General features: G+C 63.7%; 48 protein-coding genes, 1 other RNA gene and 3 pseudogenes (1 of these 52 only partly in view). 35 read left to right on the top strand and 17 right to left on the bottom strand.

The window, feature by feature from the left end:
* From recB to ACIP0B_RS11785, 5 genes are all read left to right on the top strand, one after another.
* Positions 1-1,395 carry the 3' end of an exodeoxyribonuclease V subunit beta gene (recB, locus tag ACIP0B_RS11805; protein ID WP_400832053.1) on the top strand. 2,292 nt of this gene lie to the left of the window's left edge, so only the last 1,395 of its 3,687 coding nucleotides appear in the window; its start codon lies off the left edge, out of view; it ends in the stop codon at positions 1,393-1,395.
* Positions 1,392-3,500: an exodeoxyribonuclease V subunit alpha gene (gene recD, locus ACIP0B_RS11800; protein ID WP_400832051.1), complete on the top strand. Its 2,109-nt coding sequence runs from the start codon at positions 1,392-1,394 to the stop codon at positions 3,498-3,500. The genes recB and recD overlap by 4 nt, the downstream gene beginning before the upstream one ends.
* 119 nt (positions 3,501-3,619) lie before the next feature.
* Positions 3,620-4,195 carry a YfiR family protein gene (locus ACIP0B_RS11795; protein ID WP_400832049.1) on the top strand — a complete coding sequence of 192 codons (576 nt, stop codon included), beginning with the start codon at positions 3,620-3,622 and terminating at the stop codon, positions 4,193-4,195.
* The gene (locus ACIP0B_RS11790) at positions 4,192-5,460 is read left to right on the top strand and encodes a diguanylate cyclase domain-containing protein (protein WP_400832047.1); all 1,269 of its coding nucleotides are present in this window, start codon (positions 4,192-4,194) and stop codon (positions 5,458-5,460) included. Before ACIP0B_RS11795 ends, ACIP0B_RS11790 begins: the two co-directional genes overlap by 4 nt.
* 47 nt (positions 5,461-5,507) lie before the next feature.
* Positions 5,508-5,960, top strand: a complete 453-nt coding sequence (locus tag ACIP0B_RS11785; RefSeq protein WP_400832062.1) for an OmpA family protein — start codon at positions 5,508-5,510, stop codon at positions 5,958-5,960.
* Here the strand turns inward: ACIP0B_RS11785 and ACIP0B_RS11780 are convergent.
* Positions 5,957-6,904 carry a LysR family transcriptional regulator gene (locus ACIP0B_RS11780; RefSeq protein WP_400832046.1) on the bottom strand — a complete coding sequence of 316 codons (948 nt, stop codon included), beginning with the start codon at positions 6,902-6,904 and terminating at the stop codon, positions 5,957-5,959. The two genes, ACIP0B_RS11785 and ACIP0B_RS11780, sit on opposite strands and share 4 nt — an antisense overlap.
* 149 nt (positions 6,905-7,053) lie before the next feature.
* On the opposite strand from ACIP0B_RS11780, the gene ACIP0B_RS11775 reads away from it, so the two are divergent.
* Positions 7,054-8,580, top strand: a complete 1,527-nt coding sequence (locus ACIP0B_RS11775; RefSeq protein ID WP_085633644.1) for a CoA-acylating methylmalonate-semialdehyde dehydrogenase — start codon at positions 7,054-7,056, stop codon at positions 8,578-8,580.
* A gap of 10 nt (positions 8,581-8,590) precedes the next feature.
* Positions 8,591-9,478: a 3-hydroxyisobutyrate dehydrogenase gene (gene mmsB / locus ACIP0B_RS11770; protein ID WP_400832045.1), complete on the top strand. Its 888-nt coding sequence runs from the start codon at positions 8,591-8,593 to the stop codon at positions 9,476-9,478.
* A gap of 185 nt (positions 9,479-9,663) precedes the next feature.
* Here mmsB and ACIP0B_RS11765 read toward each other — a convergent pair whose 3' ends face one another.
* Positions 9,664-10,014 carry a cupin domain-containing protein gene (locus ACIP0B_RS11765; RefSeq protein ID WP_400832043.1) on the bottom strand — a complete coding sequence of 117 codons (351 nt, stop codon included), beginning with the start codon at positions 10,012-10,014 and terminating at the stop codon, positions 9,664-9,666.
* 531 nt (positions 10,015-10,545) lie between these two features.
* On the opposite strand from ACIP0B_RS11765, the gene ACIP0B_RS11760 reads away from it, so the two are divergent.
* The 11 genes from ACIP0B_RS11760 (at position 10,546) to ACIP0B_RS11710 (ending at position 25,243) form a co-directional block, all read left to right on the top strand.
* Positions 10,546-11,115 (top strand): acyl carrier protein, encoded by a 570-nt coding sequence (locus ACIP0B_RS11760; RefSeq protein WP_400832041.1) that lies wholly within the window; start codon positions 10,546-10,548, stop codon positions 11,113-11,115.
* Between the two features lie 8 nt (positions 11,116-11,123).
* Positions 11,124-12,398 carry a beta-ketoacyl-[acyl-carrier-protein] synthase family protein gene (locus tag ACIP0B_RS11755; RefSeq protein WP_400832040.1) on the top strand — a complete coding sequence of 425 codons (1,275 nt, stop codon included), beginning with the start codon at positions 11,124-11,126 and terminating at the stop codon, positions 12,396-12,398.
* A gap of 1 nt (position 12,399) precedes the next feature.
* Positions 12,400-13,455 carry a beta-ketoacyl synthase gene (locus ACIP0B_RS11750; protein ID WP_400832039.1) on the top strand — a complete coding sequence of 352 codons (1,056 nt, stop codon included), beginning with the start codon at positions 12,400-12,402 and terminating at the stop codon, positions 13,453-13,455.
* Positions 13,452-14,747 carry a beta-ketoacyl-[acyl-carrier-protein] synthase family protein gene (locus ACIP0B_RS11745; protein ID WP_400832038.1) on the top strand — a complete coding sequence of 432 codons (1,296 nt, stop codon included), beginning with the start codon at positions 13,452-13,454 and terminating at the stop codon, positions 14,745-14,747. The genes ACIP0B_RS11750 and ACIP0B_RS11745 overlap by 4 nt, the downstream gene beginning before the upstream one ends.
* A 2-nt stretch (positions 14,748-14,749) precedes the next feature.
* Positions 14,750-15,952: a beta-ketoacyl synthase N-terminal-like domain-containing protein gene (locus ACIP0B_RS11740; protein ID WP_400832036.1), complete on the top strand. Its 1,203-nt coding sequence runs from the start codon at positions 14,750-14,752 to the stop codon at positions 15,950-15,952.
* A gap of 54 nt (positions 15,953-16,006) precedes the next feature.
* Complete coding sequence (locus ACIP0B_RS11735) at positions 16,007-18,877, top strand: aminotransferase class III-fold pyridoxal phosphate-dependent enzyme (protein WP_400832035.1); 2,871 nt, start codon at positions 16,007-16,009, stop codon at positions 18,875-18,877.
* 9 nt (positions 18,878-18,886) lie between these two features.
* Entirely contained in the window at positions 18,887-19,624 is a 738-nt protein-coding gene (locus tag ACIP0B_RS11730; RefSeq protein WP_400832033.1) for a 3-oxoacyl-ACP reductase family protein, read from the top strand.
* Positions 19,621-20,385, top strand: coding sequence for an SDR family oxidoreductase (locus ACIP0B_RS11725; RefSeq protein WP_400832031.1), 765 nt, complete (start codon positions 19,621-19,623; stop codon positions 20,383-20,385). Before ACIP0B_RS11730 ends, ACIP0B_RS11725 begins: the two co-directional genes overlap by 4 nt.
* A 2-nt stretch (positions 20,386-20,387) precedes the next feature.
* Complete coding sequence (locus tag ACIP0B_RS11720; protein WP_085578339.1) at positions 20,388-21,686, top strand: DUF1302 family protein; 1,299 nt, start codon at positions 20,388-20,390, stop codon at positions 21,684-21,686.
* A 68-nt stretch (positions 21,687-21,754) separates the two neighbouring features.
* Complete coding sequence (locus ACIP0B_RS11715; RefSeq protein ID WP_400832029.1) at positions 21,755-22,591, top strand: outer membrane lipoprotein-sorting protein; 837 nt, start codon at positions 21,755-21,757, stop codon at positions 22,589-22,591.
* 36 nt (positions 22,592-22,627) lie between these two features.
* Positions 22,628-25,243: an RND family transporter gene (locus ACIP0B_RS11710; RefSeq protein ID WP_400832027.1), complete on the top strand. Its 2,616-nt coding sequence runs from the start codon at positions 22,628-22,630 to the stop codon at positions 25,241-25,243.
* Positions 25,244-25,312: 69 nt separating this feature from the next.
* Here ACIP0B_RS11710 and ACIP0B_RS11705 read toward each other — a convergent pair whose 3' ends face one another.
* From ACIP0B_RS11705 to ACIP0B_RS11695, 3 genes are all read right to left on the bottom strand, one after another.
* Entirely contained in the window at positions 25,313-25,723 is a 411-nt protein-coding gene (locus tag ACIP0B_RS11705; protein ID WP_085578343.1) for a MerR family transcriptional regulator, read from the bottom strand.
* 209 nt (positions 25,724-25,932) lie between these two features.
* Complete coding sequence (locus ACIP0B_RS11700) at positions 25,933-26,514, bottom strand: NAD(P)H-dependent oxidoreductase (protein ID WP_170929982.1); 582 nt, start codon at positions 26,512-26,514, stop codon at positions 25,933-25,935.
* A gap of 52 nt (positions 26,515-26,566) precedes the next feature.
* Positions 26,567-27,457: a LysR family transcriptional regulator gene (locus ACIP0B_RS11695; protein WP_400832024.1), complete on the bottom strand. Its 891-nt coding sequence runs from the start codon at positions 27,455-27,457 to the stop codon at positions 26,567-26,569.
* 272 nt (positions 27,458-27,729) lie between these two features.
* Between ACIP0B_RS11695 and ACIP0B_RS11690 the strand changes: the two genes are divergently transcribed.
* Positions 27,730-28,494 carry a sulfite exporter TauE/SafE family protein gene (locus ACIP0B_RS11690; protein ID WP_400832023.1) on the top strand — a complete coding sequence of 255 codons (765 nt, stop codon included), beginning with the start codon at positions 27,730-27,732 and terminating at the stop codon, positions 28,492-28,494.
* Here ACIP0B_RS11690 and ACIP0B_RS11685 read toward each other — a convergent pair.
* Positions 28,484-28,798, bottom strand: coding sequence for a putative quinol monooxygenase (locus ACIP0B_RS11685; protein ID WP_400832021.1), 315 nt, complete (start codon positions 28,796-28,798; stop codon positions 28,484-28,486). The two genes, ACIP0B_RS11690 and ACIP0B_RS11685, sit on opposite strands and share 11 nt — an antisense overlap.
* A gap of 198 nt (positions 28,799-28,996) precedes the next feature.
* Here ACIP0B_RS11685 and ACIP0B_RS11680 point away from each other — a divergent pair, with 198 nt between their 5' ends.
* The 9 genes from ACIP0B_RS11680 (at position 28,997) to ACIP0B_RS11640 (ending at position 37,703) form a co-directional block, all read left to right on the top strand.
* Entirely contained in the window at positions 28,997-29,587 is a 591-nt protein-coding gene (locus tag ACIP0B_RS11680; RefSeq protein ID WP_085578351.1) for an NAD(P)H-dependent oxidoreductase, read from the top strand.
* A gap of 147 nt (positions 29,588-29,734) precedes the next feature.
* A complete protein-coding gene (locus ACIP0B_RS11675) occupies positions 29,735-30,646 on the top strand; it encodes a LysR substrate-binding domain-containing protein (RefSeq protein ID WP_400832019.1) in 912 nt (303 codons plus the stop codon).
* Between the two features lie 523 nt (positions 30,647-31,169).
* Positions 31,170-32,891 carry a carbamoyltransferase gene (locus ACIP0B_RS11670; RefSeq protein WP_400832018.1) on the top strand — a complete coding sequence of 574 codons (1,722 nt, stop codon included), beginning with the start codon at positions 31,170-31,172 and terminating at the stop codon, positions 32,889-32,891.
* A 63-nt stretch (positions 32,892-32,954) separates the two neighbouring features.
* On the top strand, positions 32,955-34,130 hold the full coding sequence (locus ACIP0B_RS11665; RefSeq protein ID WP_400832016.1) for an MFS transporter: 1,176 nt from the start codon (positions 32,955-32,957) through the stop codon (positions 34,128-34,130).
* Complete coding sequence (locus ACIP0B_RS11660; protein ID WP_400832014.1) at positions 34,096-34,794, top strand: HAD family hydrolase; 699 nt, start codon at positions 34,096-34,098, stop codon at positions 34,792-34,794. Before ACIP0B_RS11665 ends, ACIP0B_RS11660 begins: the two co-directional genes overlap by 35 nt.
* Positions 34,791-35,429 carry a YdcF family protein gene (locus ACIP0B_RS11655; protein WP_400832013.1) on the top strand — a complete coding sequence of 213 codons (639 nt, stop codon included), beginning with the start codon at positions 34,791-34,793 and terminating at the stop codon, positions 35,427-35,429. Before ACIP0B_RS11660 ends, ACIP0B_RS11655 begins: the two co-directional genes overlap by 4 nt.
* A gap of 24 nt (positions 35,430-35,453) precedes the next feature.
* Entirely contained in the window at positions 35,454-36,911 is a 1,458-nt protein-coding gene (locus ACIP0B_RS11650; RefSeq protein ID WP_400832012.1) for an amidohydrolase family protein, read from the top strand.
* A gap of 118 nt (positions 36,912-37,029) precedes the next feature.
* Positions 37,030-37,398 carry a glyoxalase superfamily protein gene (locus tag ACIP0B_RS11645; protein ID WP_400832011.1) on the top strand — a complete coding sequence of 123 codons (369 nt, stop codon included), beginning with the start codon at positions 37,030-37,032 and terminating at the stop codon, positions 37,396-37,398.
* Positions 37,399-37,481: 83 nt separating this feature from the next.
* Complete coding sequence (locus tag ACIP0B_RS11640; protein WP_400832009.1) at positions 37,482-37,703, top strand: FitA-like ribbon-helix-helix domain-containing protein; 222 nt, start codon at positions 37,482-37,484, stop codon at positions 37,701-37,703.
* A 129-nt stretch (positions 37,704-37,832) separates the two neighbouring features.
* On the opposite strand, the gene ACIP0B_RS11635 is transcribed toward ACIP0B_RS11640, so the two are convergent.
* Both ACIP0B_RS11635 and ACIP0B_RS11630 read right to left on the bottom strand, forming a co-directional pair.
* Positions 37,833-38,537, bottom strand: a complete 705-nt coding sequence (locus ACIP0B_RS11635) for a methyl-accepting chemotaxis protein (RefSeq protein ID WP_400832060.1) — start codon at positions 38,535-38,537, stop codon at positions 37,833-37,835.
* A 201-nt stretch (positions 38,538-38,738) separates the two neighbouring features.
* Positions 38,739-39,617: pseudogene (locus ACIP0B_RS11630) on the bottom strand (methyl-accepting chemotaxis protein); the annotation flags it as partial.
* Between the two features lie 410 nt (positions 39,618-40,027).
* Here ACIP0B_RS11630 and ACIP0B_RS11625 point away from each other — a divergent pair.
* Together ACIP0B_RS11625 and ACIP0B_RS11620 are read left to right on the top strand one after the other, a co-directional pair.
* Positions 40,028-40,699 carry a histidine phosphatase family protein gene (locus ACIP0B_RS11625; RefSeq protein WP_400832008.1) on the top strand — a complete coding sequence of 224 codons (672 nt, stop codon included), beginning with the start codon at positions 40,028-40,030 and terminating at the stop codon, positions 40,697-40,699.
* A 26-nt stretch (positions 40,700-40,725) separates the two neighbouring features.
* The gene (locus tag ACIP0B_RS11620) at positions 40,726-41,547 is read left to right on the top strand and encodes a phosphatase PAP2 family protein (protein WP_400832006.1); all 822 of its coding nucleotides are present in this window, start codon (positions 40,726-40,728) and stop codon (positions 41,545-41,547) included.
* Positions 41,548-41,616: 69 nt separating this feature from the next.
* Here ACIP0B_RS11620 and ACIP0B_RS11615 read toward each other — a convergent pair whose 3' ends face one another.
* Entirely contained in the window at positions 41,617-43,050 is a 1,434-nt protein-coding gene (locus tag ACIP0B_RS11615; protein WP_400832004.1) for an ArnT family glycosyltransferase, read from the bottom strand.
* Between the two features lie 69 nt (positions 43,051-43,119).
* Positions 43,120-43,707 carry a ribosomal protein S5-alanine N-acetyltransferase gene (rimJ, locus tag ACIP0B_RS11610; protein WP_400832002.1) on the bottom strand — a complete coding sequence of 196 codons (588 nt, stop codon included), beginning with the start codon at positions 43,705-43,707 and terminating at the stop codon, positions 43,120-43,122.
* Positions 43,708-43,856: 149 nt separating this feature from the next.
* Here rimJ and ACIP0B_RS11605 point away from each other — a divergent pair, with 149 nt between their 5' ends.
* Positions 43,857-44,429: a GNAT family N-acetyltransferase gene (locus ACIP0B_RS11605; RefSeq protein ID WP_400832000.1), complete on the top strand. Its 573-nt coding sequence runs from the start codon at positions 43,857-43,859 to the stop codon at positions 44,427-44,429.
* A 105-nt stretch (positions 44,430-44,534) separates the two neighbouring features.
* Here the strand turns inward: ACIP0B_RS11605 and ACIP0B_RS11600 are convergent, their stop codons facing one another.
* Together ACIP0B_RS11600 and ACIP0B_RS11595 are read right to left on the bottom strand one after the other, a co-directional pair.
* Positions 44,535-44,897, bottom strand: a complete 363-nt coding sequence (locus ACIP0B_RS11600; RefSeq protein WP_400831998.1) for a DUF6124 family protein — start codon at positions 44,895-44,897, stop codon at positions 44,535-44,537.
* Positions 44,898-45,006: 109 nt separating this feature from the next.
* Positions 45,007-45,168, bottom strand: a pseudogene (locus ACIP0B_RS11595) (hydrolase); the annotation flags it as partial.
* Between the two features lie 256 nt (positions 45,169-45,424).
* Here ACIP0B_RS11595 and ACIP0B_RS11590 point away from each other — a divergent pair.
* From ACIP0B_RS11590 to ACIP0B_RS11575, 4 genes are all read left to right on the top strand, one after another.
* On the top strand, positions 45,425-46,426 hold the full coding sequence (locus ACIP0B_RS11590; protein ID WP_400832058.1) for a restriction endonuclease: 1,002 nt from the start codon (positions 45,425-45,427) through the stop codon (positions 46,424-46,426).
* Between the two features lie 612 nt (positions 46,427-47,038).
* Complete coding sequence (locus ACIP0B_RS11585; protein WP_400831997.1) at positions 47,039-48,619, top strand: N-6 DNA methylase; 1,581 nt, start codon at positions 47,039-47,041, stop codon at positions 48,617-48,619.
* Positions 48,616-49,857, top strand: coding sequence for a restriction endonuclease subunit S (locus tag ACIP0B_RS11580; RefSeq protein ID WP_400831996.1), 1,242 nt, complete (start codon positions 48,616-48,618; stop codon positions 49,855-49,857). The genes ACIP0B_RS11585 and ACIP0B_RS11580 overlap by 4 nt, the downstream gene beginning before the upstream one ends.
* A gap of 15 nt (positions 49,858-49,872) precedes the next feature.
* Complete coding sequence (locus ACIP0B_RS11575; RefSeq protein ID WP_400831994.1) at positions 49,873-53,055, top strand: type I restriction endonuclease subunit R; 3,183 nt, start codon at positions 49,873-49,875, stop codon at positions 53,053-53,055.
* A gap of 125 nt (positions 53,056-53,180) precedes the next feature.
* On the opposite strand, the gene ACIP0B_RS11570 is transcribed toward ACIP0B_RS11575, so the two are convergent.
* From ACIP0B_RS11570 to ssrA, 5 genes and pseudogenes are all read right to left on the bottom strand, one after another.
* Positions 53,181-53,456, bottom strand: a complete 276-nt coding sequence (locus ACIP0B_RS11570) for a hypothetical protein (RefSeq protein WP_400831992.1) — start codon at positions 53,454-53,456, stop codon at positions 53,181-53,183.
* Positions 53,453-54,433: an integrase domain-containing protein gene (locus ACIP0B_RS11565; protein WP_400832056.1), complete on the bottom strand. Its 981-nt coding sequence runs from the start codon at positions 54,431-54,433 to the stop codon at positions 53,453-53,455. The genes ACIP0B_RS11570 and ACIP0B_RS11565 overlap by 4 nt, the downstream gene beginning before the upstream one ends.
* 283 nt (positions 54,434-54,716) lie before the next feature.
* Positions 54,717-55,118 (bottom strand): hypothetical protein, encoded by a 402-nt coding sequence (locus ACIP0B_RS11560; RefSeq protein ID WP_400831991.1) that lies wholly within the window; start codon positions 55,116-55,118, stop codon positions 54,717-54,719.
* Positions 55,119-55,387: 269 nt separating this feature from the next.
* A pseudogene (locus tag ACIP0B_RS11555) lies at positions 55,388-56,644 on the bottom strand (integrase domain-containing protein).
* A 187-nt stretch (positions 56,645-56,831) separates the two neighbouring features.
* Positions 56,832-56,973: a transfer-messenger RNA gene (gene ssrA, locus ACIP0B_RS11550) on the bottom strand; the annotation flags it as partial.

The raw sequence follows: 56,973 nt of genomic DNA, 5'->3' as shown, positions 1-56,973 counted from the left end.
CACAAGTCCAAGGGGCTTGAGTATCCGCTGGTGTTCCTGCCGTTCATCTGTTCGGCGAAGCCGGTGGACGGCAGTCGTCTGCCGCTGCATTACCACGACGCGGAGGGCGAGGCTCAGGTCAGTCTCAAGCCCACGGCGGAACTGGTCGCCCTGGCGGACGACGAGCGTCTGGCGGAGGATCTGCGCCTGCTCTACGTTGCGCTGACCCGGGCGCAGCATGCGTGCTGGCTGGGGGTGGCGGATCTCAAGCGTGGCAGCAACAGCAGTTCGGTGCTGCACCTTTGCGCATTGGGTTACCTGTTGGGCGGCGGTGCGCCGTTGGCCGAGTCCGGCGGGTTGGCCTCTTGGCTGGAGGGGCTGCGCCAAGGCAGTTCCGCGCTCGGTCTCGAAGCGATGCCGCTGGCGACCGACGAGCCGTATCTGCCTCCAGGCAACCATGCGACGCTGCGTCCTGCGCTGCTGCCCGCCCGCACGGCGAGCGAGAACTGGTGGATCGCGTCCTACAGTGCCTTGCGCATCAGTGATGTGCTGAGCGATGGACTCGAAGAGGCGCCGGAGAGCCCGCAAGCGCAGAAATTGTTCGATGATGAACGCCTCGATCCCGATGCACCAAGGGAGGCTGTCGTCGGGGGCGCCGATATCCACCGCTTTCCCCGCGGCCCCAACCCGGGAACCTTCCTGCACGGTCTTCTGGAGTGGGCCGGAGAGGAAGGGTTCGCCGTGTCTGCCGAGGCGCTGACGGATGCGATCGCGCGGCGTTGCAATCGACGTGGCTGGGAGTCCTGGATCTCTCCCTTGCGCGATTGGCTGCAGCAATTGCTCAAGTCACCTTTGCCCGTTGGCGAACAGCCGCCGGTGATTCTCGAAAGGTTGCAGCAGTACCGCGTGGAAATGGAGTTCTGGTTTGCCAGCCACAAGGTCGATGTGGTGAAACTGGACGACCTGGTGCGCCAGTTCACGCATCGCGGCGTGGCGCGGGTCGCCGCCGAACCGGTGCAGCTCAACGGCATGTTCAAGGGCTTCATCGACCTGACCTTCGAACACGGTGGCCGCTATTACGTGGCGGACTACAAATCCAACTGGCTCGGTGCCGACGACACCGCCTATACCGAACAGGCCATGGAACAGTCGATGCTCGAAAACCGCTACGACCTGCAATACGTGCTCTACCTGCTGGCGTTGCACCGGCAGCTCAAGGCCCGGTTGGCCGACTACGATTACGACCGGCATGTCGGCGGAGCGTTGTACCTGTACCTGCGCGGCAGCCGGGCGAGCAGCCGAGGCGTGTATTTCACGCGTCCGCCACGGGAGCTGATCGAGCGCCTCGACCGGATGTTCCAGGGCAAACCGGAACCCAGGAACGAACCCGCCTGGGAACAGGGGGTATTGCTGTGAGCCGCTCGTTCGCTGATCTGCTGCCGACGCCATTGGCCGACGACAGCCTGGCCGATCTCTCGCCTTTGACCTGTGCCGACGATTTGCTGATCCTGCTCACCCGCTGGGTCGAACGGGGCTGGCTGCGGGCGCTGGACAAGGCATTCGTGGCGTTCCTTCACGAACTGGCCCCCGACGGCGATCCGCTGGTGCTGCTCGCCGCGGCGCTCACCAGCCACCAGCTCGGTCACGGCCATGTGTGCCTGGATCTGTTCGAAACCCTCAAGTCACCTGATTTTGCCCTGTCGCTGCCGCCGGAAGGCGATGTGCAGGCAGGCGCCCGGCTGCTGCCGTCGCAATTGCTCGCCACGCTGGAAGGCAGCCATTGGTGCAAGGTGCTGGCCGGCAGTCCGGTGGTGGCGTTGGCGGCCGACACCGGCGTGTCGGCGTTGCAGCGTCCGTTGGTGCTGTCGGGCAAGCGCCTGTACCTGCGACGTTACTGGGCCTACGAGCGGCGCATCGACGCAGCGCTGCGTCAGCGTCTCGCGCAGCCCGAACCGGTTCCGCAGGATCTGCCGCTGCGTCTGGAAGAACTGTTCGGCGCGGCCAAGGGCTCGGCCGTCATCGACTGGCAGAAACTGGCATGCGCCCTGGCGACCCGGGGAGGCTTCAGCATCGTCACCGGCGGACCGGGCACGGGCAAGACCACGACGGTCGTGCGCTTGCTGGCGTTGCTTCAGGCGCCGGCGGTTGAGGCCGGTCAGCCGTTGCGTATCCGGCTGGCGGCGCCCACCGGGAAAGCGGCGGCGCGGCTGACCGAGTCCATCAGCCAGCAGGTGCAGTCGCTGAAGGTTCCCGAGGCGGTGCGGGAGAAGATCCCTACGGAGGTGACCACGGTTCACCGTTTGCTCGGCAGCCGGCCCGGCACCCGGCATTTCCGCCACCATGCGGGCAACCGTTTGCCGCTGGATGTGCTGGTGGTCGACGAGGCGTCGATGATCGACCTTGAGATGATGGCCAACCTGCTCGATGCCTTGCCGCCCCATGCCCGGCTGGTGCTGCTCGGCGACAAGGACCAACTGGCTTCCGTGGAGGCCGGCGCGGTGCTGGGGGATCTCTGCCGCGATGCCGAGAACGGCTGGTACAGCCCCGAGACCCGGCGCTGGCTGGAGTCGGTCAGCGGGGAGTCCCTGCAGGACAGCGGTTTGCAGGAGGACGGCGAAGGGATGCATCCGCTGGCCCAGCAAGTGGTGATGCTGCGGCACTCGCGGCGCTTCGGCGAAGCCAGCGGCATCGGCCAGCTCGCACGGTGCGTCAACCTGCAGGCGCCGGAAGAGGCGCGTCGGGTGCTCAATGCCGCAAGCCATGGCGATGTGTTCACATTGCAGCTCAAGGACGAGCGTGACCATAAGTTGGAACGCCTGGTGCTCGACGGACAGGGAGAGGGGCCTCAGGGTTATCGGCACTACCTGAACGTACTGCGCAACCGGCGTCCGGCAGCGGGTACGCCGTTGGAGCAGCCGGAGTGGACCGGTTGGGCGCGCGAAGTCCTGGAGGCGTTCGACACCTTTCAGCTGTTGTGCGCCGTGCGCAAGGGACCATGGGGCGTCGAAGGCCTTAACCAGCGCATTACCGAAGCCTTGCTCAAGGCACGCCTGATCGCAGGCGACCAGCAGTGGTACGAGGGACGGCCGGTGCTGATGACCCGCAACGATTACGGACTGGGCCTGATGAACGGTGACATCGGCATCGCTCTCTCGTTGCCTGGGCACGAGGGCGCTGATGCGGGCAAGCCGGTGCTGCGGGTGGCGTTCCCGCGCAATGACGGGCGTGGCGGGGTGCGTTTCGTGTTGCCGAGCCGGCTCAACGATGTCGAGACCGTGTACGCGATGACCGTGCACAAGTCTCAAGGCTCGGAGTTCGCCCACACGGCCTTGATCCTGCCGGATGCCTTGAATCCGGTGCTGACCAAGGAGTTGATCTACACCGGCATCACCCGGGCCAAGCACTGGTTCACTTTGATCGAGCCGCGCAAGGGCGTATTCGAGGAAGCGGTGCAGCGCAAGGTCAAGCGACTGAGCGGACTGATGCTGGAACTGGAGGAGGGGATCGGGCACAGCGCGTGAAGGCACAGGCTTTTGGCTGCGCGAACTGACCGACCGGTCAGGGACTGGCGTCTCGCTGGTGTACCTGCGCTGTGCTATCGTTGCGGCATCATTTTGTGACGATCCAAGAGAATCCCTGCATGAAGCTGGCTGTCTGGGCGACAGAGCGCGTGGTTGGCTGCAAGCAAGCGTTGCTTGTGGGCCTGCTCTGTTTGCTGACGGGCATGGCGGTCGCCCAACCTCAGACACCGGCGGGCATGGCCGAGCAACGGGCCAAGTCGGTCACCCAAGTTGTCCTGGGCATCCTCAGTTACGCCCGCTGGCCGGTCGAGCCGGCGCAGTTGCGTCTGTGCATCGTCGGCCCCACCGAATACACCGATGACTTGGTCAAAGGCACCACGCAGGCCACGGGACGTCCGGTGGTCGTGCGCCGGCTGCTGGCCGACAGCCCGGCCATCGCCGGTGAGTGCGATGCGGTGTACATCGGCAAGCTCACGGCAGAGGAACGCAGTCGCCTGTTCACGTCCTTGACCGGCCATCCGGTGCTGAGCATCAGCGAGGGCGGAGACCAGTGCACGGTCGGCAGTCTGTTCTGCCTGCGGGTCGGCGACGAGCAGGTGTCCTTCGAGGTCAACCTCGATTCCGTGGCCCGCAGCGGCGTGCGCATCCATCCGAGCGTGCTGCAGTTGTCGCGCCGCAAGTCGGCGGTGCCATGAAGCGCAAACGATCCATGGGGCGTCCGGCCCTCGGCGCGGTGATCGGCCGCGGTCACCTGATCGTCGCACTGGTCGCGGTGGCGATGGCCAGCGTTTCCCTGACCCTGTTGGGTGTGTTGGCGCTGCGGGTCTACGCCGACCACAACCTGCACCTGATCGCCCGCTCGATCAGCTACACCGTGGAAGCCGCCGTGGTGTTCGACGACAAGGCGGCCGCCACCGAGGCGCTGGCGCTGATCGCCTCGACCGAAGAGGTGGCGGACGCCCAGGTGATCGACGAGGAAGGCCAGTTGCTCGCCCGTTGGCAGCGCCCGGAAAACGGCTTGATCTCCGAGCTGGAAATGCAGCTCGCCCGCACCATCCTGGAAAAGCCCATCGATCTGCCGATCCTGCATCAGAACCGCGAGATCGGCCGCATTCTGCTCACCGGCCACGGCGGCAACCTGATGCGCTTCCTGCTCAGCGGCCTGGCGGGCATCATCCTGTGCACCGCGATCAGCGCCTGGGTCGCGCTCTACCTGGCCCGCCGTCAGTTGCGCGGGATCATCGGCCCGCTGCACAGCCTCGCCGCCGTCGCCCACGCCGCCCGCAGCGAGCGGGCGCTGGACCGGCGCGTGCCGCCGGCGCGGATCGCCGAGCTCGACAACCTGGGCAACGACTTCAATGCCCTGCTCGATGAGCTGGAGTCGTGGCAGACGCACCTGCAGAGCGAGAACGAAACCCTCGCCCACCAGGCCAGCCACGACAGCCTCACCGGATTGCCCAACCGCGCCTTTTTCGAAGGCCGCCTGATCCGCGCCCTGCGCAACGCCAACAAGCTCCACGAGCGGGTGGCGGTGCTGTTTCTCGACAGCGACCGGTTCAAGAGCATCAACGACAACTTCGGCCACGCGGCCGGCGATGCGGTGCTGGTGGCGGTGGCCAACCGGGTGCGGGCGCAGTTGCGCGAAGAGGATCTGGTGGCGCGCCTGGGCGGCGACGAATTCGCCGTCCTGCTCACGCCCCTGCACAAGACCGAAGATGCCGAACGCATCGCCGACAAGATCCTCGCCAGCATGGACATGCCCATCGCATTGCCGGACGACACCAGCGTCGTGACTTCGCTCAGCATCGGCATCGCGGTCTACCCCGATCATGGCGCCACCCCCGGCGCGCTGCTCAATGCCGCCGACGGGGCGATGTACCAGGCCAAGCGCCTGTCCCGCGGCGCCCAGTTCACCGCCGGGTCGGAGGATCCGGTCGTCAATGTTCAAACCAGGAGCTGAATCCCGTGTTCTCACTACCCCTGCGATTGTTTTCCAGCCTGCTGCTGATGGCCGTCCTGGCCCTGACCGGTTGCCAGTCCGTCCCGCCCAAAGGCCTGACCCCGGAGCAGATCGCCGTGCTCAAGCAGCAAGGCTTCGAGCTGACCGACGACGGCTGGGAGTTCGGCCTGTCGGGCAAGGTGCTGTTCGGCAGCGATGACGACAGCCTGAACGGGCAAAGCACCGAGATCGTCGAGCGCATCGGCAAGGCCCTGACCGGCGTCGGCATCGAGCGGGTGCGGGTGGACGGCCACACCGACGCCTCGGGCAAGGAAGGCTACAACCAGCAGCTGTCCCTGCGCCGCGCCAAAAGCGTCAGCAAGGTCCTGAAAACCGTCGGCATGAAAGAGGAAAACATCCAGTTGCGCGGGTTGGGCAGCAGCGAGCCTGTGGCCTCCAACGCCACCGCGACCGGACGCAACGAAAACCGCCGGGTGTCGATCGTGGTCAGCGCCGACTAATCGGCGAAGCGCATCTCGCGGCTTTCCCCCATCAACAGCGCCTGGTTGCGCTCCGTCACTTCGCGGATGTAATCCCACAACAGGGTGATCCGCTTCAATTTGCGCAGATCCTCCCGGCAGTACATCCAGAACTGCCGGGTGATGTCGATTTCCTCCGGCAGCACCGGCAGCAGGCGCGGATCCTGGGCGGCGAGGAAGCACGGCAGGATCGCCAGCGACCGCCCTTGCTGCGCCGCCACGAACTGGGCGATCACGCTGGTGCTGCGCAGGTGCGCGTTGGCGCCGGGCAGCACGTTGGCCAGGTAAAGCAGCTCGGAGCTGAACGCCAGGTCGTCCACATAGCTGATGAACTGATGCTGGTTCAGGTCGGCGGGGCGGCGGATCGGCGGGTGCTGGTCGAGGTATTCCTGGGTCGCGTACAGCTGCAGGCGGTAGTCGCAGAGTTTGCAGCACACGTAAGGCCCGTGCTCCGGGCGCTCCAGGGCGATGACGATGTCCGCTTCGCGCTTGGACAGGCTGATGAAGTGCGGCAGCGGCAGGATGTCCACCGAGATCGCCGGATAGGCGTCGACGAAACGGCTCAGCTGCGGGGTGATGAAAAAGCTGCCGAAGCCTTCGGTGCAGCCCATGCGCACATGGCCGGACAGCGCCACGCCGGAGCCTGACACCTGCTCGCAGGCCATGTGCAGCGTGCTCTCGATCGACTCGGCGTAACTGAGCAGGCGCAGGCCTTCGGCGGTCAGCACGAAGCCGTTGGTGCGCGACTTCTCGAACAGCAAGGTGCCCAGCGCCGCCTCCAGCGAACCGATGCGCCGCGACACGGTGGTGTAGTCCACCGCCAGGCGTTTGGCCGCCGTGCTGGCCTTGCGGGTGCGGGCGACTTCGAGAAAGAACTTGAGGTCGTCCCAGTTCAGCGAGCCTAGGGAGGTGATGTTTTTTTGCATGATGGACGGGCTTATATGTGCGTTCTTATTAGAAGTTTGCACATCTATACTCCAAAAACGGTCCGACAACCAATGTGCGGCACACGCCTCCTTCCAAGGCGCACCTTTCGCCTTGGCTCCCAAGATAAAAACAAGTTCTGGAGACCAGCATGAACGCATCGCTCACGCCCAACGACACCACCGTCCAGAAGGTCAAGCTGCTGATCGACGGCGAATGGGTCGAATCGCAGACCACCGAGTGGCACGACATCGTCAACCCGGCGACCCAGCAAGTCCTGGCCCGGGTGCCGTTCGCCACCGCCGCCGAGGTCGATGCCGCGGTCAGCGCCGCCCAGCGCGCCTTCCAGACCTGGAAACTGACCCCGATCGGCGCACGCATGCGCATCATGCTCAAGCTGCAGGCCCTGATCCGCGAGCACTCCAAGCGCATCGCCGTGGTGCTGAGCGCCGAGCAGGGCAAGACCATCGCCGACGCCGAGGGCGACATTTTCCGGGGACTGGAAGTGGTCGAGCACGCCTGCTCCATCGGCAGCCTGCAAATGGGCGAGTTCGCCGAGAACGTCGCCGGCGGCGTCGACACCTACACCCTGCGCCAGCCGATCGGCGTCTGCGCAGGCATCACCCCGTTCAACTTCCCGGCGATGATTCCGCTGTGGATGTTCCCGATGGCCATCGCCTGCGGCAACACCTTCGTGCTCAAGCCGTCCGAGCAGGATCCGCTGTCCACGATGCTGCTGGTGGAACTGGCCATCGAGGCCGGCATCCCGGCCGGCGTGCTCAACGTGGTGCACGGCGGCAAGGACGTGGTGGATGGCCTGTGCACCCACAAGGACATCAAGGCGGTCTCGTTCGTTGGTTCCACCGCCGTGGGTACCCACGTCTATGACCTGGCCGGCAAGCACGGCAAGCGCGTGCAATCGATGATGGGCGCCAAGAACCACGCCGTGGTGCTGCCGGACGCCAACCGCGAGCAAGCGCTCAATGCGCTGGTCGGCGCCGGTTTCGGCGCGGCCGGGCAACGCTGCATGGCCACCTCGGTGGTGGTGCTGGTGGGCGCGGCCAAGCAGTGGCTGCCGGACCTGAAGGCGCTGGCGCAGAAACTCAAGGTCAACGCCGGCAGCGAGCCGGGCACCGATGTGGGACCTGTGATCTCGAAGAAGGCCAAGGCGCGGATCCTCGACCTGATCGAAAGCGGCATCAAGGAAGGCGCCAAGCTCGAACTGGACGGCCGCGGCATCAGCGTGCCGGGCTACGAGAACGGCAACTTCGTCGGCCCGACCCTGTTCTCCGGGGTGACCACCGACATGCAGATCTACACCCAGGAAATCTTCGGCCCGGTGCTGGTGGTGCTGGAGGTGGATACCCTCGATCAGGCCATCGCGCTGGTCAACGCCAACCCGTTCGGCAACGGCACCGGCCTGTTCACCCAGAGCGGCGCGGCGGCGCGCAAGTTCCAGGCGGAGATCGACGTCGGCCAGGTCGGCATCAACATCCCGATCCCGGTGCCGGTGCCGTTCTTCAGCTTCACCGGTTCGCGCGGCTCGAAACTCGGCGACCTCGGCCCGTACGGCAAGCAAGTGGTGCAGTTCTACACCCAGACCAAGACCGTGACCGCGCGCTGGTTCGACGACGACAGCGTCAACGACGGCCCGAACACCACCATCAACCTGCGCTGAGGAACCGGCCATGAAGATCGCATTTATCGGGCTGGGCAACATGGGCGCGCCGATGGCGCGCAACCTGATCAAGGCCGGCCACTCGCTGAACCTGGTGGACCTGAACAAGACCGTGCTGGCGGAGCTGGAGCAACTGGGCGGCACCATCCGCCCGACCGCGAAGGACGCGGCCAGGGACGCTGAACTGGTGATCACCATGCTCCCGGCCGCCGTGCACGTGCGCGGCGTCTGGCTGGGCGAGGACGGTGTGCTGGCCGGCATCGGCAAAGGCGTGCCGGCGGTGGACTGCAGCACCATCGATCCGCAGACCGCCCGCGACGTGGCCGCGGCGGCCGCCAAACAAGGCGTGGCCATGGCGGACGCGCCGGTCTCCGGCGGCACCGGCGGCGCGGCGGCCGGCACCTTGACCTTCATGGTCGGCGCCACCCCGGAGCTGTTCGCCACCCTGCAGCCGGTGCTGGCGCAGATGGGCCGCAACATCGTGCATTGCGGTGAGGTCGGCACCGGCCAGATCGCCAAGATCTGCAACAACCTGCTGCTCGCCATTTCCATGGTCGGGGTCAGCGAGGCCATGGCATTGGGTGATGCGCTGGGCATCGACACCACGGTGCTGGCCGGCATCATCAACAGTTCCACCGGGCGCTGCTGGAGCTCGGAGATGTACAACCCGTGGCCGGGCATCGTCGAAACGGCGCCGGCCTCGCGCGGCTACACCGGCGGGTTCGGTGCGGAGCTGATGCTCAAGGACCTGGGCCTGGCCACCGAAGCGGCGCGTCAGGCGCACCAGCCGGTGGTGCTCGGCGCAGTGGCGCAGCAGCTGTACCAGGCGATGAGCCAGCGCGGGGAGGGCGGCAAGGACTTCTCGGCGATCGTCAACAGCTACCGCAAGCCGCAGTAACCGGCACAGGTTGTTGTAGTTCTGTGGCGAGGGAGCAAGCTCCCTCGCCACAACAGCCACAACAGCCACAACAGCCACAACAGCCACAACAGCCACAACAGCCACAAGCACAGGGTGCAGTGGCCGTCAGAATGCAGTAGGTGTTGCCGGGAAACCGCGTCGGGCGGTTTCCCGGCTTTTTTGCGTCAGGCGAACACGAAATACTTGCGCACGGTCTCGACCACTTCCCAGGTGCCCTTCATGCCCGGCTCGACCACGAAGATGTCGCCGGCGCGCAGATGGATCGGCGCCATGCCGTCCGGGGTGATGATGCAGTAGCCTTCCTGGAAGTGGCAGTACTCCCATTTCACGTAGTCCACCCGCCATTTGCCCGGCGTGCAGATCCAGGTGCCCATGATCTTGCTGCCGTCTTCGCTGGTGTAGGCGTTGAGGTTGACGGTGTGCGGATCGCCTTCGAGCTTCTCCCATTTGCAGGCGTCGAGAACCGGCATGGGATGGGTGTCGCGCAGAACGGTGATGGGGGCGGTCGCGGTCATGGAGACTCCGGCAAATCAATGGACGAAAGGAATCCGCACCCTATAGCGCGTGGTGCCTGCGCTGTTGTCTGCGCTCGACATCCAGTTGCCCATAAACGCAGTTTTGCCTTGTGCCCTGTTCCGCCGGCGGCGGTGGTGTGTTGCGCGAAGGTCGCATTGATGTGGAGCAAAAGTTCTGAAGTTATAACTTATTTACTTGTCCGGTTTTGTTTCCTTATACGTCTGGGGAGTTCTTGTTTAAGTTGATGTGTAGTTCTGTTCCCAGCACCGGGCGGCGCAGCGCCGGCGCCATACCGTATACCGTGTTTGTTAACTAAATGTGTCGAGCCCTCCGGCGTTCCGCACCAATCGAGTGCGGTGCGCAGGCTCTTTTGTGCGTCTGTGCCGAGTGGTCGAAAAACTTCGGAAAGTCCGTTGACTCTCCCCTTAAGGTCAGAGTTTAGATTGCCGCCGCGTGAGAAGTTGTTGTGGGAAAAGTTACTTCTCGCGGACGGAATCCATGAAGTAATCACGACATATACGGAGATAAAGATGAACAATCCATTGGACTTGGAAAACGTCATTGCCAGCACCCGCGAAATCCTTGCGCAACTGTTGGTGATGGGCGCCGATGAAATCGACGAGCACAGCAGCATCGTCGAAGACCTGGGCGCCGATTCTCTGGACATCGTCGACCTGAGCTTCCAGCTGGGTCGGCAGTACGGCTGCACCCTGCCCAAGACCAGCGTGCTGGATCACGCCGTTGCCGTGTGCGGCGACGCCGGCGAATTCCTGGCCAACGGCCGCATCACCGCAAGCGGCAAGGCCCTGCTGGAGCAAAGCCTGAGCGCCTATGCCCCGGATCAGCTCCACGCCGGCATGCAACCGGCCCAGGTGTTTGCCGCCACCACCGTGCGCAACTGGGCGCAGCAGTGCCGCAACCTCTTCAACTATTTGCCCAAGGCCTGCCCGGACTGCAATGCCCATCAAGCCGTGCTGAACGAGCGTCAGCAAGTGGTGTGCGGCGCTTGCAGCGCGCGTCTGGTGCCGGCCGACGGCGATGAGGTGTCCCGCCAACTGGTCGAGCGCTTTGTGGCTTCCCACGTCAAAGAAGCGGTCTAGGAGTTCCCATGCGGGCACGAGAAGTCTGTGTGAGCGGGTACGGCCTGGCGGCGCCGATGGTGCTGGACGCCGCCACGTTGTTCGAGCGGATTCGCCGCAAGCGGTCCTGTGTCCGCGAGCATCCACGGTTCAAGGCGCTGGGGTTTCGCAACAGTGCGGCCGGGTTCATCGATGACGAGCAGTGGCAGCGGATCACGGCGGGTTTCGGCGGCAACGCCGCGCAGCATCCGCGGCAAAGCGTGCTGGCCGACTATGTCGCCCGGCAGGCCCTGCAGCATGCGGGCCTGACGCCGGCGGATTTCGCCCGCAGCCGCAGCGGGCTGTTCCTGGGCGCCAACAAGTACTGCGCCGACAGCCATGACCTGCAATGGGCCGCCCGTTGCATGGACGAGGCGGGCCAGGTCGACCTGGACCGGCTGCTGGAGCGTCCGGCGACGTCGGGCACCGCGTTTGCCCGGCGGGTCGATCAGCAGACTCAGGACCTGGCCGACCGGCTGGGCATCCGCGATCACATCTCGACCCACTCCGACGCCTGCGCCGCCGGCACCATGGCCATCGGCAGCGCGTTCCGGGCCATCGAGCGCGGCGAGATCGACCTGGCGCTGTGCGGCGCGGTGGAGCTGATGGCCAACGAGCTGCCCTATTACATGTTCAACAGCCTCGGCGCGATCTGCCAGGCGGACTTGCCGGCCAGCGAGCAGAGTCGGCCGTTCATGCCCGACCGCAGCGGTTTCGTGCTCAGCGAGGGCGCGGCCCTGGTGGTGCTCGAATCCGCCGAGCATGCCCGGCGGCGCAAGGCCACGGTGCTGGGGCGGGTGCTGGGCTACGCCAATGTGTGCGAGGCCCAGAAGATGACCTCCAGCAGCCGGGACGGCAGCAAATACGAGGAATGCATGGAAGCGGCAATCGAAGACGCCGGCCTGCTGAGCAGCGCCGTGCAGCACGTCAACACCCACGGCACCTCCACCCAGGCCAACGACAGTTGCGAGGCCCTGGCCCTGCAACGCGTGTTCGGCGAGGCCCAGGAGCATGTGACCTACACCGCCAACAAGTCCGCCGTCGGCCATTCCCTGGCCGGCAGCGGTGCGATCGAGGCGGTGCTGTCGCTGATCAGCCTGCGCGACGGCGTGCTGTTGCCGACGCTGAACTATGAGCCCGAACGTGCCGACTACCCGGCGCTGCGGTTCCTGAGTGAGCCGTTGCAGCAGTCGATCAGCGTGGTGATGTCCAACTCGTTCGGGTTCGGCGGCATCAACAGTTCGCTGCTGCTGGGGAGGGCGTGAGATGAACAGCGTCTTTATCCACGCGGCAGCGGTGCTGAACGCCGCCGGCAGCGAATGCGCCGATCTGCTGGGTGCGCCGACGGCTGCGCAGCCGTTGCCCTTCGATGCCGGGCGCCGGGCCTTTGCAGTGGCGCCGCCGCGCCTGGCCGGCAACCTGTTCGACCGCAAGATCCAGCGCAGCGTCGAGCCCCAGGGCCTGCGCCTGCTGCACTGCGCCGCCCGGCTGGCCCCGGCGCTGGAAGCCCTGGCCCTGCCGCCGGAACGCATCGCCCTGACGGCGGCCATTCCGGAGGTCGACGCGCCGAGCCCGTGCTGGGACGCGGTGCGGGCCATCGCTGAGCAACCGCAGAAAAAGGTCGCGCAACTGCTGGCCAACACGCCGCCGCTGCACGCGCTGACCCTGCTCAACAGCAGCGTGATGGCCTACGTCGCCGAGGCGCTGCACTGCCAAGGGCCGATGGGCGGTTTCTGTTCCGGCGACAACGCCGGACTCGATGCGCTGATCGAAGCCAGCCGCCAGATCGGCGAGCAGAGCGCCGATGCGGCGTTGGTGGTCAGCAGCAGCCCGAACCTGACGCCGGCGCTGTACCTGCGCGAGGCGGATCCGTCGGGCGAGCCGGTCCACGGTGAAGGCGCCGCTGCCTTGCTGCTTTCCGCCAGCCCTCCGTCCGGTGCCGGACAGGTGTTGCGCGTCGCCGGATTCGCCCGGGGCTACACCCGCGATCCGCAGCGGGCGCAAGCGGTCGGGCGGCGGGTCATCGAGCAGGCGCTGAGCGAGGAAAGGCTGCGTCCCGGCGATGTCGGCCAAGTGGTGGGCAATGTCGACGACCCGCAGTTGCTGAATCTGTTCGACGGGCTGCCGAGGGCGGTGCGCAGCATCCTGCCGATGACCGGCGACCTCGGCGCCAGCACGCTGCTGACCGAAGCGGCCCTGACTCTGCACCAAAGCCGGGATGCGGCGGCTGAGCCCGGCTACACGCTGCTGGTCAGCCACAGTCGCGGCGGCCATTGGGGCGCCTTGCTGCTGGCCTGCGAATCCATGGAGAAGTACGCATGAGCACGACACGGATTGTGATTACCGGCATGGGGGCCGTGACCGGGTTCGGTTTCGAATGGCAGACCCTGTGGGAGAAAATGCTCGGCGGCGAACATTGCGTGCGGCCCTGGCAACCGGACGACCTCGGCGAGGAACCGTTCCCGGTGCGCTACGCGGCCGCCGTCGACATGGCGCTGATGCCGCAGCGGCTGCAAGGCCACCCGGCCTGGGACATGCCGCTGGAACGGCGCAGCCGGTTCGGCTGGGTGGCCGCGACCCAGGCGGTGGCCGACAGTCGCCTGTCGCCCGGCCAACTGCGCGATGCGGCCGTGCTGTGCGCGTCCGGCGCGCCCCAGCACATGCTCGCCGACATGCTGCTGGCCCAGGCCCCGGACGGCCGCGAGCCGGACTGGTCGCACCTGATGAGCCGTTCGGCGCAGGTCAGCGGTGAAGGTTCGCTGCGTCAGGGCAACGACCGCCTGGCCCGGGTGATCGCCGACGACCTGGGCTGCGAAGGCCCGGTGATCAACATCAGCAGCGCTTGCGCCGGCGCGGCCCAGGCCATCGGCAACGCGTTCCAGATGATCCGCCGCGGCGAGGTGAGCGTGGCGCTGGCCGGCGGCGCGGACTCGGTGCTCAACCTCGACACCATGGCCGCGCTGTACCTGCTCGGCGCCGCCTCGGGCGAGCAGCGTTGGGGCGCTGATCTGTGCCGTCCTTTCGACCGTGACCGCAGCGGTCTGATCGCCGGTGAGGGCGGCGGCTTCGTCGTGCTCGAAAGCCTTGAGCACGCCTTGGCGCGCGGGGCGACGCCCTATGCCGAGGTGCTCGGTTTCGGCAGCAGCCTGGACGCCTACAAGGTCACCGCGCCGCAACCGGAAGGCCGGGGCGCGGCGCTGGCCATGCAGGCGGCGCTGGACGACGCGGGACTGCGCGCCTCGCAGATCGACCTGATCAACGCCCACGGCACGTCCACGCCGCTCAATGACGTGGCCGAAACCCTGGCGATCAAAAGCGTGTTCGCCGAACAGCGCCACTACCGCTCGCTGGCGGTGAGCGCCAACAAGTCGCAGTTCGGCCACCTGATCGCGGCGGCCGGAGCGCCGGAGTGCATCGTCACGGCCCTGGCCTGCCTGAACGACCTGGTCACGCCGACCGTGAACCTGCACCACGCCGATGAGCAGTGCGACCTCGACTATTGCCCCGGCGAAGCGGTCAGCCGCCGGGTGGATTTTGCGCTGAGCAATTCCTTCGGCTTCGGTGGCCTCAATACCTCGCTGGCGCTTGGCAAATACCGGGAGCAAGGACAATGAACATGGACTCTGTACAGGTTGCCGTCGCCGGCAGCGGTTGCGTGCTGGCCAGCGGGCGGGGCACGGAGCACCTGTGGTCGGCCGCCGTCGAGGGGCGCAGCGGCATCGTGCCTTTGAGCTCGCCCCTGTTTCGCAGCGAGCGGATCGCCGCGTTCGGCCATGTCAGCGAGCAGGAGCACCAGCGCAGTCGTCAGGATGTTCCGCAGAACCTTCAGCGCTACTGCCCGCCGGCGGTGATCTGGGGCGTCAGCAGCGTGCGCCAGGCGTTGGCCGAGGCCGGGCTCGAGCCGGGCGCCGACGGCCTGCGCTACGGACTCTATTGCTGCCAGGGCGGCTACACCCATCCGTCGGTGGCGTCCTACGGCGAACTGCTGGACGAATGCCGCGACGCCTCCGGTGCCGACATGCAGCGCCTGGCGCAGCGGGTGCTGCAGGAACGCGCGCTCGATCCGTTCCTGGTGCTCAAGAGCCTGAGCAACGGCTTGCTCGGCATCGTCAGCCTGGCGCTGAAGCTGGAGTGCGAATGCAACGCCTACATGCAAGGTGTGGCCGGCAACCTGGCCGCTCTGCGCGAGGCGCGGGCCGCCCTGCAAAGTGGTCGCATCGATGCGGCGATCGTGGTCGGCGCCGGCAGTGAGCTCGACCCGCTGGCGCTGGCCGCACTGGCCGAGGCCGGGGCCATCGGCACCGACGGGCCGGTGAGCCTGCGCGCGTTCGACCGTCAGGGCCGCGGCGGAATCGCCGGCGAAGGTGCCGCCGCATTGATCCTGCGCCGCGTCGACGATTTGCCGCCGGGGCCGCAGGTCTGCCTGGCGGAGCTGGCCGCGCACCCGCGCCTGGCGTCGTTGAACCTGCCGGACAAACAGGTGGATCTGCTGATCGGCAGCGCCAGCGGCGATCCGCAGCAGGACGCCGACCTGGCCCGCACGCTGGCCCGCACCGGCGCCGCGCACATCACCAGCGGCGTCGGCGTCACCGGCCTGCTCAGCGGTGCGCCGAGCCTGGTCGATCTTATCCTGGCCCGCCAGGCCCTGGTCGCCCAGTGCGTGCCGCCGGTCATCGGCCTGGAGCAGCCGGTGGATCCGCACCTGCCGTTCGTGGCCGGCGGACGCCGGGATGCGGCGCTGCTCGATTGCTTGATCGTCAACCGCGACACCAACGGGTTCAGCGCCTGTTACCGACTCGATTTACGGGCGGGCGACTGACCGCCCGAACGCAATGCATCGCCTCTCGATTTTTACCCAAGGGATATGACTGTCATGGATTACCGCGATTACGTACGTCCGAAATTCGTTGAACTGATGCAGGCCCTGGGCCTGGAGTGCCAGTTTCACCGGGCATTGGGCAGCAAACTGTTCTACCGCGACCCGCAGGGCGCGGAAGTCACCGTCACCGACTTCCTCGGCGGCTACGGCGCCGCGCTGTACGGCCACAACGATCCGCAGTTCGTCGATCAGCTCTGCGGCCTGCTGCGCGCCGACGTGCCGTTCAACGCGCAGATGTCCGTGCGCGGTGCGGCAGGGCAGTTGGGCCGTGAGTTGAGCGAAGCGTTCAACCGCGAACTGAACAACACCGAGCGCTACATTTCGACCTTCTCCAACAGCGGCGCCGAGTCGGTGGAGATCGCCGTCAAGCACGCCGAGTACCGTCGCCAGAAAAACCTGCAGAAGGCGTTCGACGAGCGCGACTTCGCCTTGGCCGAGCTGACCGCCAGCGACAAGGCTTATGTCGAGCTGGAGGTCGATGACCTGGAGCTGCCGCCAGGCCTGCTGCCGGCCCACCTGACCACCGTGACCGTGCGTCAGGTGGTGGAGGCGGTGCGTCAGCACAACCTGGCGCAACTGCACGTCGAGCCGGTGTTCCTGGCCGTGCGCGGCAGCTTCCACGGCAAGCTGGTGAACACCGTCCAGCTGACCTACGGCAAGCAGTACCGCAAGCCGTTCGCCCGGTTCGGCCTGAACGTGGAGTTCATCGACCCGCATCAGCCGCAGCAGCTTCAGGAGCTGCCGGCCCGCCATCAGCGCCACTGGCTGAACCTTGAGTGGGACGGCGAAACCTTGCAGGTGCGCCGCGACGCGTTCAGCGCGATCACCGCCGTGCTGCTGGAGCCGATCCAGGGCGAGGGCGGGATCAACGAGTTCGCCGGTGCGTTCTACCTGGGCCTGCGCAAGCTGTGCAACGAGCAGCAGTGCCCGCTGATCATCGACGAAGTGCAGTCCGGCTTCGGCCGCACCGGCACCTTGCTCGGCGCCAGCCACTTCAACTTGCAGGGCGACTACTACTGCCTGTCGAAGGCCCTGGGCGGCGGCCTGATGAAAATCGCCGCGACCGTGATCCGCGCCAGCCACTACGAAGTCGATTTCAGCTACATCCACAGCTCGACCTTCGCCGAGGACGACGTCTCCTGCCACATCGCCCTGTCGGCCCTGCGCCGTCTGTTCGAGAACGACAGCGCGATGCTCAAGGACGTGGAGCGCAAGGGCGAGTACCTCAAGTCTTCGCTGCTGGAGCTCAAGGCGGCGTACCCGGACGTGATCGCCGATGTGCGCGGGCGCGGGCTGCTGCTGGGCTTCGAACTGCATGACCTGACCGGCAGCAGCTCGCTGGTGCAGGCCTCGGCGCAGTACAACGATGCGCTGGGCTACATCATCGCCGGCTACCTGCTGCAGTTCGAATCCCTGCGCGTGGCGCCGTCGGGCAGCAACGCCAACGTGATCCGCCTGGAGCCGCCGGTGTGCATCACCTTCGAGGAGATCGACGGCCTGATCGGCTCGCTGCAGAAGGTCTGCGACATGCTGCGCCGCCGCGACGCCTTCCCGCTGGCCGCCGGCGTGCTGGCCGGCACCGTCCCCGGCGTGCCGGCCCGCGACACCCGCTTCAAGGGGGACGAAAGCCTCCCAAAGCCTGACGCGAACGTCCGCGTGGTGGCGCGCGTGGCGTTCATCAACCACCTGATCGACGCCGACATGCTCAGCGATGTCGACCCGTCGCTGGCCACCCTCAGCCCCGAGCAGAAGCGCGAGTTCATCAAGCGCATGGCCCCCGAGCGCCGCGCTGCGCCCATCGGCCCGGTGCAGATCCGTTCGAAGCTCGGCACGGCTGTGGAATTCACCTTGTACCCGTTGTGCATGCACTCCGACGCCATGGCGGACTACATCGCCAGCGGCGACCTGGAGACCATCCGCGACGAGGTCGGCAACCGCATCCGCGATGCCCGCGCCGACGGCTACAGCGTGGCCGGCCTTGGCATGTACACCTCGATCGTCACCAACAACTGCCAGGCGCTGAAGATTCCCGACATGGCGCTGACCTCCGGCAACGCGCTGACCATCGGCATGGGCCTGGAAGCCATCGAGCAGGGCTGCAAACAACAGGGCCTGGAACTGGCCCGGCAGACCGCGGCGGTGGTCGGCGCCGCCGGCAACATCGCCTCGACCTACGCCTCGCTGCTGTCCGCCGGCGTCGAGCACCTGATCCTGATCGGCAGCGGCCGCGACGGCTCCCTGCGCCGGCTGGAGAAGACCGCGCAGCAGATCTACGCCGACGCCGCCCGGGTGATCCTCAAGGGCGTCGCCGCCGATGACCGCCTCGCCAGCCGCCTGCAAGGGCTCGACGGCATGGACGCCTTGCTGCAGGCCCATGGCGCCGGCGCCGACCTCGGTCAGCGCGTGGCGAAACTGGTCGAAGAGCGTCTGGGCGCGAACGCGTTCATCACCGTCAGCAACGACCTTGCGGCGCTGAAGCAGGCGCGGATCGTGCTGTGCGCGGCGAACGCTCCGCAGGCGTTCCTCGGTGCCGGGCACTTTGCCGAGAACAGCGTGATCTGCGACATCGCCGTGCCGCTGAACGTGGACCAGAACCTCTCCGGCGAGCGCGCCGACGTGCTGTACATGCACGGCGGCATCGTGCAGACGCCGCTGGGCGACGGTCTGGCGCCGAACGTGCGGGCCTACCTCAAGGAAGGCCAGCTGTACGCGTGCATGGCCGAGTCGGTGCTGATGGGCCTGTCCGGCATGAAGCAGCACTACTCGTTCGGCGACATCAGCCGCGAGCAGGTGCAGCAGATCCGTGCGCTGGCGGCGACCCACGGCTTCGGCCTGGCGCAGTTCAAAACCGACAACTCGCTCTAAGGAACGGTCATGGCAAACAAAGTGGCAGTGGTGACCGGCGGCAGCCGGGGCATCGGCCGGGCGCTGGTCCAGGCCCTGGCCGGGGCCGGCTATCAGGTCGCCTTCAGTTATGTGCGTGACGAGGCGGCGGCGATGGAGCTGCGCGGGCAGCTCCAGGCCCAGGGCGTCGATTGCCTGGCGCTGCAATGCGATGTCGCCAGCGCCGACAGCGTCCGCGCGTTCTTCGAGCGGGTCGAGGCGCGCTTCCAGCGCATCGACCTGTTGGTGAACAACGCCGGCATCACCCGCGACGGCCTGCTGGCGACGATGCCGGCCAAGGACATCGTCGAGGTGATCCAGACCAACCTCGTCGGCACCCTGCTGTGCTGTCAGCAGGTGGTGCCGGGCATGATGCGCCAGCGCGGCGGCTGCATCGTCAACATCAGTTCGGTGGCGGCGCAGAAACCCGGCAAGGGCCAGAGCAATTACGCCGCCGCCAAGGGCGGGGTCGAAGCGCTGACCCGCGCCCTGGCGGTGGAGCTGTCGCCGCGCAACATACGGGTGAACGCGGTGGCGCCAGGCATCGTCAAGACCGAAATGAGCACCGCGCTGATCGGCAGCCAAGAGGAGGAAATCCAGTCGCGGCTGCTGATCAAGCGTTACGCCGAGCCTGAGGAAATCGCCGAGGCGGTGCTGTACCTCGCCGAGCGCGGCCTCTACCTGACCGGGGAGGTCCTGCCGGTCAACGGCGGGCTGAAGATGCCATGAGCCGCACCATCCTGATCACCGGTGCCGCCAAAGGCATCGGCCGCGCCGTGGCCGAGGCCTTCGCCGCCGACGCCGGCAACCGCCTGATCCTGCTGGACCTGGATCTGCCGCAGCTGCAAGGCTGGCTCGATGCGCAGCCGCAGCGGATCCGGGCGCAGGTCGAGACCCACCGCGCGGACATCGCCGACCTGCCGGCCATGGAAACGCTGTTCAAGGCCCTCGGCAAACAGGTCGCGCAGGTCGATGTGCTGGTCAACAGCGCGGGCATCTGCAACGAGAACGAACCCGATGACCTGCTCAACTGGCACCGGGTGATTTCGGTCAACCTCAACGGCACGTTCTACGTCACCTCGCTGTGCCTGCCGCTGATGCCCGACGGCGGCCGGATCATCAACATGTCGTCGATCCTCGGCCGCGCCGGCAAGGTGCGCAACACCGCGTACTGCGCCTCCAAGCACGGCATCGTCGGCATGACCAAGGCGCTGGCGCTGGATCTGGCGCCGCGCCGGATCACGGTCAACGCGATCCTGCCGGCGTGGATCGACACGCCGATGCTGCAAGGCGAGCTGGCGACGCAGGCGGCGATGGCCGGGCTGACCCAGGAGCAGATCCTGCGCAACGCGAAGAAGAAACTGCCGATGCGCCGTTTCATCGAGAGCGAAGAGGTGGCGGCCATGGTGAGCTACCTGGCCAGCCCCCAGGCGGGGGGCGTGACGGCCCAGAGCCTGGTGATCGACGGCGGCGTCGGGTTGGGAATGTAGCGATGCCCAGACTTCACATCAGCCGGGCCGCCTGGGCCGCCGTGGCCTGCCTGAACGCGGGGCCGGCGCTGGCCGGCCTCACGGCGCAGGACCTGCAGCCGGACTACGCCGACGCCGAGGTCGGCGTGGCCACCGCCGTGCGTCTGCACGGCGACGACCGGGTCACCCAGAAGGCGGTGTATTTCAAGGCCAACCTGGAGGACAACTGGGACGGCGGCTACTACAAGGCCAAGGGCCGCGTGCGCTATGACGCCCGCTACGACGGCAGCAACCCCTACGGCGAACGGGCGCGGGACAAGTACCGCTTCGACGCCGACTGGCGGCACCTGTACGTCGGCCATTCGTTGGGCGACGGCGAGGTGACCGTCGGCTGGCAGCAGGTGGTCTGGGGCCGGGCCGATGAACTGCGGGTGCTCGACCAGATCAACCCGCTGGACTACCGCGACGGCCTGACGCCGTTGCTGGAGGACAGCCGCATCGCCGTGCCGATGGTGCGCTTCGCCCAACCGGTGGGCGAATGGGAACTGGAGGCGCTGTGGATCACCGGTTTCGAGAAGAACCGGCCGCCGGTGGCCGGCAGCGAGTTCGACGCGCCGCTGTTCGCCGTGCCGGATCCGCAGTATTTCCTGGTCGACTCCAAGCCCGGCTACGACGGTGACCAGGGCTTTTCCTACGGGCTGAGCGCCAACGGCCGGATCGGTGCGGTGGACACCAGTTTCGTCGCCCTCAACGCCCGCCAGCAGGATCCGGTGTACGCCGTCGAAGGCCTGGCCGAAGACGGCCGCACGCGGCTGGAGCGGCGGTTCCCGCGCTACACCATGGGCGGTGCGGGGCTGGCGATCGATGCCGGCCACAGCATCGTGGTGCGCAGCGAAATCGCCTGGTTCGACCGCTGGCGGGTCACCAACCCGACCCGCGGCTACGGTGCCGACAGCACGCCGATGGTCAAGTCGCTGCTGGGCGTCGACTACCTGTTGCGCGACTGGCTGATCTCCGCGCAGTGGCAGCGTCAGCAATTGGTCGACTGGCAGGCCGGCATGGTGCAGGACAAGCTCGACCACCTGTTCACCCTGTCGGCCGAAGGCACCCACTGGCAAGACCGCCTCAAGAGCCGGCTGGTGGTCGCCGCGTCGCCGCCGTTCCACGACGATGCGCTGCTGCAAGGCATCTTCACCTACAAACCGGTGGACTGGATCAAGCTCGGGCTGGAAGTCGACGTGTTCTTCGGCAAGCCGGACCGCTCGTTCGGCGAGTACAGCGACCGCGATCAGGTGCGGCTGTCCGCCGGCTATCTGTTTTGACCCCAAGACGCCTGCGTGCCCCGGCGTACAGGCCTGAAACGACTCAAACAACGAAAAGGGAAGCTCACATGTTGCCGCTACTGAAAACCATGACCGCCGCCGCGCTGATCCTCGGTGCCGCCTGCGCAACCGCCGCCGACAGCAAGAACGCCGACGACATCATCCAGAAGGTGCGCGACCGCAACGACGGCACCAGCTTCATGTCCCAGGTCTCGCTGATCCTGCACGACAAGAAGGGCAACACCCGGGTGCGGGAATTCACCTACCTGCAGAAGGATTACCCGGACAGCGACAAATTCAGCATGTACTTCTCCGCGCCCACCGACGTGCGCGACGTGGCGTTCCACATCGAGAACCCCCACGAACCCCTGGGCCTGGAAGACAGCCAGTGGATGTACCTGCCGGTCAGCCGCCAGACCCGGCGCATCTCCACCACCGACAAGCGCGGCTCGTTCATGGGCAGCGAGTACTCCTATGCCGACCTGGACAAGATCCGGGTCAAGGACTACTCGCAGGTGCTGGTCGGCGAAGAGCAGGTCAAGGGCCGCGACTGCTACGTGATCGAGCGCGAACCGGCCTCCCCGGAGGTGCTGGCCAAGACCGGCTACAACAAGCTCAAGGTGTGGATCGACAAGGGCAACTTCCTGGTCATGCGCCAGGACTTCTTCGACATCAAGGGCGTGCTGATCAAGCAGATGCGCACCCAGAAGGTCGAGACCATCGATTCGATCGACAGCATCGTGCTGAGCGAGACCGAGCACTTCATCGACGGCACCCGCTCGGAGATGCGCTTCAACCAGTTGCAGTACAACGTGCCGCTGGAAGACCGCCTGTTCACCCAGACCGCCATCAAGCGCGGCCTGAAGACCGGTGACCTGCCCGAGTTCGCCGTGTCCGCCCGCTAACCGGGCGCCGCCCCGAAGACCCTGGAACGCATGATCATGGAAAGATACCTGAACTTCGTCGAGCGCCATGCGCGGGCGATCGTTTTCCTGCTGGTGGCGATCACCGCGTATTTCACCTATACGCTGGGTGCGCTGGTGTCCGACACCAACCCTTATCTGCTCAAGGACACCCATCCGGCGCGCAAGACCATCATCGACCTGCAAGGTGAGTTCACCGGCACGTTCGACTCGGTGATGGTGGCGCTGAACAACCCGCAGACGGTGTTCAACAAGGACACCCTCAACGCGCTGTTCTCGCTGTCGCAGTCGGTGCGCAAGATGATCCTGGCCAATGACGCCGACAAGGAGCAACTGGCGCAGATCGTCGCCGGCCATCCCGACGACAGCCGTGCGCAGCTGCTGACGCGGGACATTCTGGAGGACGGCTTTTCCCAGAACGACTACGCCCAGGCCAAGGCCCTGCGCGACCATGCCCAGAGCGAGGGCTGGGATCCGCACGACCAGCTGTTCCTGACCTTCCTGGCCGAACGCATCAACCCGATCCGCGAAATGGCGTCCATGGGCGACCTGGAGAACATCGTCCTGACCGACGGCGGCGAGCTGCTGATCCACAAGACGCTCAACGCCTACGACATGGATCCGGCGCTGGTCGAATCGCAGATCATGGGCAACGAGCTGATGGTCGACGGGGTGGTGTCCAAGGACAAGAAAGTCGCGATGCTGGTGGCCGAGCTCGGCACCAAGCAGGACGACGCCCAGGCCCAGCTGCGCGCCTACCAGATCGTGCGCGGCCTGGTCGCGCAGTACCAGGCCGAGCACCCGGCGTACAAGGACGAGATCTTCATCGCCGGGATGCCGATCTTCATTGCGGCCCAGCAGGAAATCATCGACCACGACCTCGCGGTGCTGTTTCCGATCGTGTTCCTGCTGATCACGCTGCTGCTGATCTTCTTCTTCCGCAAACCGCTGGGCGTGCTGCTGCCGCTGTTCAACATCCTGTTCTGCACCATCTGGACGCTGGGGCTGATGGCCCTGTGGCGGGTGCCGTTCGACCTGCTCACCAGCGTGCTGCCGGTGTTCCTGTTCACCATCTGCTGCTCGGACGCGATCCACGTCATGGCCGAGTACTACGAGCAGAAGAACGCCGGCAAGAGCAACCGCGAGGCCAACCGCCGCACGCAGCGGCTGATGGTGGTGCCGGTGGTGCTGACGACCGTGACGACCATCGCCACGTTCCTGATCTCCACCACCAACAACATCGTCAGCATCCGCAACTTCGGGGTGTTCATGTCCATCGGCCTGACGGCGGCGCTGATCATTTCGCTGCTGCTGATTCCGGCCTGGATCTCGATCTGGGGCAAGGATCCGACGGCGCAGGCCAAGGTGGCCGTGCACAAGGAGTCGGTCATCTCGCGCTATCTGGTGGCGTTCTGCGCGTGGATGATCCGCTTCCGCAAACCGATCCTGGTGGTGCTCGTGCCGTTGCTGGCGCTGGCGACGGTGTTCACGTTCCGCGTCGACATCGAAGACTCCGGCATCGCCTACTTCAAGCCGGACAGCCACATCCGCATCTCGGACCAGTTCATCAACCACGCCAAGGTGGCGGGCACGGCGCCGGGCTGGATCGCCATCGACAGCAAGGAACCCCGTGGCGTGCTGACCACCGAGACGGTGCAGTTCATCGACCGGCTCGACCGCTTCATCAAGCAGCAGCCGAACGTGAGCTACGGCTATTCGCTGGCCACCTACGTCAAGCGCATGAACCTGGTGCTCAACGACATGAACCCCGAGTACCTGCGGGTGCCGGACGCGGTCGAGAAGGTGTCCTCGGTCAACGACGACGGGCAGGTCGAGCAGTTCGAGGTGACGGGCAACTCACTGATCGAGCAGCACGTGATGCTGTTCGAGAACGGCGGCGGCTCGGACCTGAACAACGTGCTCAACGCCGACTTCTCCAAGGCCTTGACCCTGTACACCATGACCTCGTCCGTCGCCAGCGACTACCAGGGCATGCTGGACCGCCTCGACGCCTGGCTGCTGGTGAACAAGCCGGCCAACCTGGAGGTGACCCATGCCGGCACGCCGCTGATCTGGACCGGCGTGCTGCAGGAGATCACCCAGGGGCAGGTGCTGAGCTTTTCCCTGGCGCTGGTGGTGGTCACGCTGATGATGATGTACTGGCTCAAGTCCGTGCGTCTGGGGCTGCTCGGCATGCTCACGCTGCTGACCACGTCGGTGACGGTCTACGGCTTCATGTTCCTGTTCCGCATCGAGCTGAACATCGGCACCACGCTGGTGACGTTCCTGGTGGTCGGCGTGGTCGACTACGCGGTGCACCTGCTGTCGCGGATCAAGCTGCTGGTGCAAGAGGGCGTCGAAATCGATGCGGCGATTCTGCAGGCGATGCACAGCGTCGGCCGTTCGACGGTGATCAACGTGGTGATCTTCTCCGTCGGCTTCATGGCCCTGCTGTTCTCCGACTTCAAGCCGATCGTCGACCTGGGGGCGCTGGTGGCCATGGCGCTGTTCTCCAGCGGGGTCATGACCATCGTGCTGGTGACGCTGGTGTCGCCGTGGTTCTTCGGGGCGGTCGTTCCGGTGGCGCAGGTGGCCGACACACACGCTGCCGGCGGGGAACCGGCCCTGAACTGATTCGGCGAAAACCGCTCCCGCCGGCCCTGGTACGGCCTGCGGGAACGGTCACCCGGTGCAGCAGGACATTCAGTTCAGTGTGTTGCCGGAGTTTTTTTCGCCCTGGCGGGCGATGCGCTCGAATTGACACTCTTGGCGCGCATCGCTGAGGTTGTTCTCAAAGGCTTCCAGGCCATCGTGCAACTGCCGCAATTCGCCGATCCGGGCTACCAGATCGGCTTTTTTTTCGGCGATCGCCTGCTGCGCCATGTCCCAGGGGAACACGTCGCCGCGGTAGCTGTTGAGGATCACCTGAAGCTCCTTGAGCTTGAAGCCCAATTGCTGGGCGCACTTGATGAACGTCAGCACCTCGACGCTCTCCTGGCTGTAGATCCGGTATTTGCCCTCACGCCTGGGCTCCGGCAACAGGCCGATCTCTTCGTAGTGGCGAATGCTTTTGACTGTGGTGCCCGACAGCTGGGCGGCTTTGCCGATATACATAAAGGTCCGTCTCGATGATCAAACAGGGCTGATGCGCGACCAGGCCTCATGCCTGACCGGGGGCGATCATACCGTGGATAACATGGAGAGGTTGCGGCTGCGTGCTTATGACGCGCGCAGCCGACCGACGGTCCCTGGCCGCAAAGAACCGCAAGGGACCGCAGAGGGGCTGACGGCGGTGCGCCGTCAGCGGAACCGGCAGGGCGGGGTCAGCTGGCGGCGGCGGTCACGCGCGCCTGCTCCAGCCAGATGTCGCGCTGTTCCGGCTTCGAGCCGAGGATCGGGCCGAACGTCAGCGTCTTGATCGGTTTGATGCCGCAGAACTCCAGGGTGGTCTTGCGCATCTGGTGCAGGCCCGGCATGCGGTAGATCCACTTGTAGTACCAGGGCGGCGTGTCCATGGTCACCAGCAGGTGCGCGGTGCGGCCCTTCAGCAGCTTGTCCGGGAAGGCCTTGCCCTTGCGGTACTTGAAGGCGAAGCCGGACAGCAGGATCCGGTCGAGGAAACCCTTGAACAGCGCCGGAATCCCGCCCCACCAGATCGGGTACACGAAGGTCAGGTGCTCGGCCCAGGTGATGTCGGCCTGGGCCTGGAGCAGATCCGGCTCCAGGGGCTGGGGCTTGTTGTAGCCTTCGTGCAGCACCGGGTCGAAGTCCAGCGTGTCCAGGCGCAGCAGGCGCACGTCGTGGCCGGCCTCCTTGGCGGCCTGGACATACGTCTCGGTCAGGGCGCCGCAAAAGCTGTCGGTGGAAGGATGCCCCAGAATCACGAGCATTCGTTTGCGCATCATGTGTACTCCTGAAATGAAGCCCTCAGGATAGAGTCTGCCCCTAACGGTAGAGTCAAGGCGTTCCCGGCGTCAGCGCGTCCAGCAAGGCGCGGGCGTAGGCGGGCAGGTGGCCGAAGTCGCGGGCGCAGAGGTGGAGCCGGCGGTTGGCCCAGTCCTCGGACAGGGCACGGTGGAGGATCCGTCGTTTTTGCGCCGAGCGCTCCAGCGCCGCCAGCGGCACGATGGTCAGGCCGGCGCCGTGGGCGACCATGCGGATGACGCCGTCGAAACCGTCGGCGCGCATCCGGATCGCCATGCGCTGGCCGATGTGCAGCGCCTGTTCCTCCAGGTGGATCGCCAGTGCGCTGGCGGCGCCCAGGGCCACGTAGTCGTGGCTCAGGGTCTGGGCGAAGGTGAGCGAAGGCCGCTCGGCCAGCGGATGCCCCGGCGGCAGGATCAGCACCAGCGGATCGTCGCGGAAGAAGCGGGTCTGCAAGCCTTCGCGGTCCACCGCATCCGACACGATCCCCAGATCCGCCGCCCCTTCGCGCAAGGCGTGGGTGATGCGCGCGCTGGGCAGTTCCTGCAGGTCGATGTCGAGGTTGGGGTGGCGGCACAGGAAATCCGCCAGGGCTTCGGGCAGGTATTCGGTGACGGCCGTGGTGTTGCACAGCAGGCGGATCCGGCCTTTGACGCCGTGGGCGTAGTCGGACAGGTCCTGCTGCATGCGCTCGGCCTGCTGCAGCAGGATCCGCGCATGGTGCGCCAGCGCCTTGCCGGCCGGCGTCGGGGTGACACCGCGGCGGCCGCGTTGCAGCAGATCGGTGCCCAGCGAGGCTTCCATGGCGCGGATCCGCGCACTGGCGGCGGCCAGCGACAGGTGGCTGCGGTCGGCGCCGGCGGTGATGTTGCCGGCGTCGAGGGTGTGCAGGAAGAGGCGCAGGTCGGTGAAGTCGAAGTGCATCGGAGAGTCTCGGGCAGTGTGTCGTTTGCACCGGCCCTATCGCCAGCAGGCTGGCTCCCACAGGGACTGTGGTGTTCCCCTGAATTGTGGGAGCCAGCCTGCTGGCGATGGGGCCTGTGAGGTCGTCCTGTCTACCGCATCCCCCTGTGGGAGCGGGCTTGCCCGCGATGGGGCCAGTGGCCTCAGCACTATTCTCAGCCTCTTGGTTTGCAATAGACTGCCTCAGTATATGGCAGATTTCCAAAGCATCCGGCCAGGCGCACAGTGGCGCCATGAACGCCTACCTCGATTTCTACCAGAACCTCGGCATTGTCCTGTCTTTGCTGGTCGTCGCCACCTTCTTCCTCGCCGGCTCGGTCAAGGGCGTGATCGGCCTCGGCCTGCCTACGGTCGCCATGGGGCTGCTCGGCCTGGCTATGGCGCCGGCGCAGGCAGCGGCGCTGCTGATCGTCCCGGCGACCCTGACCAACCTCTGGCAACTGGCCTTCGGCGGCCATTTGCGCGGGCTGATGAGACGCCTGTGGCCGATGCTGCTGTCGATCTTCCTCGGCACCGGCGTCGGCACCCTGTGGCTCGGCATGGCGGGCGGGCATTGGGTCGTGCGCGGGCTCGGCGCGGCGTTGCTGCTGTATGCGCTGTACGGATTGTGGCTGCCGGCCCTGCGGGTCGGCCGTCGGCACGAACCCTGGCTTGGTCCGGTGTGCGGCGCGGTGACGGGCGTCATCACCTCGGCCACCGGTGTGTTCGTGATTCCGGCGGTGCCTTACCTGCAAGCGTTGGGCTTGAGCCGCGACGGGCTGGTGCAGGCGCTGGGCCTGTCCTTCACCGTGTCGACCCTGGCCCTGGCCGCCGGCCTGTTCTGGCGCGGCGCCCTGGGCGGCGGTGAGCTCAGCGCTTCGCTGCTGGCCCTGGCGCCGGCGATGCTCGGCCTGTGGTTCGGCCAATGGCTGCGCCGGCGGATCAGCGCCACGCTGTTCAAGCGGGTGTTCTTCATCGGTCTGGGCGCGCTCGGCGCCCATCTGCTGGTCAGCGGCTAGCCGACGAGGCGCTGAGCATCTCGATCGGACGGATGTCGAAATCCCGCTCCAGGTACTCCATGCGCTGCGCCAGGAACTGCTGCATGTGCGGCAGGTTCGAGTGCACGTCCAGATCCGCCTGGGACGCCCAGATCTCGTAGAAGATGAACAGGGTCGGATCGTGCTTGTCGCGCAGCATGTGGTACTCGATGCAGCCTGGTTCGGCTCGGCTCGGCTCGACATGGGCGCGGAAGAACGCCTCGAAGGCCTCGGCTTTTTCCGGGCGGGTCTTGGCGTGCAGGATGAAGCCCTGGCGTTCGCTCATCGTTCGGTTCCTCAAGTTGAAGTGGCGGCCAATGCTACGGCACGAATCGTTGGGTGATTCGTGATTTTCGGTCAAATGTCATTTGCGCAACCGTCGCTTATTCCGCGCGGGGCGGACCGTTAACCTGCCGCCATTCCTTCACTTCCCTTCTCCATCCGGCGAGTGCGCCGGGCATTGGAATCCGATCGAGGCTGACCCATGAAAAAAGTCCTGTTGCTCAACGGCGGCAAAAAATTCGCCCACTCCGACGGCCGCTACAACGCCACCCTGCACGAGGCGGCGCTCGCCGTGCTCGACCGCGGCGGCCTCGACGTCAAGACCACCTTCATCGACGAGGGCTACGACGTGGCCGAAGAGGTGGCCAAGTTCCTCTGGGCCGATGTGATCATCTATCAGATGCCGGGCTGGTGGATGGGCGCGCCGTGGACGGTGAAGAAGTACGTCGACGAAGTGTTCACCGCCGGCCACGGCAGCCTCTACGCCAGCGACGGCCGCACCCGGTCCGACGCCTCGCAGAAGTACGGCAGCGGCGGCCTGATCCACGGCAAGCAGTACATGCTGTCGCTGACCTGGAACGCGCCGCAGCAGGCCTTCGAGGATCCGACCGACTTCTTCGAGGCCAAGGGCGTGGACGCCGTCTACTTCCCGTTCCACAAGGCCAACCAGTTCCTGGGCATGACCGGGCTGCCGACGTTCCTGTGCGTGGACGTGATGAAGCGCCCGAACATCGAGGCCGACGTGGTGCGCTACGAGCAGCACCTGAAAGAGGTGTTTGGCCTCAAGGCTTGAGTGTTTCGGGCTACTATCGAGCACTGGGCCTGTGGCGAGGGAGCTTGCTCCCGCCGGAGCGCGCAGCGATCCTCCAGGATTTGCGGCTGCTGCGCAGCCGAGCGGGAGCAAGCTCCCTCGCCACAGAGCATTCGATAGAGGACATCCGTGAAAGCCAGATCCGATGAGTTGCAGATTTTCGTCTGCGTGATCGAATGCGGTTCGATCTCCGCCGCCGCCGAGCAGGTCGGCCAGACGCCGTCGGCGGTCAGCCGCACGCTGTCGCGCCTGGAGGCCAAGCTCGAAACGACGCTGATCAACCGCACCACCCGGCGCATGGACCTGACCGAAGAGGGCAAGTACTTCTTCGGGCAGGCCAAGCGCATCCTCGACCAGATGGACGAGCTGGAAGAACGGCTCATTTCCCGCCACCAGACCCCGTCCGGACGGCTGCGGATCAACGCCGCCTCGCCGTTCATGCTGCACGCGGTGGTGCCGTACGTCGACGAGTTCCGCCGCCTCTACCCGGACATCCTGCTGGAGCTCAACAGCAACGACCTGATCATCGACCTGCTGGAGCAAAGCACCGACATCGCCATCCGCATCGGCACCTTGGCCGACTCGACGCTGCACGCCCGTTCGCTGGGCTGCAGCCCGCTGCTGATCGTCGCCAGCCCGGCGTACCTGGCGGCCCACGGCACGCCCGCCGAAGTGGCCGACCTGAGCCGGCACGTCCTGCTCGGCTTCACCCAGAACGAAGGCCTCAACCAGTGGCCGCTGCGCCATGTGCACGGCGACCGCTGGCCGGTCACCCCGGCCATCGGCGCCTCCAGCGGCGAGACCGTGCGCCACCTGGCGCTGGAAGGGCAGGGCATCGCTTGCCTGTCGCACTTCATGACCATCGACGACATCCGCGCCGGGCGCCTCAAGGTCGTGCTGGCGCAGTTCAACAGCGGTTACCGGCAGCCGATCAACGCCGTGTACTACCGCAACTCGCAGCTGGCGCTGCGGATCCAGTGCTTTTTGGACTTCATCCAGGGCAAGCTGGCGGCCTATGCCAGTGCGGACTTCAAGGGCTGAGCACGCTTCCGGATACACAAACAAACCTGTAGGAGCGAGCCTGCTCGCGATTGCGGTACGTCAGTCGACATTGGCATCGACTGACCCTACGCCATCGCGAGCAGGCTCGTTCCTACAGGATTTCGTGTGTCTTGATTTGTGCAAACCTTTGGAAACAAAAGACTTCGGGCGGCATTTAAATTTTAGGTCGCGTTTGGCGGGCGCTCCGCACAATTGCGTCTAGGCTGATTTCCGGACAGGCAGATTCGATACTGCAGGTTCGGCACCCACTCGTTGTCAGGCATGAGGCCGAGTCAGTGGGTTACCCCCCGTGGAGTTTTTTTTTCAAAAGGAATTGGCGATGACCATGCGCACTCATGATGCCCTCCCCTAAAGGCATGTCCCGGCGAACGTAACCGCTTCGCCTCCTCACTTGTTAACGACCTTCGGCCACCGACGGCCGGAATGCGCCACAGGCCCGGGCTCCGCATGCCTGGCGCACGGGCGCGCTCATCCATGAAGTTGGCAACAACAGGGAACAGTCATGCTCATTCTAGGGATCACCAACAACGATCTGTCGGGCGCCTGCCTGGTGCGCGACGGTCAGATTCTGTCAGCGGTCAGTGAAGAGCGCTTCACCCGGATCAAGGACGACAAGGTCTGGCCTGCCCGGTCCATCGAGTTCGTGTTGAGCCATGCCGGCGTCTCGCTGGAGGATCTCGACCATGTGGCGTACGGATGGAACGCCGGCTTCAATGCCGACAAGCACATCGAGCTGTACTTTGACCGCATCGTCGATGAAGTGCGGAACAACCCCGAGGGCCTGGCCCAGTTCCGCCAGCGCATCACCGACGAGGTGCGCAACGATAAGGAGAAGCGCGCCGAGTTCGACCGGTTCATCGCGGACAACGGCCTGGTCGGCAAGGCCTGCTTCATCGACCACCACGAGTGCCATGCCCTCGGCGCCTATGTCTGCTCGCCGTTCGACGAGGCGCTGACCCTGACCTGCGACGGGCGCGGCGACTTCCAGTCCCTGACCGTGAGCTGGTACGGCCCGAACGAAACCACCGTGCTGCAGCGCGAGACCAGCATCGACAGCCTGGGTTACTTCTATGGCCGGATCACCCGCCTGCTGGGCTACAAGCCCAACCGGCACGAGGGCAAGGTCACCGGGCTGGCCGCGTTCGGCGACCCGCAGAAACTGCTCGGCGTGATGCAGCAGATGATCCGGTTCGAAGACGGGCGCATCAGGGCCGTCTGCGGCGACCTGTTCTTGCCGTCCTACAACCATTACGGCGAAAGCCTGGAAGCGTTGTTCGCCCATGAGACCCCCGAGGACATCGCGGCGGCCGCCCAGCGCCACACCGAAGACCTGCTGGTGGCGACCGTCACCCATCACCTGGCGCAGCGCGGCAGCGCCGCCCTGTGCCTGGCCGGCGGCGTGTTCGGCAACGTGAAGCTCAACCAGCGCCTGCGCGAGATCCCCGGCGTCAAGGACGTCTACGTGCTGCCATGCATGGGCGACGGCGGCCTGGCGTTGGCGGCGGCGGTGGGGGCGGCGTACCTGAAGGACGGCACCCGCTTCCGGAACCCGTCGATGATGCTCGGGCCGGAGTCGCGCAGCGTCTCGCAGAACATCAACCTGATCCACCGCGACTACCCCGAGCTCGGTTACCACACGCCGTCGAACCTCATCGAGGTGCTCACCGAGGCGTTGCAGGAAAACCAGGTGCTGGGCATGTTCAAGGGCAAGATGGAGTTCGGCCCGCGTTCGCTGTGCAACCGCAGCATCGTCTACCACGCGCAGGATGCCGAGGTGAACGACTGGCTGAACAAGCGCATGCACCGCACCGAGTTCATGCCGTTCGGCCCGGTCACCGCCCTCGAACAGGCCGCGGCCTGCTACGTCGGCTGGGACGAAAGCCAGGTGGCGGCGGACACCATGACCATGACCTACGATTGCCATCCGCAGTTTCGCGAGGCGAGCCCGGCGGTGGTGCACATCGACGGCACCGCGCGGCCGCAGGTCATCCGTCCGCAGGCCGACCCGTTCATGCATCGCCTGTTGACCGCCTGGCACGAGAAAACCGGCCAGGCGGCCTTGATCAACACCTCGTTCAACCGCCATGAGGAACCCATCGTCTGCACATCGCAGGACGCGCTGGACGCGTTGAAGGAGGGGATGGTCGATCTGGTGGTGATGAGCGAATCGCTGATCGTCTGGCGCAAGGGCAAGAACAGCTTCACCCAGCACCGTTTCGAATAGACGCAAGACCGACAGCAGGGCTCCGCCGGAGCCCTGACCGGGGGCAAGTCCTATGGATGACGCATGTATCTGATCTTTTTCGGTTTCTTTGCGGCGGAAGGGATCATCTATCCGTTCTGGCCGACGTGGCTGGATTCGCTGGGCTTCAGCGCCAGCCAGATCGGCCTGCTGATTGCGGCAGTGTACTGGCCGCAGGTGGTGACCGGGGTGCTGATCACCTACGTGGCCGACTGGCGCGTGGACCAGTTGCGCCTGGCCGCCGCGCTCGCGTGCGCGGCGGCGCTGTGCACGCTGCTGTTCCCTTTCCTGCCGGTGCACCTGTGGGGATTCGTGTGCCTGAGCATCCTGTTCGGCGGGCTGTGGATGGTGGTGCTGCCACTGTCCGAGTCCTATCTGCTCAAGCGCGACAAGCAGGCGCTGCAAAACTACGGTTGGGTGCGGGCGGTGGGCTCCTCGGCGTTCATCCTGACGTCGACCCTCGGCGGCCTGCTGTTTGCGCGGCAAGGCCAGTCCTGGGTGCCGCTGGTGATCGCGGCCAGCATGGGCGTCACCGCCGTGGCATGCCTGCGGCTCAAGCATCGGGTGTCGCGCACGCCGCAGGCGTCGGCCGGGCGTGCGGTCAAGCGGCCGGACTGGAAAGCGCTGTTCGCCCGCAAGCCGCTGCTGATCGCGATTGCGGCGGCCAGCTGCATTCAGCTGAGCCACACCCTGTACTTCTCCACCGCCTCGATCGGTTGGGGCGTGAAGGGGTACTCCCCAAGCTGGATCGGCGCGTTCTGGGCGCTGGCGGTGCTGGCGGAAATCACCTACTTCGCGTTCTCCAACAAAATCCTGGCGCGCTGCCCGGCGTTGCCGGTGGTGATGTTCTCCGGTGTCTGCGCGGCCGTGCGCTGGGCGTTCTTCTCCGACAGCGACGCGGTGTCGCTGATCGTGCTGGGGCAATGCCTGCACGCCCTGAGCTTCGCCGCTTACCATGCGGCGATCATGCGCCTGATCCGCGATCACGCGCCGCAGGACATCCAGGTCTTCACCCAGGGCGTCTACTATTCGCTGGCCGTCGCGTTGCCCATGGGGCTGGCCACGCCGTTCGCCGGCTACCTGTACGAGACGCTGCCGCAGTGGTCCTATCGCGTCATGGCCCTGTTCGCCCTGGCCGGCACGGCGCTGGCCTTCATCGCCCACCAGAGAATGCGAAGTGCAACGGATGACACCACGAACGTTTACAGCCGTCTGCTTTGACATGGACGGCGTGCTGATCCAGTCCCGCGAGGTCATCGAACTCGCCTGGACGACGGTGGCGCGCCAATACGCAATCGCCGTCGACCAGGCGTTCATCGACGAGCACATTCACGGCCGTCCGGGCGGCTACACCTTGCAGGCCCTGTTCGGCCGCTTCGACGAGCGCAAGCGGGCGGCGATCAAGCAGGAAGTCGACGCCATCGAGGAACGTTCCGCGTGCTCGCTGGTGCCGGGCATCGCCGAACTGATCGACCGGCTCAAGGGCCGCGTGCCCATGGCCCTGGTGACCAGCAGTTGGCGGGCGCGGGTCGAACACGTCCTGCAACAGCATGACCTGGCCTCGGCCTTCGACACCATCATCTGCCGTGACGATGTGCGCCACGGCAAACCGGCCCCGGATCCTTATCATTTGGCGGCCACACGGCTGGGCTGCCGAAGCGATGAATGCCTGGTCTTCGAAGACTCCGTCAGCGGCGTGCAGTCGGCCACCGGCAGCGGCGCGCTGTGCATCGGCATCGGCGACGACCCGACCCTGACCGGGCATGGCGCCGCGTGCGCCTATGCCGATTTCACCCGGCTGCCGGTCTCGCTGGCGCAAGGACGGGCCCATGGCTATGCCGACGGCGGCCTGGTCCTCGGTGTCCGGGAGGTGGTCCTCTCATGACGCCGACCCTCAAGCACGCCAGGGTCCTGTGGGACTTTCTCGGGTCGGGACGCGGGCACGAGTCCTGCGAGCTGATCGTGGTCTGCGGCTCCTACGACCTGCGGGTCTGCGACTACGCCTGCGAGCTGCTCAAGCGCGGCGTCGCCCCGCACCTGCTGTTCACCGGCGACACCGGCAACTGGACGAAGCATTTGTGGGAACGTCCCGAAGCCGATGTCTTTGCCCAACGGGCCCTTTTGCTGGGGGTGCCGGCGGAGCGGTTCACCCTGGAGCGCCGTGCCACCAATTTCGCCGAGAACATCGCGTTCGCCAGGGCGCTGTTTCCGGACGTGCGCCGGGCGACCTTCCTGACCAAACCCAATTCGATCCGACGCGTGGCGTTGACCTTGCCCGTGCAGTGGCCGGAACTCGACGCGTGGGTGGATGCGCCGGCGTTCGGCTTTCCCGACGGGGTCAGCCATTTGATCGGCGTGCTGGGGCTGATCGACGAAATGGTCGGGGATGTGCACCGGATCATGGTTTACCCGTCGCTGGGCTTTCAGGTCGGGCAGGAAATCCCGGAAGATGTGCAGGTAGCCTGGCGCTACCTGATCGAGCAGGGATTCGATCACCATTTGATCAAGGGAAGGCACTGACGCTGGCCTGATGCCGGAGACCGCATGCTGTACGACACACTGATCCGCAACGCCCAGGTCATCGACGGCAGCAACGCCCCCGGCTACACCGCCGACGTGGCGCTGCGCGCCGGCCGCATCGAACGCATCGGCCATTTGCCGGACGCCCGCGCCCGTGAAGAGATCGACGCGGCCGGGCGGGTGCTGGCGCCGGGGTTCATCGACGTGCACACCCACGACGACACCGTGGTGATCCGCCAGCCGCAGATGCTGCCCAAGCTGAGCCAGGGCGTGACCACGGTGATCGTCGGCAACTGCGGGATCAGCGCCGCGCCGGTCAGCCTGCGGGGCGATCCGCCGGATCCGATGAACCTGCTGGGCAGTGCGGCGGCGTTCGTCTATCCACGCTTTCGCGATTACCGCGCGGCGGTCGAATCGGCGAACACGACGCTGAACGTGGCGGCGCTGGTCGGGCACACGGCGCTGCGCAGCAATCACCTGGACGATCTGTACCGCACCGCCGGCGCCGACGAAATCGCCGCCATGCGCGAGCAGTTGCGCGACAGCCTCGAAGCGGGCGCCTTGGGGTTATCCACAGGTCTGGCCTATGCGAGCGCGTTTTCGGCGTCCACCGAGGAGGTGATGCAACTGACCGAAGAGCTGAACGCCTTCGGCGCGGTGTACACCACCCACCTGCGCAGCGAATTCGAGCCGGTGCTGGAGGCCATGGACGAAGCGTTCCGCATCGGTCGCCATGCGCGCTCGCCGGTGATCGTCTCCCACCTCAAATGCGCCGGCGTCGGCAACTGGGGGCGCAGCCCGCAACTGCTGGCGTCCCTGGAGGCGGCGGCAAAGAATCAGCCGGTGGCCTGCGACTGCTATCCGTACGCGGCCAGTTCCTCGACCCTGGACCTCAAGCAGGTCACCGACGCCCACCGCATCACCGTCACCTGGTCCACGCCCCACCCGCAGATGGGCGGCCGCGACCTGGCCGACATCGCCGCCGAATGGCAGGTGCCGCTGCTGGAGGCGGCGCGGCGCCTGCAACCGGCGGGCGCGGTGTATTACGGCATGGACGAGAACGACGTGCGGCGGATCCTTGCGCATCCGCTGACGATGGTCGGCTCCGACGGCCTGCCGGAAGACCCGTTCCCGCATCCTCGCCTGTGGGGCGCGTTCCCTCGGGTGCTGGGGCACTTCAGCCGCGATGTCGGGCTGTTTGCGCTGCACACCGCCGTGCACAAGATGACCGGGCTGTCGGCCAAGCGCTTCGGCCTGGCGGAGCGCGGGGAAATCCGCGAGGGGCATTGGGCGGACCTGGTGCTGTTCGACCCGGCCACCGTGCGCGACGTGGCGGACTTCAACGACCCGCAACGGCCGGCACAGGGGATCGACGGCGTGTGGGTCAACGGCACTTTGAGCTACCGCGACGGGCAAGCCACAGGGAGCCGGGAAGGGCGGTTTCTGGCGCGCCGGGGCGACCTGCGCGAGGGGTTTCGTTGAAGATTCCGAGCAGTGCGTCACAGTGGTGGCACATTGCAATTAAAGAATGCCGCGCGCAGGCCGAAGCGCTGACATCCAGCCCGTCTAGACCTGGGGCCAAACAATCAGGGAGCAACCCATGAGCTTCGGCAAAACCACTCCGATCCTGCGGATTTTCGATGAGGCCAAGGCGGTCGAGTTCTACGTCGGTTTCCTCGGCTTCACGATCGATTGGCAGCACCGCTTCGAAGAAGGCTTCCCGCTGTACCTGCAAGTCTCCCGGGGCGACTGCGTGCTGCACCTGTCCGAACACCACGGCGACGCCACGCCGGGCTCGGCCCTGCGCATCGAGACCGACGAGCTGGAGGCGTTTCAGCAGCAACTGATCGCCAAGGCCTACAAATTCGCCCGCCCGGGCATCCAGGCCATGCCGTGGGGCAGCCAGGACATGACCGTGACCGATCCGTTCGGGAACCGGTTGGTGTTCACCAATGCGATTTGTGTTTGAGACCGTTCAGTCCTTGTCGATCATCATCCGGTCGTGATTTTCTAGCCTGCGATCAACGATTTCACCGATTGCAGGAGGACGTCATGGCCAGCATCACCATTCGCAATCTCGACGACGACATGAAGGAACAGCTTCGAATTGTTGCTGCTCAAAACGGGCGCTCAATGGAAGAAGAGGCCCGGTTCATCTTGCAGCGTGCCCTGATAGCGACAGGGCTGTCGGGTGGACTGGGCAGTCGCATCCGCGACCGGTTCAGAGAAGTGGGGGGCGTAGAACTCGATATGCCGTCGAGACCCGCAGTGTGAAGGACTTTGAGTGCAGCGGCGCCGAGTGACCCCTGATTACTCCCCAAAAAAAGCCCGCCGTCGCAGTGATGATGAATCACTGCGACGGCGGGCTTTTTCATTGCGGCGGCGCTGATCAGGCGCCCTGCATCAGACGCGGAAGTGACTCACCATCTGCTGCAACTGACCGCCCAGGCGGGCCAGTTCGACGCTGGACGCGGCGGTCTCGTCGCTCGCGGCGGCGGTCTGTTCGGACACGTCGCGCACGTTGATGATGCTGCGGCTGATCTCTTCGGCCACGGCGCTCTGCTGTTCGGCGGCGGCGGCGATCTGCTGGTTCATCGACTGGATGTTCGACACCGTGCGGGTGATGTTCTCCAGGGAATCGCCGGCCTTGCGGGTCAGGGCCACGCTGCTGTCGGTCAGGGCGCGGCTGTTGTTCATCACGGCGGCCACTTGCTGGGTGCCGTTCTGCAGGCCGGCCACCAGGCCTTCGATTTCCTCGGTGGACTTCTGCGTGCGCTGGGCCAGGCCGCGGACTTCGTCGGCGACCACGGCGAAGCCACGGCCCGCCTCACCGGCACGGGCCGCTTCGATGGCGGCGTTGAGGGCCAGCAGGTTGGTCTGTTCGGCCACGGCCTTGATCACGTCCATGACGCTGCCGATCTTGTCGCTTTCCTGCTGCAGCACGGTCATGGCTTCGGTGGAACGCACCACTTCGCTGGCCAGGCGCTCGATCTGGGCGATGGCTTCGTTGACCACCTTGTCGCCGTCGCGGGCTTCGCCGTCGGCGGCCGCAGCGGCTTGGGAGGCCTCTTCGGCGTTGCGCGCGACTTCCTGCACGGTGGCGGTCATTTCATGCATGGCGGTGGCGACCTGATCGGTCTCGACCTTCTGGCTGTTGACCCCGGCGCTGGTCTGCTCGGTGACGGCCGACAGCTCTTCGGCGGCGCTGGCGATCTGGGTGACGCCGTCGCGGATGCCGCTGATCAGGTCGCGCAGGGTCACGCCCATGCGGGCGATGCCTTGTTGCAGCACGCCGAGTTCGTCGCGGCGGGTGACCTTGACGTTCTGGGTCAGGTCGCCGCTGGCGATGCGCTCGACCACGGTCAGGGTTTCCTGCAGCGGACGGGTGATCTGACGGGTGATGATCACGGCGGCGATCACGCCCACCAGCAGCGCCAGCAGGGTGCTGATCAATTGCAGGGTGCGGGCCTGGGCGCTTTCCACGTCGCGGCGGTCAAGCTGGATCTGGTACAGCTGCTCGCTCAGGGTCACGATGGTGGCGCCCTGGTCGGTCATTTCCTTGCGCGCCTGCACGGCGTCGGTGTTGGCGGCCTTGTAGGCCTGCAAGGCGCTGCGGTAGCTGACGAGGGCGTCTTCCAGCTGGCGCAGGGCGCTCTGCTGGGAGCTGGCGAAGTGCGCGTTCAACTGCTTGAGGCTGGCGATCGCGACATTCAGCTGGGCGACGGCTTTCTGTTCGGTGTCGGCGTTGGTGGTGGCGGTGTAGCCGCGCACTTCGTAGCGCGCCAGGATGAACGCTTCCTTGGCTTCGGTGATGGCCTGGAACTGCTCGAAGCGCTGCTCGCTCATCGGCAGCTGGCGGACGAAATCGCTGATGGTCTCAAGCTGGTTGTAGGCGGTCTCGGCGTTGGCGGACATGGTGTCGCGCGCGCTGTTGCCGGTGCGGTAGGCGTTGCGCATCTTGTTCAGCGAGGTCTGGTACTCGGCGATGGTCTGCGCCTGCTCCTTGAGCAGCTTGACGTTTTCCGGGCTCTTGAACTTGCTGATCAGCGCCTGCTGCTGCGCGGCGAAGCCGTCGAGGGTGGTCTGCACGTTCTGCGCGGCGGTTTCGTCGCCGTTGGTCAGCATGTATTGCAGGCGCACCACGCGCAGCTTGGTCAGGCCGGCGTTGAGCTGGGTGATGTCGCTCATCCAGTTGCTGCGGTCAATCAGGCCGCCCAGGCTGGTCCAGCCGGTCAGCGCCAGGATGCAGGTCAGTGCCAGGACAAGGCCGAAGCCCAGCCCCAGTTTGAGGTTCACGCTGATGTTGCCGAACCAGCTATTCATCACAATTCCTCCAGAAACGTTGTGCTGCTTGATCGTCGGTTGGGCTGGAAGATTGTTGTTTTTTTGAGCCAGCAAGGGTGTTAGCAGGACTGTATCGGCCGCAATCCCGAGAGCTGAAAGGATTTTGTCGGACGAAATCTGTAACAAACCTTTCCGGCGCGCCGGCGCCGCCTCCCAAGACTTTTTTCACACGCGTTTCACCGGCCGCCCACGCCGCTCTCTTTACCCTCGCCGCTTTTAATGTTGCGTGCTGTATGCCGGTGAGGCGGCCTGATGTGGAATTGAGACTGAGTCTGTTCGGGGTCAAACGCTCGCTCCCGCTGGGCGGCCTGGCCCGCTACCGCAATGCCTGGGTGATCCTGGCGGCCGCGCTGCTGGCGGTTCCCTTGACCCTGTGGCTGCTGGCGCCTGCGGCGGTGCCGGACCTGGCCCACGGCAATGTGGCCGGCGCCCGGGCGCTGGCGGCGGGGTGGGCCAAGGGCGACATGATCGTGCTGGTGCGCCATGTCGAGCGCTGCGACCACTCCAAGGCGCCTTGCCTGATCGGCAACGACGGCATCACCGACCGTTCGCGCAGCGTCGCCGTGGGCGTCGGCGCGCAGTTCGAGCGCCTGGGCCTGGCCCATGCCGACGTCTACAACAGCCCGATGCTGCGCACCGTGCAGACCGCCGGCTACATGTTCAACCGGGCGGCGACCGGCGAGGACTGGCTGATCAACTGCAAGGGCCGGATGCTGCAGGACGCCCTCGCGCACAAGGTGCCGGGGCGCAACCTGATCCTGGTCACCCACAGCGAATGCATGGCGCAACTGGAAAAGGACCTGAAGGTCTCCGCCTCGACGCCCGGCTACGGCGCCTCCCTGTTCATTTCCGCCGCCAACCCGGCGGCACCGAAAATGCTCGGCCTCATCGAAGCCTCGGACTGGCGCTCGGTGACCGCCCAATGACTGTCTCCCTCACCTCAGGACACTCCATGACGCCCAGCCGCTACTACCTGATCAACTTCGGCATTCCCCTGGCCTGCGCGGCGCTGGTGTTTCTGACGTTCGACATGACCCACCTCGATGTCGCCTTCAGCAACCTGCTGTTCGACCCGGTGAGCCAGCTGTTCCCCATCGAACAGAACCACCTGTTCGAACAGTTCACCCACAAATGGGCGCGGATCATTCCGAACTGGACGGCCGAAGGGGCGTTCATCGCGTTGATGCTGTCGTTCGTCTGGCCGCTGCTGGCCTCCGACCGGCGCCCGCGCCTGGGCGCGTTCCTGGAGCGCAGCCGGTTGGCGCCGCTCCTGCGCTTCGCTGCGGCGCACCGGCGCGACTGGCTGTTCGTCGTGGTGGCGTTTGCGCTGTGCACTGGTGTGATCCATTTCCTCAAGGCCCACACCAGCGTGTACTGCCCGATCGAAACCACGCTGTACGGCGGCAAGATGGCGCACGTCGACTGGTTCAGCAATTTCCAGCTGTTCCACGAGGCCGGCGACGGCCGCTGCTGGCCGGGCGGCCACGCGTCGGGCGGGTTCACCATGCTGGCGCTGTACTTTGTGGCGCGTCGTCACCAGTGGCGCTTCTCCAGCGCCGTGCTGTACGCATCGCTGCTGCTCGGCCTGGTCTACGGCACCACGCGGGTGCTGCAAGGCTGGCACTACATGTCCCACACGTTCTGGGCCGGGATCTTCGTCTGGCTGACCTGCCTGCTGACGGCGCTGGCCTTCTACGGCCAGGCCCGGTTGGCGTTGCCGGTGCTGCACACGCGTCAGCGGCCGGTGTTCGCCGCCCAGGCCGGCACCGCCTGACCTTTCTGCGCTGCCCATGAAAAAACCGCCCTTGCCGGCGGTTTTTTCATGGGCGTGAATCCGTGCGGCTCAGTAGCCGACGAAGTAGTAGGCCTGGCGCCCGACCATCATGGTCTTGAGCACTTTGAGCGGCGCGGCGGGCTCGCTGTCGCCGGACATCACCGCCACGTTGGCCGGCGAGGCGCGCAGGTAGGCGTCCAGTTGGGCGGGGGTGTCCAGGCCCTTGAGGATGCTCTGGGTGTAGAACACGCTGGCGCCGCCCAGCCGTTCGTTGGCCTGGAACAGCGCTACGTGTTGGCCGTTGGCCTGCATCGACTGGATCTGCTCGGTCAGCGGCAGGAACGACAACTGGCGGTCGGCCCGGGGCATCGCCCACTGCGCCGCACCCAGGTAGCTGGCAATCACCAGCGCCAGCAGGCCGGACGCCAAGGCCCGGCGGTGCCGCGCAAGCCATCCGGTGAAGCCGTGTTCGTGATCCTTCAGCCGTTCGAACAGCACGGCTGCGTACTCCGCCGCGATCACGGCGGCGGCCGGGGTCATCGACATCAGGTACACCGTGCGTTTGCTGGAGGCCAGGGTCAGCATGATGAACTGGGCAATGATCCACAGGCTGAAAAACAGCAGGTAACGGTTGGCCCGCAGGCTTTTGCGAAAGTGCCACAGCCCCAGGTACACCAGAATGTTCCACGGCAGGAACGCTTCCGGCAGTTTGGCCAGGTAGTAGTAGAACGGTTCGTAGTGGCCGGCCTCCACGAAGGAGCCGCTGAAGCGCCCGACGCTGTTGGTCAGCAGCACTTCGCCCACCGCCTGCGCGCCGCCGCGCTGATACAGCACCGCCAGCCAGATCAGCAGCGGCACCAGCCCCAACGCCGTCAACAGGCCCGGACGCAGCCAGGCGCCGAGCTTCAGGCGCCGGTCCATCAGGTTGTCCGCCAGCAAGTACGCGAAGATCACCACCCCCGGCATGGCCAGGCCCAGCACGCCTTTGCTCAGGGTGGCGACGGCGATCCCGGCGGCGAACAGCAGGCCGTTGCCCGCTGTCGGCGAACGCAGGCCCTGGAAAAACGCCAGCAGCGCCGTGGTCACGCCGAGCGCCAGCAACGCGTCTTCGCCGACGCCGCGCACGTTGCTCCAGTAACTGGCCATGGTCGCCAGCAGAATCCCCGCCGTCCAGGCGATGGCCCGAGGCCGTCCGAGGCGGCGCAGCATTGTGTACAGCACCATCACGCTGAACAGCCCGGCAAACGCCGACGCCAGCCGCACCGCCCACGGCGACACGCCGAACATGCGCAGGGCGCCGGCGTCCAGCCACAGGCTCAGGGGCGGTTTCTCCAGGAACGGTTCGCCGAACAGGCGCGGCGTCACCCAGTCGTTGTCCAGGTGCATCTCCATGGCGATCCCGGCGACCCGGGCCTCGGTGGAGCCTTGCAGTTGATGGTTGCCCAACGCGAAGAAAAACAGCAGGGCGGCAAGCAGAAACAGGGACGAGGCGGCACGCGACATGGATTCAGGCAACCGGAGTTGAGCAGGAAGCCCGAGCTTACCCGGCCAATGCTTAACAAATTGTGAACGTCAGGAAAGACGTCGCGACCAACGCTGCGCCTCTGCCTCGAACCGTTCGTTCACCCGCGCCGTCAACACATGGTCCTGCCAGCGCCCGGCGATGTTCAGGTACGCCTTGGCGTAGCCCTCGCGCTCGAACCCCAGGCGCTCCAGCAACCGCGCACTGCGCTCGTTGCCGGGAATGTAGTTGGCCATGATCCGGTGCAGGTTCTGGCCCTCGAACATGTAGGCGATGCCGGCCTCCAGCGCTTCATGCATCAAACCCTGGCCCTGATGGGCCTCGTCGATGTGATAGCCCAGGTAGCAGGCCTGGAACGCGCCGCGGATGATTCCGCTGAAATTGCACGCGCCGATCATCTGCCCGCCGTCCGGCGTCAGCAGCGCCAAATGCACCGCCAGCCCGGCCTCGAAGGCGCTGGCCTGCACCTCAAGGCGCCGGCGAATCTGTTCGGCGGAAAAGTAATCGTCGGTGCGGATCGGCGACCACGGGGCGAGGTGACGCTGGTTGCGTCGGTAGAAGTCGTGTTCCAGACCCGCCTGTTCCGGATCGAGCACGGCGAGCGTCAGGCGTTGGCAGGGCAGGGTGAACAGCGGCATCGGGCGCTCCGTTGGCGGGACTTACTGGAAGAATTGCCCGATAGGGGCGAAAACACAAACCGCTCGCTGGAGTTTGTGCAGGGTTTGAAGATTCACGAGGCGGCTTCGTATATCGTCGAACCACATGGAATCCGATCAAGGAAAAGGAAATGGAGTTTGTATTCACCACCAGCCAGCAATCACTGCGCCTGCTGCCCCCCGACCCCACGCTGTGCACCGCGCTCGCCCACGCGCTCAACGCCAGCCACGTCGCCCACGCCGAATTCCTGCCCTGGGCCCGTCCCCACACCAGCGAGGAGCAGGCGCTTGAGTTTCTGCTCATGTCCCGTGACGACTTCAGCAGCGAAACCGGCGAACGCCGCTGGTTCATCGTCACCGACGACGGCCAGACCGTCCTGGGCTGCATCGGCCTGAAGCCACGGCGACGCAATCGTTACGTCGTGGGGTATTGGGCCAACACCGAGCACTCGGGCAAGGGCTACATGCGCGCAGCCCTGAATCGATTGCTGAACGGCTTCCCCGACGCCACGTTCTACCTGAGCGCATCATCGGCCAACGCCCGCAGCCAACGCCTGGCGGAATCCGTCGGGTTCGAGCTGATCCGCGTGCACCCCGCCGCCCGGAACTCGCCGCAGCACGGCGTGCAAGACACGCTGGCCTACCGCCTCAACGCCAAATCCCAGGCAAAAAAAAGCCCGCGGGAGAGCGCGGGCGAACCGTAGTTTCTTGAATGAGCGAGGGCAATGTACACGGCCGCCGATTAACGGGGGGTGAAGAAAAGTTCATGTCGATGAATGACTTGCACCCTCGGCGCCAAGCCTGCCGACTCAGTGGACAACGGGCGCCGGCGGTGGCGCGACGGCCTGCAGCGGATCGACAGTTTCCAGCGCCCGGCACACCAGCATCTCCGTCATGGTCGCCAACTGCTGAATCGCCAGCATCCGACTGCGCTGCGCCCCCTCGAAACCGTCGGCGAAATTGGCCGTCACGGAATTGAGCGCGGCCAGGGTTTGGGCAGCGTGCGTGAGCAGGGTCAGCGTGTCCACATCAGTGCGGACGCTGAACAACTCCTTGAAGGGTGGTGCTTGCCGGCGCTTGCGCACACGTTCGCCGGACTGCGGACGGGGCTCGCGGGATTCCGAATCGGGTGCTGAGGATGGGACTGGCGGGGTCTGGCTGTCTTTCTTCATGACGGGGCTCCAGGCATTTGATGGCCGGGTGAAAGCGAAGCCAGGAGCCTATCGTGTCGGTGATGCTTGAAACAGTTCATGGAAGTCGACGCGTGTTGCGGGAAACTTCCTAGGACGTGCGCAGCGACGCAAGTAGCTCGCTTGATGTCAGCGTGTGCCGGAAGTGGTGTTTCCACAGCTGAATGCCCGGCCCGCCGGAGCGGTTCAGCGATGAGCCCACGGTCAGGTCGGTGACCAGCGTTGGTTGCAATCCGGCGTTTACTGATGCAAATCAGAACGCGGTCTGGGTTTGGGCTATTCAGGTGGGCGTACAGACTTTTTCCGACCATCGCACGTGATCGACTAAAGGGCAGCTGTACCACCGTGTGGACAAGTATTTTGCTTTGCCGTCGAGCTGATCGCGGCCTTGTGAAACCTGATTTTTGCCTGCAAGTAAGCAGAGTTACGAGTCGTGCTTTTTTCATTCACACATACAATCACCATTGCTACAGTCTCGCCTCAACTCCATGGAAAGAATGAGTATCAACATGCCCACGATGTGGATGATTCGAGGTGACGGCGGCCGTCTCTATGACGATTTCAGAGATCGCAATCTCGCAGCCATTGGGTGGACTCAACTGGCGCTTGAGGCTAAGCCTGGCGTTACCCGAAAGGCGTTGATCCAAGCCTATAAAGATCTACAGCCAGGGATCAAGGATGCAAGTGCCGTATCGGGTGCTTCCCAGGTGTTCCGTTTCGTTAACGAAATCAACATCGGCGATACGGTCGTTACCTATTCTCCTGCGAACCGGACTTACTTGGTGGGCCGCTTCACTGGTGCGTGCCAGCATCGTCCCGACCTGGCAGAGGAGGGTATGTCTTTGACCAGGCCGGTTGAGTGGTTTGCGCAGGAGGTCGACCGCGACAAACTAACCGGTGCCAGCAGAAACAGCCTGGGATCTACGCTTACCGTGTTCAATGTTGCTGAGGATGCCCAGAAGGAATTGCTGGCCTTGGCCACTGGGAAGAACGTGACCACTGCACCAAAGGATTTGATTGAAGAACCAGAAGCTCTTGAGGATCCGCTTAAGGGCTTTCAGGAGATCGCTTTCGAGCGCATCAAAGATCAAATCAACAGTCTGGACTGGGCTGAGATGCAGGAGTTGGTAGCGGGCATCTTGCGAGCCATGGGATACAAAACGCTTGTTTCACCGGCCGGTGCTGACCGCGGCAAGGACATCATTGCATCGCCCGATGGTTTTGGATTTGAGCCGCCGCGAATTGTTGTAGAGGTCAAGCATCGGAATGCCCGGATGGGGAGCAACGAAATCCGCAGCTTTCTCGGTGGAAGGCACAAGGATGATCGAGGGCTATATGTTAGCACTGGTGGGTTTACTAAAGAGGCCCTGTATGAAGGAGAGCGGGCCAACGTACATCTGACGATGTGGACGTTGGATGAACTGGCGCGCACGTTGATGGCGCATTACCCAGCCACCGATCCGGAGACTAAGCGTTTGGTGCCGTTGAGTTACTTTTACGTGCCTGCGTGAAGGTTGCATGTCTTGAGCAGGTGCTTGGAGAGGTGGAGGATTCGGGTGAGATGAGATCTGGCTTTACTGAATTTCAGGCACAATCAAAGACATCCGGGGAGATCTTTGATTGATCATTTGATGGCCAGGGTAATTTGAAACCAGTCGGTATCTATCTGTATTGTTTAATAAATAATTGTTTGGTCAATATGCCTGGAATACCAGATGGAACGCTGCGTGCTCTGGATTCTGATGGACGGTGCTTTTTGAGAACCGGCTCCAAATACGAATCGGAGCCGAATCTATCGAGAATCGATTTATCGTGCTTGGCGCGCTCATCCGTAGAGGTCACTACCTTGCCGTCACGCACGACCAGATTTGGCCCGATGGCCACCCAGTGGTGGTTGGGCGGGCCAATTATGTTGATAGGCATCAAGCGAATCAAAACGGTGGCTGGTAGCGGGCCAGTGTCGGCCTAAATGCTGCCGGTCAAGAACGGCCGCATTTGGCCCAAATCGGTCACTTATGAAAAAGCGCTACCGATCAGCATCAGAAAATCCCTGCAACACTGATCGATTTTTGAGCCACTGTAGTAAGCTTCTTGCTTTTTGTAAGCATTGTTGAGAGAACCCCTTGGTCAGTGGAGATGTAGAGAAGCGTTTGTGGGCTGTAGCAGACCAGCTATGGGCCAATACGGGGTTGAGGCCGGGGGAGTTCTCGGTGCCTGTTCTGGGGCTGATCTTCCTGCGATATGCCGAGAAGATGTACGCCGCTGCCGAAGAGAAGCTGGGGCCGATTGGCTCTGGTGGGCGGCGCAAGGTCAGCAAAGATGACTATCTGGCCGAGGGCGTGATCTTCCTGCCAGAGAAGGCCCGCTTTTCCTATCTGCAGACCCTCACCGAGGGCGATGTCATCGGGCTTGCGATCAACGAAGCCATGAAGGCCGTTGAGGAAGAGAACGTCGACCTCAAAGGCGCTCTGCCTCGCAACTACGTACAGCTCGGCAACAAGGTGCTGCTGGAGCTGATCAAGCTGCTCGGGCCTGTGGATCTCAGCGGGGACGCTTTCGGTAAGGTCTACGAATACTTCCTGGGCAACTTCGCTATCAAAGAAGGGCAAAAGGGTGGTGTGTTCTATACTCCTGAGTCCATCGTGAAGCTGATCGTGGAGATCATTGAGCCCTATCACGGCCGGATCTTTGACCCTGCGTGTGGGTCAGGCGGCATGTTCGCCCAGTCGGCTGACTTCGTGAAACGCCACCACAAGACTGCGATGGAAGAAATCTCCATCTTCGGCACCGAGAAAGAACAGGTCACAGTCAATCTCAACAAGATGAACCTGGCTGTGCATGGTCTGTCGGGCGATGTGCGTATTGCCAACACCTACTACGAAGACCCGCATGAATCGGTCTTCCGAGATCCGAAAACGAAAGAAGTGAGCGGTCGCTTTGACTTCGTCATGGCTAATCCACCGTTCAACGTATCGGGTGTCGATAAGGAGCGTATTGAAGGGGATCTTCGTTTTCCGTTTGGCCCGCCGAAAACCGACAACGCCAACTATCTCTGGATCCAGCTCTTCTACGCATCGTTGAGTAAGAACGGACGTGCTGGATTCGTCATGGCGAACTCGGCAGGTGATGCACGAGGAAGCGAGCTGGTGATCCGGCAGAAGCTCATTGAGAGTGGTGCGGTCGATGTGATTGTGTCGGTCGGCTCGAACTTCTTCTACACCGTGACCCTGCCTTGCACGCTGTGGTTCTTTGACCGGGCGAAAGAACGTGATGCGGAGCGAGCAGACAAGGTCCTGTTTATCGACGCTCGCCACATCTACCGGCAAATCGACCGGGCTCACCGTGACTGGCTACCTGAGCAGGTCGAATTCCTTGCCAACATCGTGCGGCTGTATCGAGGTGAAGCACCAGAGCTAGACCAGGGAAGTGCTGAGCTGCTTGCTGAGCGAGGACTGAGCGAGGGTTACGTGGATGTGCCAGGACTTTGCAAAGTAGCAAATCGTCAGCAGATTGAAGGGCATGGGTGGTCGTTGAACCCTGGGCGGTACGTAGGTGCTGTTGCAAGGGAGGCGGAGGCTGTCGACTTTACAGAGCGATTGGAAGAGCTGGCAGAAGAACTGGAAGTTCTTAATGCGGAAGCTGTTGAGCTAGAACAACAAATAGCAAGTAATGTCGCGACAATTCTAGGGGCTGCTGCAAAATGAAATGGCCACGAAAAAAACTAGGCCAAGTTGCTGATTTTCTGCTGGGCAAGATGCTTGATGAGAAAAAGAATAAAGGCGAGTTCTTGCCTTACTTGGCTAATGTTAATGTGCGCTGGGGCAGCTTTGAACTTGGCTCGCTTCGAGAAATGCGGTTTGAGTCGCACGAGCACGAGCGTTATGGCTTGCAATTTGGCGACATCGTAATGTGCGAAGGCGGCGAGCCTGGTAGATGTGCGATATGGAAGAATCAAGTTCCTGGCATGATGTTTCAGAAGGCTCTTCACCGCATTAGGCCAACAGCTGAGGTGGATGTCGGGTTTCTTTATTATTCTTTTTTAAATCGCGGAAAGAATGGAGGCTTTGATCAGTATTGTACTGGCTCTACAATTAAACACCTGCCAAGACAGAATCTGGCTTTGGTAGAGGTTGAAGTACCTCCATTAACGATGCAGAAGCAGATCGCAACTACCCTTGCTGCCTACGACGACCTCATAGAAAACAACACGCGACGCATCGAGATCCTCGAGGAAATGGCGCGGCGGTTGTATGAAGAGTGGTTCGTTCAGTTCCGCTTCCCGGGTCACGAGGGTGTGGGGCTCAAGGAGAATGAGCTTGGGCTGATTCCTGAACGATGGCGCATAGCTCCAATTAAAGAGACCTACTATGATCTTTTTGACGGGCCACACGCTACACCTAAGAAGTGCGATTCTGGGCCGGTTTTTCTAGGCATCAAAAACATTAGGGCCGAAGGCGGCTTGGATCTGGCTGCAGCCCAGCACATCTCAGATGATGACTTTCCAAAGTGGACTAAGCGAGTGACGCCGCAGGAGGGGGATATCGTCTTCTCATACGAGGCTACACTAAATCGTTATGCGATAATTCCAAAGAGCTTCAATGGCTGTCTTGGCCGACGACTTGCGCTTATTAGACCGAAGCCTTCATTTCGCAGCTTCCTGTATCTCCACTTCTTTAGTAGTGATTGGCGTGAGGTGGTTGCTCGTAATACCCTTTCAGGCGCAACAGTGGATAGGATTCCATTAAGCAGTTTTTCTGATTTCCCACTTCTGCTCCCGCCTGAGGTGATCGCAAGAAAGTTCGAGGCGGTTTCATCTCCGATTCTCAAGCTGATAGAGAGTTTGGCTGCGAAGAGTGCCAACCTCCGAGCCCAGAGAGACCTGCTCCTTCCCAAGCTAATCTCCGGTGAAATCGACGTATCCGATATCCCCATGCCGACCTAAAAGGAGTTCAGGCGCATGAGTCCAGCAGCACCGCATTCGCACGACTATTCCGAGGACACGTTGGTCGAGCAGCCAGCCATCGCGCTGTTCGAGTTTCTCGGCTGGGAAACTGGGAACCTCTACGCAGAGTGGACAGGTAGTTCCTCTAGCGAAGGTCGCCAGACTCAGCAGGATGTGGTGCTAGAGGGGCGTCTGCGGGCTGCGCTCAGCAAGCTCAACCCTGATCTGCCTAACGAGGCCATCGATCTGGTGGTCGAAGAACTGGCCCGTGACCGCTCCAAGCTACTTCCGGTCAACGCCAATCAGGAGGTCTATCGGCTGCTGAAGGATGGAGTGCCTGTTTCGGTCACCGATGAGCACGGGCATAACACGCTCAAGGTGGCCAAGGTCATCGACTGGGGCTGCGTTGAGGAGAACGACTTCTTCCTCGCCTCCCAGTTCTGGGTGAAAGGGGACTACCACACCCGGCGCACTGACTTGCTTGGCTTCGTGAACGGTATCCCTTTGTTGTTCGTCGAGCTGAAGGCGACGCACAAGACGCTCAAGGCTGCCTACGACGACAACCTCACCGACTACAGAACGGTCATCCCGCAGCTCTTCACTTACAACGGCGCACTGATGCTGTCGAACGGATCCCAGACCGTGGTGGGAAGCACCTTCTCACCCTGGGAGCATCTGTTCGAGTGGAAGCGGATCAACGATGAAGGTGAGAAGGGCGTTGTCTCCCTAGAGACGGCAATCCGAGGCATCGGTGAGCCTTCCAGGCTGCTGGACATCGTCGAGAACTTCACCGTCTTCGAGGATGTGGCTGGTGGCGTGATCAAGAAAATCGCCAAGAATCACCAGTACCTGGGGGTCAATAAGGCCATCGCTGAGGTCTGGCGTACAAAGGATCGGCCCAAGGATCAGGCTGGGCGGCTGGGCGTCTTCTGGCATACCCAAGGCTCAGGCAAGTCGTTGTCGATGGTCTTCTTCGCCCAGAAGATCCTGCGCAAGATCCCCGGCAACTGGACGTTCGTGATCGTCACCGACCGCAACGAGCTGGACGAGCAGATCTACAAGAACTTCGCCGCTACAGGTGCTGTGGGTGAAGTCGAGGCCCATGCCACCAGCGGTGCTCACCTCAAGCAGTTGCTCAGCGAGGATCACCGCTACGTCTTCACGCTGATTCAGAAGTTCGGCACTAAGAAAGGCGAGGTCTATCCGCAGCTCTCAGATCGCCAGGATATCATCGTCATCACCGACGAAGCTCACCGTTCCCAGTACGACACCCTGGCCATGAACATGAGGACGGCACTTCCCAATGCGGCCTTCCTGGGCTTCACCGGGACGCCACTGATGGCTGGCGAGGAGAAGACCAAAGAGGTCTTCGGTGACTACATCTCCGTCTATGACTTCGGTCAGTCCATTGCTGACGGTGCCACGGTTCCGCTGTACTACGAGAACCGCATTCCCGAGATGCAGCTCATCAATGACAACCTCAACGATGACATGGCGGCGCTACTCGAAGAGGCCGAGCTGGATGAGGAGCAGGAGCGCAAAGTCGAGCAGGTCTTCGCCCGTGAGTACCACCTGATCACCCGAGAGGATCGACTGGAAGCTATCGCCAAGGATCTGGTGAACCACTTCGTTGGTCGTGGTTACCAGGGCAAGGCCATGCTGGTGTGCATCGACAAGGCAACCGCCGTCCGCATGTACAACAAGGTTCAGGATCACTGGAAGACGTATCTGGCTGACCTGAAAGCTCAGCTCGCAAAGGCTCCCAAGGAGCAGCAAGAGGAGTTGCAGCACAAGATCCAGGTGATGACATCGACCGACATGGCTGTGATCGTCTCCCAAGGTCAGAACGAGGTGAAGGAGCTAGCCGACAAAGGGCTGGATATCATCCCGCACCGTAAGCGCATGAATGAAGAGAGCCTGGGCGAGAAGTTCAAGGACTCCAAGGACCCTCTGCGGTTGGTCTTCGTGTGCGCCATGTGGATCACCGGCTTTGATGTGCCGTCTTGCTCGACCATCTACCTCGACAAGCCGATGAAGAATCACACCCTGATGCAGACTATTGCTCGGGCCAACCGGAAGTATCCGGGCAAGGAAGCGGGATTGATCGTCGACTATGTGGGGGTCTTCCGTAAGCTGCAGGAAGCCTTGGCGATCTACGGTGGGGCTTCTTCTGGTGAAGGTGGTGAAGGTGAGCCGATCAAGAACAAGGCCGAGCTGGTCGAGTACTTGAAGCACTTGCTTGCCAGGGGGAGTACGTTCCTGTCCGAGCACGGTGTGAATGCCCAGGCCATCAAGGATGCTCATGGCTTCGAGAAAGTGGCCAAGCTGGATGATGCTGTTGAGCAACTCATTGCCAATGAGGAAACCAAGAACAGCTTCATGAGTCAGGCCCGGATTGTGTCTCGGGTCTACAGAGCGATTCTTCCCGATCCTGATGCCAATGAGCTTGCTCCTGACGCTGTGCTGATCTCCGTGATTGCCCAGAAGATCAAGGCACTGACTCCACCTGTCGACATCTCGGATGTGATGCAGCAGGTCGAGGAGTTGCTGGATCGTTCCATCGCTCCGGTGCCCTACATCATCAAGGAAGACGACGATCAGCCACTGCATGACCTCAGCCAGATCGACTTCGAGAAACTCAAGGAGAAGTTCAATCAGGGGCGCAAGCGCACCGAAGCCGAGAAGCTCCGGGCTTTGCTGAGCATGAAACTGGAAACCATGTTGACCGAAAACCCCACTCGCAAGGACTTCATGGAGAAGTTCCAGAAGCTGATCGATGCCTACAACTCAGGCAGTCTGAACATTGAGGTGTTCTTCAAGGAACTGGTAGATCTCACAGCTGATTTGAAGGTCGAGGATCAGCGGGCTATCCGCGAGAATCTCTCTGAGGAAGAACTAGCCCTGTTCGACATACTGACCAAGCCAGTGCCTGAGCTTGCTGATAAGGAAAGGACGCTAGTAAAGAAGGTCTGCAAAGAGCTTTTGGAGACGCTGAAGGCCGAGAAGTTGGTGCTGGACTGGCGCAAGAAAGACAGGGCCAGGAGCGATGTGCGGCGTACTCTGGAGATCGTCTTCGATCGGGGCTTGCCTGAGAGCTACGACGAGGGGATTTACAACGAAAAGTGCGAACTGGCCTTCCACCACATTTTCACGAGTTACTACGGGGCTGGTGAGAGCGTGTACTCGGCTGTCCGGTAAGGCATTGGCATGAATCGTAATTGGTTATGCAGATAGTTCAGACCTGACGCTGCCTTTGCACGAGAGGGCAGCTTCTGGCCGTTAGCCTAATTCAGCGAAAATGGGTCGATAGCAGCCGGCCTCACTCATCGATTGAACTTCCATGCTTTTTGTAACCGACGAGCGAGCAGCCGCACGGTCAACAAGTAGTAATACCGCGTCGCATCGCTGCGTTGATTTATGCGGTGTTCTAGAAACCAAGCCAAATGCTTTTTCTGCCAAACCCAAGGCGTGTGTCGTTGCCAGCGCTCTGAGATTTCATCTTGGATTATTCTCGCCTGCCGCAAATGGCGTTGCCGGGTTGCGTGCGAGCCAGTCAGTACGCCAGCCAAGAACAACTCCATATCGAATGGCTGACTCATGACCGCCCTCCAATGTAAGCACCGCCCACATCGATCCGGCCGTGCCCCAGCTCATAGCTGATTTGCGTCCGGGCCTCACGATCAAGGGTCTTATTCACCTGGCAACATTGGCCGCCGTTGATAGGCGCACGGTGCTGTGTGATTTGCTCATAGCGCTCACATGCGTACGCCGCTCGTAGCTCATGGAAGCCCTTGAGGTTGTGTGCATGCAGGATGATCCGCGCAGGGCGGATGATTTCTTGCAGAAATGTCAGATAGCTTTCGTGTCGCGCAATCAGATTGCGGCTACCCGCAGGCGACACCCGCCGTGCAAACCCAAGCGCCTCGCGAACATGGTCGTCCACCGCAATCCAACGTGGCGCCAAGGCGCCGGCGCGGCCGCCTTTAGTGCCATCCTGAATGTTGATCCTGCCTAGGTCGTTAGCCTCACGACTTAGCCGAGTCAGATCAGCCATGATGGCCTCACGCAAGCGCATGCCGGTGGCTCGCGCTAGTAGAACGATCGCGGCGGCCCGTAGCTGATGTTGGCGGCAAAGTGCATCGACGATCTGCATAACCTGCTTGCGGTTCTGGCCCTGTGGCACAGACTGGCGAACCCCGGTGCGCTGCATACCCAACGCCTTGCTCGGGCTGGGTAATTTCACGTACTGATCACCGCGAAGCGCTGCCATGGTCCTGTTAACGCTGGATAGCCGGTTTTGTGCGGTGCCGATGGCGAGGTCACCACGCCCAATCGCGTCGCGCAGATAGGCCGCATAGTCTCCCAATACCTTCCGATCAATCTGCCGCGCATCATTGATACCGGGCCCCTGTTCGGAACGGCACCATCTGACGAATGCCTGCCACCGATCACAGTGCGCCTTGACCGTGCCGTAATGGCCGCCACCGAACATGTCTTTCAGCGCTTGCGGTCCTGCGTAGCTCAATTGCCTGCCATAGCCGAAATTGCGGCCATCGCGTCGACCCACCAATGCCATGTTGGTCACCTCATCTTCCGATCTCCGATCCTCGCCCCACGTCATCCCGCCAGGAATGCTGAGTGTTATCAGGGATCAAGGCCCCTGCGACCTGTGGGGATGTCCTATAACGCGGGACTGACGGCTCCTTACGTCCGGGAGTAAGGGCATCTCATGATCTGGCCTCCTGAACACCGTTACCGGTGGGCGGGTAGAGGCAGCACTGGCTGACGAGACCTGCGCCTGAAGATCCTGAGCCATGTGCAAGCAGCAATGCGATGACCGGGGCATACCTGACTGTCAGTCAGGTGCAGTCCATTCCTTGGTCTGCGGCACCATCATCTACAGCGCTGTTGCTGGTGACATCGGCGTTTGTCACGCCGATTGTCACGAGGGGGAATGCCGCAAAGCCTCGTGCTATCTGGGCTGCAGCAGTGTTAGAAGTGACCGTCTCTTTCCAGAAGAAAGAGACGGTCACAGGTTGGCGCAAGATTTGGCCAAGCGGATAGGTTGCTGCAGGGCAGCGCAATAGGAAGTGTCGTCTGGCGCACGAGGGCCATGAAATGTAGTTGGCATCCATCACCGGGGGAGGTGACCGGGCGAGCTGCCGGATGCGAATCGCCATTTGGGGGGAGAACCACCGCGGCAGCGGCGTGACCTTCAAGGTTCGGGCCACCTGGGTTGCTGTCATCGACAGCGTTTGCACGGCCAGTTCTACGCCTGTGGATAAACCCGGTCAAGGGCCGAGATTCAGCACTCATGGGGACGTGAAAAGCGGTTATCCATTGATGGAATTCCGTGGTAAATCCCGGACAACGTCGTTGCTTTTAGCTCTTCAAAGTAAGGTCCTTCCAAACAGGGCGGCTTTGCAGCCCTGTTTGGAAGGACCCGTGCTGAGAAGCGGATAAGCGAGGCTGCTTGCCCCGAATCTTGAACGTACAGTTGTTGCTGCTGCCGTTCTTGCGCCGTACAAAGCTAGCGGATCGGCACCACGTTCTTGTCTCTGACTTGGCCGTACGCTGAGGCGAGCAGGCTGCCGGTGGCGGCTTTCTGGATGTACTCACTCCACCAAGCCATCATCGGGCGCCGGCGCTCGATATAGTCGGCTCGGTTGTAAGCGCTGCGCACCTCATCCTTGTCGACATGCGCCAGTGCGACCTCAATGAGTTCCGGGTCCCACCCATGTTCATTCAAGATGGTGCTGGCCATCGAGCGCATGCCGTGGCTGACCAACCGATCCTGGAACCCCATGCGTTTCAATGCCATGTTGGCCGTTTGGCTATTGGCGTGGGTGCGCGGATTTCTGTCTGCCGGGAAGACGTATTCGCGATGGCCGCTGTGAGTCTTCAGTGACTCCAACAGTGCGACAGCGTGATCACTCAACGGGATGCTGTGAGGGCGGCGCTTCTTCATCCGCTCCAGTGTGATAGTCCAGATACGCCTTTCAAAGTCGATGTCTGTCCAGCGTGTGGTCGCCGCCTCGGCGGGCCGAGTCATCGTGTGCAACTGCCATTCGATCAGGCAGCGGGTGGTGCGTTTGATACTGGCGTTCGCGATCTCCAGCATGAGCTCGGGGAGCTCCTCAGGTGGGAGCGCAGCCATGTTCTCTTTCTTGGGCTTCTTGAAGACTGCTTTGATACCGCTGAGCGGGTTGGCGAAGATCAAGCCGGAGTTGACGCCGTAGGTCATGATCTCGTTTAGCCGCTGGCTAAGACGTTTGACCGTTTCCAAGCTGCCTTTCGCTTCGATAGGACGAAGCAATCAGATCACCATCAGCGCGGTGATTTTCGTCAGTGGTGTTGTCCTCAAGTCGGGGAATACATGCAGTGTGAGCGAGCGCCAAATGTCCTCGGCGTAGGTCGGGGTGACCGAGTCTTTCTTGAGCTCGAACCACGCGGTGGCCACGTTCTCGAAGGTGTGTTCCGTTTCTGCGCGCTTGGCTTCATTCAACGTATTGTGCTGCACCTTCGGATCGATGCCTTGGGCGAGCAGTTCGCGCGCATCGACTGCCATCTTTCGCGCATTCGCCAGTGATAGTTCGGGGTAGGTCCCAAAGCCGATGTTGATGCGCTTCTTGGTCACCGGTTCGCGGTAGTTGAAATTCCACAGCAACGAGCCGTTGCTGCGTACGCGGAGCTGCAAACCGTCACCGTCCGTGAGGACGTAATCCTTGGACGCGGGTTTGACTCCCTTGAGTTGTCGATCAGAGAGGCGACGCGTTTGAGCAGGCATGAGATTGCCCTCAGGCACTGAATCTGCATTCCAAGGGCCAGCACCGAATGGCCTGGATTACCGCCTGGAACACCCGAATGCCTGAAACTCAAAAAATCTCAGAAGACCACACAAACGTTGGAGTCCGCGGACTCACCAAATCCCAGGCACAAAAAAAGACGTCCAAAGACGTCTTTTTTCATCGAGTTGGTGGAGCCGGGGGGATTTGAACCCCCGTCCGCCAGTGCTCCGCTGTCGGTACTACATGCGTAGCCGTGTCTATTGAGTTAACCCTCAGCGACCCGACGGGCAGGGTGCTTTGGGCGAGTTGTGTAAGTTTTAGCCGCTTC

Origin of the sequence: Pseudomonas sp. NPDC089534 (assembly GCF_044749305.1) — a bacterium.
In the GTDB taxonomy this organism is placed as follows: Bacteria; Pseudomonadota; Gammaproteobacteria; order Pseudomonadales; family Pseudomonadaceae; genus Aquipseudomonas; species Aquipseudomonas ekonensis.
This window is presented reverse-complemented; position numbering and strand designations above follow the sequence as displayed.

Bases quoted from the DNA above. Each gene is read 5' to 3' on its own strand.
- ACIP0B_RS11795 (WP_400832049.1), top strand. From the start codon at position 3,620: ATGAAGCTGGCTGTCTGGGCGACAGAGCGCGTGGTTGGCTGCAAGCAA.
- ACIP0B_RS11790 (WP_400832047.1), top strand. From the start codon at position 4,192: ATGAAGCGCAAACGATCCATGGGGCGTCCGGCCCTCGGCGCGGTGATC.
- ACIP0B_RS11785 (WP_400832062.1), top strand. From the start codon at position 5,508: ATGGCCGTCCTGGCCCTGACCGGTTGCCAGTCCGTCCCGCCCAAAGGC.
- ACIP0B_RS11780 (WP_400832046.1), bottom strand. From the start codon at position 6,904: ATGCAAAAAAACATCACCTCCCTAGGCTCGCTGAACTGGGACGACCTC.
- ACIP0B_RS11775 (WP_085633644.1), top strand. From the start codon at position 7,054: ATGAACGCATCGCTCACGCCCAACGACACCACCGTCCAGAAGGTCAAG.
- mmsB (WP_400832045.1), top strand. From the start codon at position 8,591: ATGAAGATCGCATTTATCGGGCTGGGCAACATGGGCGCGCCGATGGCG.
- ACIP0B_RS11765 (WP_400832043.1), bottom strand. From the start codon at position 10,014: ATGACCGCGACCGCCCCCATCACCGTTCTGCGCGACACCCATCCCATG.
- ACIP0B_RS11760 (WP_400832041.1), top strand. From the start codon at position 10,546: ATGAACAATCCATTGGACTTGGAAAACGTCATTGCCAGCACCCGCGAA.
- ACIP0B_RS11755 (WP_400832040.1), top strand. From the start codon at position 11,124: ATGCGGGCACGAGAAGTCTGTGTGAGCGGGTACGGCCTGGCGGCGCCG.
- ACIP0B_RS11750 (WP_400832039.1), top strand. From the start codon at position 12,400: ATGAACAGCGTCTTTATCCACGCGGCAGCGGTGCTGAACGCCGCCGGC.
- ACIP0B_RS11745 (WP_400832038.1), top strand. From the start codon at position 13,452: ATGAGCACGACACGGATTGTGATTACCGGCATGGGGGCCGTGACCGGG.
- ACIP0B_RS11740 (WP_400832036.1), top strand. From the start codon at position 14,750: ATGGACTCTGTACAGGTTGCCGTCGCCGGCAGCGGTTGCGTGCTGGCC.
- ACIP0B_RS11735 (WP_400832035.1), top strand. From the start codon at position 16,007: ATGGATTACCGCGATTACGTACGTCCGAAATTCGTTGAACTGATGCAG.
- ACIP0B_RS11730 (WP_400832033.1), top strand. From the start codon at position 18,887: ATGGCAAACAAAGTGGCAGTGGTGACCGGCGGCAGCCGGGGCATCGGC.
- ACIP0B_RS11725 (WP_400832031.1), top strand. From the start codon at position 19,621: ATGAGCCGCACCATCCTGATCACCGGTGCCGCCAAAGGCATCGGCCGC.
- ACIP0B_RS11720 (WP_085578339.1), top strand. From the start codon at position 20,388: ATGCCCAGACTTCACATCAGCCGGGCCGCCTGGGCCGCCGTGGCCTGC.
- ACIP0B_RS11715 (WP_400832029.1), top strand. From the start codon at position 21,755: ATGTTGCCGCTACTGAAAACCATGACCGCCGCCGCGCTGATCCTCGGT.
- ACIP0B_RS11710 (WP_400832027.1), top strand. From the start codon at position 22,628: ATGGAAAGATACCTGAACTTCGTCGAGCGCCATGCGCGGGCGATCGTT.
- ACIP0B_RS11705 (WP_085578343.1), bottom strand. From the start codon at position 25,723: ATGTATATCGGCAAAGCCGCCCAGCTGTCGGGCACCACAGTCAAAAGC.
- ACIP0B_RS11700 (WP_170929982.1), bottom strand. From the start codon at position 26,514: ATGATGCGCAAACGAATGCTCGTGATTCTGGGGCATCCTTCCACCGAC.
- ACIP0B_RS11695 (WP_400832024.1), bottom strand. From the start codon at position 27,457: ATGCACTTCGACTTCACCGACCTGCGCCTCTTCCTGCACACCCTCGAC.
- ACIP0B_RS11690 (WP_400832023.1), top strand. From the start codon at position 27,730: ATGAACGCCTACCTCGATTTCTACCAGAACCTCGGCATTGTCCTGTCT.
- ACIP0B_RS11685 (WP_400832021.1), bottom strand. From the start codon at position 28,798: ATGAGCGAACGCCAGGGCTTCATCCTGCACGCCAAGACCCGCCCGGAA.
- ACIP0B_RS11680 (WP_085578351.1), top strand. From the start codon at position 28,997: ATGAAAAAAGTCCTGTTGCTCAACGGCGGCAAAAAATTCGCCCACTCC.
- ACIP0B_RS11670 (WP_400832018.1), top strand. From the start codon at position 31,170: ATGCTCATTCTAGGGATCACCAACAACGATCTGTCGGGCGCCTGCCTG.
- ACIP0B_RS11665 (WP_400832016.1), top strand. From the start codon at position 32,955: ATGTATCTGATCTTTTTCGGTTTCTTTGCGGCGGAAGGGATCATCTAT.
- ACIP0B_RS11660 (WP_400832014.1), top strand. From the start codon at position 34,096: ATGACACCACGAACGTTTACAGCCGTCTGCTTTGACATGGACGGCGTG.
- ACIP0B_RS11655 (WP_400832013.1), top strand. From the start codon at position 34,791: ATGACGCCGACCCTCAAGCACGCCAGGGTCCTGTGGGACTTTCTCGGG.
- ACIP0B_RS11650 (WP_400832012.1), top strand. From the start codon at position 35,454: ATGCTGTACGACACACTGATCCGCAACGCCCAGGTCATCGACGGCAGC.
- ACIP0B_RS11645 (WP_400832011.1), top strand. From the start codon at position 37,030: ATGAGCTTCGGCAAAACCACTCCGATCCTGCGGATTTTCGATGAGGCC.
- ACIP0B_RS11640 (WP_400832009.1), top strand. From the start codon at position 37,482: ATGGCCAGCATCACCATTCGCAATCTCGACGACGACATGAAGGAACAG.
- ACIP0B_RS11635 (WP_400832060.1), bottom strand. From the start codon at position 38,537: ATGACCGCCACCGTGCAGGAAGTCGCGCGCAACGCCGAAGAGGCCTCC.
- ACIP0B_RS11620 (WP_400832006.1), top strand. From the start codon at position 40,726: ATGACGCCCAGCCGCTACTACCTGATCAACTTCGGCATTCCCCTGGCC.
- ACIP0B_RS11615 (WP_400832004.1), bottom strand. From the start codon at position 43,050: ATGTCGCGTGCCGCCTCGTCCCTGTTTCTGCTTGCCGCCCTGCTGTTT.
- rimJ (WP_400832002.1), bottom strand. From the start codon at position 43,707: ATGCCGCTGTTCACCCTGCCCTGCCAACGCCTGACGCTCGCCGTGCTC.
- ACIP0B_RS11605 (WP_400832000.1), top strand. From the start codon at position 43,857: ATGGAGTTTGTATTCACCACCAGCCAGCAATCACTGCGCCTGCTGCCC.
- ACIP0B_RS11600 (WP_400831998.1), bottom strand. From the start codon at position 44,897: ATGAAGAAAGACAGCCAGACCCCGCCAGTCCCATCCTCAGCACCCGAT.
- ACIP0B_RS11590 (WP_400832058.1), top strand. From the start codon at position 45,425: ATGCCCACGATGTGGATGATTCGAGGTGACGGCGGCCGTCTCTATGAC.
- ACIP0B_RS11580 (WP_400831996.1), top strand. From the start codon at position 48,616: ATGAAATGGCCACGAAAAAAACTAGGCCAAGTTGCTGATTTTCTGCTG.
- ACIP0B_RS11575 (WP_400831994.1), top strand. From the start codon at position 49,873: ATGAGTCCAGCAGCACCGCATTCGCACGACTATTCCGAGGACACGTTG.
- ACIP0B_RS11570 (WP_400831992.1), bottom strand. From the start codon at position 53,456: ATGAGTCAGCCATTCGATATGGAGTTGTTCTTGGCTGGCGTACTGACT.
- ACIP0B_RS11565 (WP_400832056.1), bottom strand. From the start codon at position 54,433: ATGGCATTGGTGGGTCGACGCGATGGCCGCAATTTCGGCTATGGCAGG.